Annotated in this window: 48 protein-coding genes, 3 tRNA genes and 2 pseudogenes; 20 read left to right on the top strand and 33 right to left on the bottom strand. The window is 55.2% G+C overall.

Annotated elements, in window-relative coordinates; genetic code table 11:
* A partial coding sequence (locus AB4Y96_RS22985) for a hypothetical protein (RefSeq protein WP_441920145.1) occupies positions 1-182 on the top strand: 182 nt, incomplete at its 5' end.
* A gap of 75 nt (positions 183-257) precedes the next feature.
* Here AB4Y96_RS22985 and AB4Y96_RS22980 read toward each other — a convergent pair.
* Positions 258-1625, bottom strand: a complete 1368-nt coding sequence (locus AB4Y96_RS22980; RefSeq protein WP_441920144.1) for a glycosyltransferase — start codon at positions 1623-1625, stop codon at positions 258-260.
* Positions 1626-1994: 369 nt separating this feature from the next.
* Here AB4Y96_RS22980 and AB4Y96_RS22975 point away from each other — a divergent pair, with 369 nt between their 5' ends.
* From AB4Y96_RS22975 to AB4Y96_RS22965, 3 genes are all read left to right on the top strand, one after another.
* Complete coding sequence (locus AB4Y96_RS22975) at positions 1995-2792, top strand: transporter substrate-binding domain-containing protein (RefSeq protein ID WP_244518542.1); 798 nt, start codon at positions 1995-1997, stop codon at positions 2790-2792.
* A 107-nt stretch (positions 2793-2899) separates the two neighbouring features.
* Positions 2900-4558, top strand: a complete 1659-nt coding sequence (locus tag AB4Y96_RS22970; protein WP_441920142.1) for a lysine--tRNA ligase — start codon at positions 2900-2902, stop codon at positions 4556-4558.
* Between the two features lie 38 nt (positions 4559-4596).
* Positions 4597-4980, top strand: coding sequence for a VOC family protein (locus tag AB4Y96_RS22965; protein WP_441920140.1), 384 nt, complete (start codon positions 4597-4599; stop codon positions 4978-4980).
* A 13-nt stretch (positions 4981-4993) separates the two neighbouring features.
* Here the strand turns inward: AB4Y96_RS22965 and AB4Y96_RS22960 are convergent, their stop codons facing one another.
* The 6 genes from AB4Y96_RS22960 to AB4Y96_RS22935 form a co-directional block, all read right to left on the bottom strand.
* Positions 4994-5869: a thermonuclease family protein gene (locus tag AB4Y96_RS22960; protein WP_441920138.1), complete on the bottom strand. Its 876-nt coding sequence runs from the start codon at positions 5867-5869 to the stop codon at positions 4994-4996.
* A gap of 18 nt (positions 5870-5887) precedes the next feature.
* On the bottom strand, positions 5888-6532 hold the full coding sequence (locus AB4Y96_RS22955) for a LexA family transcriptional regulator (protein ID WP_441920137.1): 645 nt from the start codon (positions 6530-6532) through the stop codon (positions 5888-5890).
* A gap of 341 nt (positions 6533-6873) precedes the next feature.
* Positions 6874-9096 carry a 3-hydroxyacyl-CoA dehydrogenase NAD-binding domain-containing protein gene (locus AB4Y96_RS22950; protein WP_441920135.1) on the bottom strand — a complete coding sequence of 741 codons (2223 nt, stop codon included), beginning with the start codon at positions 9094-9096 and terminating at the stop codon, positions 6874-6876.
* A 13-nt stretch (positions 9097-9109) separates the two neighbouring features.
* Positions 9110-10318 (bottom strand): acetyl-CoA C-acetyltransferase, encoded by a 1209-nt coding sequence (locus AB4Y96_RS22945; protein ID WP_091886362.1) that lies wholly within the window; start codon positions 10316-10318, stop codon positions 9110-9112.
* Between the two features lie 26 nt (positions 10319-10344).
* On the bottom strand, positions 10345-11517 hold the full coding sequence (locus tag AB4Y96_RS22940) for an acyl-CoA dehydrogenase family protein (RefSeq protein ID WP_441920132.1): 1173 nt from the start codon (positions 11515-11517) through the stop codon (positions 10345-10347).
* Between the two features lie 64 nt (positions 11518-11581).
* Positions 11582-13375, bottom strand: a complete 1794-nt coding sequence (locus AB4Y96_RS22935) for an acyl-CoA dehydrogenase C-terminal domain-containing protein (protein ID WP_441920130.1) — start codon at positions 13373-13375, stop codon at positions 11582-11584.
* A 534-nt stretch (positions 13376-13909) separates the two neighbouring features.
* Between AB4Y96_RS22935 and AB4Y96_RS22930 the strand changes: the two genes are divergently transcribed.
* From AB4Y96_RS22930 to AB4Y96_RS22920, 3 genes are all read left to right on the top strand, one after another.
* Positions 13910-17206: a peptidoglycan-binding protein gene (locus tag AB4Y96_RS22930; RefSeq protein WP_441920129.1), complete on the top strand. Its 3297-nt coding sequence runs from the start codon at positions 13910-13912 to the stop codon at positions 17204-17206.
* Between the two features lie 191 nt (positions 17207-17397).
* Positions 17398-18351, top strand: a complete 954-nt coding sequence (locus AB4Y96_RS22925; protein ID WP_441920127.1) for a sulfite exporter TauE/SafE family protein — start codon at positions 17398-17400, stop codon at positions 18349-18351.
* Positions 18348-19136, top strand: a complete 789-nt coding sequence (locus AB4Y96_RS22920; protein WP_441920125.1) for a TIGR02186 family protein — start codon at positions 18348-18350, stop codon at positions 19134-19136. Before AB4Y96_RS22925 ends, AB4Y96_RS22920 begins: the two co-directional genes overlap by 4 nt.
* Here AB4Y96_RS22920 and AB4Y96_RS22915 read toward each other — a convergent pair.
* The 7 genes from AB4Y96_RS22915 to AB4Y96_RS22885 all read right to left on the bottom strand — a co-directional run bounded on the left by AB4Y96_RS22915 (position 19133) and on the right by AB4Y96_RS22885 (position 25758).
* Positions 19133-20053, bottom strand: a complete 921-nt coding sequence (locus AB4Y96_RS22915; protein ID WP_441920124.1) for a methyltransferase domain-containing protein — start codon at positions 20051-20053, stop codon at positions 19133-19135. The genes AB4Y96_RS22920 and AB4Y96_RS22915 overlap by 4 nt on opposite strands.
* Positions 20054-20059: 6 nt before the next feature.
* A complete protein-coding gene (locus AB4Y96_RS22910; protein ID WP_091886382.1) occupies positions 20060-21106 on the bottom strand; it encodes a hypothetical protein in 1047 nt (348 codons plus the stop codon).
* Positions 21107-21278: 172 nt separating this feature from the next.
* The gene (locus AB4Y96_RS22905; protein WP_441920151.1) at positions 21279-22058 is read right to left on the bottom strand and encodes an amino acid ABC transporter ATP-binding protein; all 780 of its coding nucleotides are present in this window, start codon (positions 22056-22058) and stop codon (positions 21279-21281) included.
* A 14-nt stretch (positions 22059-22072) separates the two neighbouring features.
* Positions 22073-23032, bottom strand: a complete 960-nt coding sequence (locus tag AB4Y96_RS22900; RefSeq protein ID WP_441920122.1) for an amino acid ABC transporter permease — start codon at positions 23030-23032, stop codon at positions 22073-22075.
* On the bottom strand, positions 23029-23925 hold the full coding sequence (locus AB4Y96_RS22895) for an ABC transporter substrate-binding protein (protein WP_441920120.1): 897 nt from the start codon (positions 23923-23925) through the stop codon (positions 23029-23031). The genes AB4Y96_RS22900 and AB4Y96_RS22895 overlap by 4 nt, the downstream gene beginning before the upstream one ends.
* 40 nt (positions 23926-23965) lie before the next feature.
* The gene (locus AB4Y96_RS22890; RefSeq protein ID WP_112528778.1) at positions 23966-24766 is read right to left on the bottom strand and encodes a deaminated glutathione amidase; all 801 of its coding nucleotides are present in this window, start codon (positions 24764-24766) and stop codon (positions 23966-23968) included.
* A complete protein-coding gene (locus AB4Y96_RS22885; protein ID WP_441920118.1) occupies positions 24763-25758 on the bottom strand; it encodes a nitrate ABC transporter substrate-binding protein in 996 nt (331 codons plus the stop codon). The genes AB4Y96_RS22890 and AB4Y96_RS22885 overlap by 4 nt, the downstream gene beginning before the upstream one ends.
* Positions 25759-25862: 104 nt before the next feature.
* On the opposite strand from AB4Y96_RS22885, the gene AB4Y96_RS22880 reads away from it, so the two are divergent.
* The gene (locus tag AB4Y96_RS22880; protein WP_441920116.1) at positions 25863-27203 is read left to right on the top strand and encodes an aminotransferase-like domain-containing protein; all 1341 of its coding nucleotides are present in this window, start codon (positions 25863-25865) and stop codon (positions 27201-27203) included.
* Between the two features lie 138 nt (positions 27204-27341).
* On the top strand, positions 27342-28304 hold the full coding sequence (locus AB4Y96_RS22875; protein ID WP_441920115.1) for an NAD(P)H-dependent flavin oxidoreductase: 963 nt from the start codon (positions 27342-27344) through the stop codon (positions 28302-28304).
* A 30-nt stretch (positions 28305-28334) separates the two neighbouring features.
* Here the strand turns inward: AB4Y96_RS22875 and AB4Y96_RS22870 are convergent, their stop codons facing one another.
* Entirely contained in the window at positions 28335-28844 is a 510-nt protein-coding gene (locus AB4Y96_RS22870; RefSeq protein ID WP_441920113.1) for a GNAT family N-acetyltransferase, read from the bottom strand.
* 38 nt (positions 28845-28882) lie between these two features.
* Here AB4Y96_RS22870 and AB4Y96_RS22865 point away from each other — a divergent pair, with 38 nt between their 5' ends.
* Together AB4Y96_RS22865 and AB4Y96_RS22860 are read left to right on the top strand one after the other, a co-directional pair.
* Complete coding sequence (locus AB4Y96_RS22865) at positions 28883-29452, top strand: helix-turn-helix domain-containing protein (RefSeq protein ID WP_441920111.1); 570 nt, start codon at positions 28883-28885, stop codon at positions 29450-29452.
* A gap of 629 nt (positions 29453-30081) precedes the next feature.
* A tRNA-Thr gene (locus AB4Y96_RS22860) sits at positions 30082-30157 on the top strand.
* A gap of 300 nt (positions 30158-30457) precedes the next feature.
* Here the strand turns inward: AB4Y96_RS22860 and AB4Y96_RS22855 are convergent.
* The 3 genes from AB4Y96_RS22855 to AB4Y96_RS22845 all read right to left on the bottom strand — a co-directional run bounded on the left by AB4Y96_RS22855 (position 30458) and on the right by AB4Y96_RS22845 (position 33239).
* Complete coding sequence (locus AB4Y96_RS22855) at positions 30458-31399, bottom strand: hypothetical protein (RefSeq protein ID WP_441920110.1); 942 nt, start codon at positions 31397-31399, stop codon at positions 30458-30460.
* Positions 31400-31415: 16 nt separating this feature from the next.
* Positions 31416-32420 (bottom strand): DGQHR domain-containing protein, encoded by a 1005-nt coding sequence (locus AB4Y96_RS22850; protein WP_441920109.1) that lies wholly within the window; start codon positions 32418-32420, stop codon positions 31416-31418.
* A 513-nt stretch (positions 32421-32933) separates the two neighbouring features.
* Positions 32934-33239 (bottom strand): hypothetical protein, encoded by a 306-nt coding sequence (locus AB4Y96_RS22845; RefSeq protein WP_441920149.1) that lies wholly within the window; start codon positions 33237-33239, stop codon positions 32934-32936.
* Between the two features lie 113 nt (positions 33240-33352).
* Between AB4Y96_RS22845 and AB4Y96_RS22840 the strand changes: the two are divergent.
* Positions 33353-33529: pseudogene (locus AB4Y96_RS22840) on the top strand (helix-turn-helix domain-containing protein); the annotation flags it as partial.
* Between the two features lie 206 nt (positions 33530-33735).
* Here the strand turns inward: AB4Y96_RS22840 and AB4Y96_RS22835 are convergent.
* Positions 33736-34314 (bottom strand): TetR/AcrR family transcriptional regulator, encoded by a 579-nt coding sequence (locus tag AB4Y96_RS22835; protein ID WP_441920108.1) that lies wholly within the window; start codon positions 34312-34314, stop codon positions 33736-33738.
* 139 nt (positions 34315-34453) lie between these two features.
* Here AB4Y96_RS22835 and AB4Y96_RS22830 point away from each other — a divergent pair, with 139 nt between their 5' ends.
* Positions 34454-35011 carry a DUF308 domain-containing protein gene (locus tag AB4Y96_RS22830; protein ID WP_441920106.1) on the top strand — a complete coding sequence of 186 codons (558 nt, stop codon included), beginning with the start codon at positions 34454-34456 and terminating at the stop codon, positions 35009-35011.
* Between the two features lie 125 nt (positions 35012-35136).
* Complete coding sequence (locus AB4Y96_RS22825; protein WP_091886410.1) at positions 35137-35529, top strand: GFA family protein; 393 nt, start codon at positions 35137-35139, stop codon at positions 35527-35529.
* Positions 35530-35556: 27 nt separating this feature from the next.
* Here AB4Y96_RS22825 and AB4Y96_RS22820 read toward each other — a convergent pair.
* Positions 35557-35841 (bottom strand): annotated as a pseudogene (locus tag AB4Y96_RS22820) (SAM-dependent methyltransferase); the annotation flags it as partial.
* Positions 35842-35929: 88 nt separating this feature from the next.
* Complete coding sequence (locus AB4Y96_RS22815) at positions 35930-36223, bottom strand: hypothetical protein (RefSeq protein WP_441920104.1); 294 nt, start codon at positions 36221-36223, stop codon at positions 35930-35932.
* 116 nt (positions 36224-36339) lie between these two features.
* On the opposite strand from AB4Y96_RS22815, the gene AB4Y96_RS22810 reads away from it, so the two are divergent.
* Entirely contained in the window at positions 36340-36555 is a 216-nt protein-coding gene (locus AB4Y96_RS22810; protein ID WP_441920102.1) for a helix-turn-helix domain-containing protein, read from the top strand.
* A gap of 77 nt (positions 36556-36632) precedes the next feature.
* Here AB4Y96_RS22810 and AB4Y96_RS22805 read toward each other — a convergent pair whose 3' ends face one another.
* From AB4Y96_RS22805 to AB4Y96_RS22795, 3 genes are all read right to left on the bottom strand, one after another.
* A complete protein-coding gene (locus AB4Y96_RS22805) occupies positions 36633-36869 on the bottom strand; it encodes a DUF1127 domain-containing protein (protein WP_175540747.1) in 237 nt (78 codons plus the stop codon).
* A gap of 288 nt (positions 36870-37157) precedes the next feature.
* Positions 37158-37298: a hypothetical protein gene (locus AB4Y96_RS22800; RefSeq protein ID WP_175540748.1), complete on the bottom strand. Its 141-nt coding sequence runs from the start codon at positions 37296-37298 to the stop codon at positions 37158-37160.
* Positions 37299-37373: 75 nt separating this feature from the next.
* Positions 37374-38210, bottom strand: coding sequence for a helix-turn-helix domain-containing protein (locus AB4Y96_RS22795; protein ID WP_441920148.1), 837 nt, complete (start codon positions 38208-38210; stop codon positions 37374-37376).
* A gap of 220 nt (positions 38211-38430) precedes the next feature.
* Here AB4Y96_RS22795 and AB4Y96_RS22790 point away from each other — a divergent pair, with 220 nt between their 5' ends.
* Positions 38431-40215, top strand: coding sequence for a M23 family metallopeptidase (locus AB4Y96_RS22790; protein WP_441920101.1), 1785 nt, complete (start codon positions 38431-38433; stop codon positions 40213-40215).
* A gap of 42 nt (positions 40216-40257) precedes the next feature.
* Here the strand turns inward: AB4Y96_RS22790 and AB4Y96_RS22785 are convergent, their stop codons facing one another.
* Positions 40258-41259 carry an aldo/keto reductase gene (locus AB4Y96_RS22785; protein WP_441920099.1) on the bottom strand — a complete coding sequence of 334 codons (1002 nt, stop codon included), beginning with the start codon at positions 41257-41259 and terminating at the stop codon, positions 40258-40260.
* A gap of 116 nt (positions 41260-41375) precedes the next feature.
* On the opposite strand from AB4Y96_RS22785, the gene AB4Y96_RS22780 reads away from it, so the two are divergent.
* The gene (locus tag AB4Y96_RS22780) at positions 41376-42281 is read left to right on the top strand and encodes a LysR family transcriptional regulator (RefSeq protein WP_441920097.1); all 906 of its coding nucleotides are present in this window, start codon (positions 41376-41378) and stop codon (positions 42279-42281) included.
* Here AB4Y96_RS22780 and AB4Y96_RS22775 read toward each other — a convergent pair.
* On the bottom strand, positions 42278-43474 hold the full coding sequence (locus AB4Y96_RS22775) for a diaminopropionate ammonia-lyase (protein WP_441920095.1): 1197 nt from the start codon (positions 43472-43474) through the stop codon (positions 42278-42280). The genes AB4Y96_RS22780 and AB4Y96_RS22775 overlap by 4 nt on opposite strands.
* A gap of 104 nt (positions 43475-43578) precedes the next feature.
* Between AB4Y96_RS22775 and AB4Y96_RS22770 the strand changes: the two genes are divergently transcribed.
* The gene (locus tag AB4Y96_RS22770; RefSeq protein WP_441920093.1) at positions 43579-44067 is read left to right on the top strand and encodes an Lrp/AsnC family transcriptional regulator; all 489 of its coding nucleotides are present in this window, start codon (positions 43579-43581) and stop codon (positions 44065-44067) included.
* Positions 44068-44105: 38 nt separating this feature from the next.
* Here the strand turns inward: AB4Y96_RS22770 and AB4Y96_RS22765 are convergent, their stop codons facing one another.
* Positions 44106-44303, bottom strand: coding sequence for a hypothetical protein (locus AB4Y96_RS22765; RefSeq protein WP_091886431.1), 198 nt, complete (start codon positions 44301-44303; stop codon positions 44106-44108).
* Between the two features lie 242 nt (positions 44304-44545).
* Between AB4Y96_RS22765 and AB4Y96_RS22760 the strand changes: the two genes are divergently transcribed.
* Positions 44546-45424, top strand: a complete 879-nt coding sequence (locus tag AB4Y96_RS22760) for an alpha/beta fold hydrolase (protein ID WP_441920091.1) — start codon at positions 44546-44548, stop codon at positions 45422-45424.
* A gap of 367 nt (positions 45425-45791) precedes the next feature.
* The gene (locus AB4Y96_RS22755; RefSeq protein WP_441920089.1) at positions 45792-47516 is read left to right on the top strand and encodes a Hint domain-containing protein; all 1725 of its coding nucleotides are present in this window, start codon (positions 45792-45794) and stop codon (positions 47514-47516) included.
* 542 nt (positions 47517-48058) lie between these two features.
* On the opposite strand, the gene AB4Y96_RS22750 is transcribed toward AB4Y96_RS22755, so the two are convergent.
* The 6 genes from AB4Y96_RS22750 to AB4Y96_RS22725 form a co-directional block, all read right to left on the bottom strand.
* Positions 48059-48135 (bottom strand) — tRNA-Arg (locus AB4Y96_RS22750).
* A 56-nt stretch (positions 48136-48191) separates the two neighbouring features.
* Entirely contained in the window at positions 48192-48497 is a 306-nt protein-coding gene (locus AB4Y96_RS22745; RefSeq protein ID WP_091880282.1) for an ETC complex I subunit, read from the bottom strand.
* A gap of 76 nt (positions 48498-48573) precedes the next feature.
* Positions 48574-48650 (bottom strand) — tRNA-Pro (locus AB4Y96_RS22740).
* Positions 48651-48892: 242 nt separating this feature from the next.
* Positions 48893-49591, bottom strand: a complete 699-nt coding sequence (gene hdaA, locus AB4Y96_RS22735; RefSeq protein WP_441920147.1) for a DnaA regulatory inactivator HdaA — start codon at positions 49589-49591, stop codon at positions 48893-48895.
* A 21-nt stretch (positions 49592-49612) separates the two neighbouring features.
* Positions 49613-50725, bottom strand: a complete 1113-nt coding sequence (locus AB4Y96_RS22730; protein ID WP_091881109.1) for an AI-2E family transporter — start codon at positions 50723-50725, stop codon at positions 49613-49615.
* 43 nt (positions 50726-50768) lie between these two features.
* The gene (locus AB4Y96_RS22725; protein WP_441920087.1) at positions 50769-51317 is read right to left on the bottom strand and encodes a CDP-alcohol phosphatidyltransferase family protein; all 549 of its coding nucleotides are present in this window, start codon (positions 51315-51317) and stop codon (positions 50769-50771) included.
* Positions 51318-51571 lie beyond the last annotated feature (254 nt).

Below are 51571 nucleotides of genomic sequence, written 5' to 3'. Positions count from 1 at the left end.
ATATTGAGGATATCAACAAGAAGAAGTTCCCGGACTTCCGCAAAGGCACCATACCCGGAAAGCCAACAGAAGGTGGCTCCGACAATAAAAAACAGAGTGAACGGGTAAAGCAGCGAGGAAACAATCATCCCCGCTGCCAACAAATGATAAGCAAGGAAGCGCTGAATGCCCAGTTGCCTTAGCAATATAACAGGCCGGCGCATCTGAACGAGCCAGGTCTGTATCCAGCCTTTGAACCAGCGTGTGCGTTGGCGAAATCATATGTCAATTTCGGTGGGTGCGTCTTCAAGGGTTGGACGCGAAATCATCTCGATCCGATACCCCAGTCGAGCCAGACGGGTTCCGAGTTCCGCATCCTCGGTGACATTGTGTGGGTCCCATCCTCCAGCGGCTCTCAAGCAATCATAACGAAAATGATTGGAGGTGCCACCAAGCGGCAGCACCAACCCATGATGCGCAAGCCACGGCAGGAAGCTCCTGAAATGGGCCGCATACTCGAAAGCGAACATCCGCGCGATCATGCTTTCATGGGCATTGGCCACTTTGAGCGGAGCCTGAAGACATCCAAGTTTTTCATCGGCCGATTGGAAGCGCTGGAAGGCTTCAAGCAACTGGTCCGGATGGGGGCGATCCTCGGCATCATAGATGACAACAAATGCCCCCTTCGACAGCAGCAATCCGTAATTGAGTGCCTTTGGCTTCGTTCGCGGACCGCTGCCGGATATTGGCAGGACGTCAAAACACTGAGGCATTTCTTCACGCTTGAGTGCAGCCAGCGTCGCCTCATCGTCCGCTTCGCACAGAAACAGAACCTGTAGTTTCGATCGTGGCCAGTTCAGCCCCAACATGGCTTTCACCAGTTGCGGAACAATGTCGGCTTCCTGATAAAGCGCCACCATAACCGTGTAAACAGGAAGCTCATCGGGTCTGATTTCAAGCAGAGGTGATAGGCTATCGCTACTCAAGCTCCTGCAAGCAGCCAATCGCAACGTGACGCAGGAAAGGAAAAACAGGGAAAGAATAACGTGCAGCCCCTGCCATGTCAGTCGCGCGTTGTGAAAGGTCAACAACAGAAAACAGGTTGCCAATACGCCGAGTAAAACACCTTGCTGGCCTGTCAGGACAATTTTTGCCGAGTATTCCTGATGTGTGTCCTCGACCATTCTTGATGCTTCATTGACGAGCAACTTTTCGTGGCCCGATCTTAGAAGCTCACGCACACCTGACGGCGTGGTTACCCTCAATCGCGTTACTAGATCATCGCGCTCTGACAGATCGCGCTTGATAACAGCTATATCATTGATGGTTGGCGCGATATAAATCAGCGCATAATTATCGCGGGTGAGTACCGTTGCGATGCGTGCGCGTGGCAGAATGCTCAAATTCAGGCCCCCGCGTAAAACAATGGTCGTGCTTCGGGGAACCTCTTCAAAAGCCACCCCCACTACATCAGCAATACACTGCCCGACCAATCCATCATCGCCGCATGTGCTTGCATAGAGTTCATCAATAAAAGACGTGTTGTTAATGATGGAGGCCGTGAAAGCAGCTTCTATCAACGCTTTCGCCAATCCCGCACGATAGAGTCGCGCAGCCAGAACAACCTCAATTTCACGGGAACGCACTGGCCGTCTACTGGATATATGTTTCCTGAATGCTCCCGATGGATAGAACGTATTTCTTTCGCAATGAACAAGCCAACATTATAAACTCAACCTACAATTCGAAATTGAAAATGAAGTTCAAAACAATTTATAGCTTTATAAACAATAGGTTATACTTGTAGGCATGATTTGTATCCATAACAATCCATCGAAAGTCGAAGCCAGTTATCAAATCCGGTGCTGCCCGGCAGATCGGCACGAGATAAACCCGACCACAACCATCAAACCTGTCATGTCAGAACCAGCCGTGCTAATCTTCGGGCAAATCACACCAGCTTCTGAGATCGAATGCATATCCGGACAATCGCTTTTTGCACTGCAGGTTTCCTCATGGCGGGGCTGTCCCAAGCCGTTGCCGCATCGGATTTTCCGCATTACTGGGATGGGCGGGAACATGTCGCAAAACCTGATCTTTCCACGGTCGAGCGTATCCGGTTTGTCACCACCGTGGATTATCCGCCATTCAATTTCGTAGACGCAAGCGGGCGCATTTCCGGTTTCAATATCGATCTGGTACGGGCCATCTGCAACGAGTTGAATGTGACTGCGATTTGCCAGATCGAAGCGCGGCCATGGAACGAACTGCAGCAAACCGTAGAAAACGGTGAAGCCGAGGCGATTATCGCTGGTTTGAAACCCACAACAGCGCTGCGAGAAAAGTTCGCATTCACCGCTCCCTATATGCGCTTGCCTGCCCGTTTCGTTACCTTGAAGGAAACGGTGCTTGCGGAGCCTTTGGCTGACAAGCTTGAGAGCAAGGTGGTTGGCGTCGTTGCCGGGTCCGTTCATCAGGCGATTTTTGCTGATTATTTTCCAAAAGATCGATGGGTCGGCTATCCCACGCGCGAATTGATGTTGAAGGATTTGCTGGACAAGAAAATCGACGCGGTTTTTGGCGACGGGTCTGATCTGTCGTTCTGGATTGGCAGTCCGGAAGCCAAGAATTGCTGCGCGTTTGCTGGCGGACCCTACATTGCGCCGCAGTTTCTGGGCGATGGTATGATGATAGCCACCACGACGAAAAACACCGATCTCGTTGATGCCTTCAATTTTGCGTTGAAATCCATGGAAGAAAAAGGCACGACCTCTGAACTCTATCTGCGGTACTTCCCCGTCGATTTCTATTGAAATTACATACCAGCAACCCCGTGTGACGCCGTGGCAATTGACGCGGCGAAGCTGCCGCCATAGTGTCCGCGCGCTTCACCACATGGCAGGAAAACAGGAAACCGAGAATGACGTCGCGCCCCAATACCCAAATCGAACTGACCCCCGAGCTTATCGCGGCGGCAGCAGAGGCCAAAGCATGGCCCTTCGAAGAGGCGCAGAAGATTATCAAACGGTATGAGAAATCCGGTTACCCTGAAACGGTCCTGTTCGAAACGGGTTACGGTCCATCCGGTCTTCCCCACATTGGCACATTCGGCGAAGTGGCGCGGACCTCGATGGTTCGCCACGCCTTTCGCGTCCTGACAAACGACAGCGTCAAGACAAAGATTCTGTGCTTTTCAGACGATATGGATGGATTGCGCAAGGTTCCAGACAATGTACCAAACCGGGATATGATGGCGTCATATCTGGGCAAGCCGCTCAGCCGCATCCCTGATCCCTTCTCCAACGAATATCCATCGTTTGGCGCCGCCAATAATGCCCGGTTGCGGGCATTCCTCGACCGCTTCGGCTTCGATTATGAATTCGCATCCGCCACGGATTATTATACATCGGGCCGGTTTGACGAGACGCTGCTCAAAATGCTGGCTGCTTATGATGATGTCATGAACATCATCCAGCCAACCTTGGGTGAGGAACGCCGCGCGACCTATTCGCCGTTCCTGCCTATCAGCCCCACCACAGGCATTGTCCTGCAGGTGCCCATGATTGCCCGCAACGTGCAAAAGGGTACCATTACCTATGAAGATCCGGATACCGGCGAGCACATAGAAACGGAAGTCACCGGCGGCAAAGTCAAGTGCCAGTGGAAGGCTGATTGGGCCATGCGCTGGACCGCGCTTGGTGTTGACTACGAAATGGCCGGCAAGGACCTGATCGACTCCGTTACGCTGTCATCCAAGATTTGCCGCGCTATTGGCGGCCGCGCGCCCGAAGGCTTCAATTATGAGCTTTTCCTTGATGACAAGGGCCAGAAGATTTCGAAGTCGAAGGGCAATGGCCTGACCATTGATGACTGGCTGACCTATGCCCCGACCGAGAGCCTGTCGCTCTATATGTTCCAGAAGCCGAAGACCGCGAAAAAACTCTATTTCGACGTGATCCCGAAGGCAGTGGACGAGTACTTCACGTTCCTTTCCGCGTATCAGCGGCAGGAATGGAAGGAGCGGCTGGGCAACCCGGTCTGGCATCAGCATTACGGCAACCCGCCCGTACTTGATATGCCCGTGCCTTTCGCCATGCTGCTCAATCTTGTCAGCGCTTCAAACGCCGAGAATGCTGATGTTCTCTGGGGCTTCATTTCCCGCTATGCGCCCGGCGTGACACAGGAGAACAATCCGAAGCTCAACGAACTTGTCACGTATGCGATCCGCTACTTCAATGATTTCGTCAAGCCGACGAAGAAGTTCCGTCCGGCCGATGAGGTTGAACTCGACGCACTGAGGGGCATTGATGCGAAACTCGCGACATTGCCTGCGGATGCGGATGGCAATGCGATCCAGAATGCCATGCTGGACGTCGCGCGTGGCATTGAACGCTATCAGGATCACACCAAGAAGAGCCCCGAGGGTGGACCCGGCGTATCCGTGTCGTTCTTCCAGATGCTCTATGAGGTGCTGATCGGACAGGAACGCGGACCGCGCTTTGGCTCTTTCGTCGCGCTTTATGGGATCAACGAAACACGGGCGCTCGTCAAAAAGGCATTGACGGGTCAATTGGCTTAGTTCTTCCATATCAGGAGTAAAATCCTCGGGAGGAATGGATGATTGACCATACCGGCGTGAACGTCAGCAATTTCGAAGAGAGCAAGAAATTCTATCAGAAAGCGCTGGCGGCCATTGGCTATGAACTGATTGTCGAGTTTCCCGCCTCCGTCACCGGAAGCGCTGATGTTGCCGGTTTTGGCGAAGGCGGCAAACCGGATTTCTGGATTGCCAGCGGCACACCGAACAATCCCCCTGTCCATGTTGCGTTTCGTGTCGGCAATCGTGCGCTTGTGGATGCTTTCCATAAGGCAGCGCTTGAGGCCGGTGGCAAAGACAATGGCCAGCCCGGACTGCGTGCCCATTATCATCCTGATTATTATGGGGCCTTTGTGCACGATCCGGACAGCCATAATGTGGAAGCTGTCTGCCACGAGCGTTGAGGAGTTAAGCTCTCTACTGCGGCTTCGGCGGAAATGATGCGTCAGGTGCAGTCACAGGCGGCAGCGCTGGCTGTAGCTCTGGCACTTCGCCGGAAGAGTCAAGCAATGGCGCCTCGTCAATTGCGGGAAGCGTCGGGGGCGGACTGCCAAAAACTCCGAGCTTCGCCTCCTGTGCCCTTTTCATGTTTTCGGCCAGAGATGTGCCATCACCGGCCCGTGCCCAGCCATTATCAACCAGCCATGCGGCCAGATTGATGGTGCCAAGCTTACACTGGGTCGAAATAACCGCCTCCGGCGGCTGACCGGGGACATTGCACTCTATCGCTCTGGAACGCAGCCAATTGCGAAAAGCAGTGCGGGCCGCCATGCCGCAGGGCCATGATGCACCGCCGTCAATTGCACAGGTTTCATCAGGGGATATAATGTTGATGCCCTCAACAGCGATCTTGTAGCCGGAGGCCTCAACTGCCCCCGCAGCGGTCGCCACTGGCCGGTAAAGCAATTTGGGTCTTGCCGTATTATCAACCGGCACAGGCGGTGGTGGCGGTGGCGGCGGTACTGCCTGCCCGATTTCGCTCAGAGGTTGACGTGGCTCGATGCGTTGCAGAGGTACTGTTTCCTTACCCGTAAAAGAAAAACCATCCGGATCAACCTGCCGTGCAGCAGTTGTTGTTTGTGATACTGGAGGTGCTGCTTCCTGCGGCTGGTCAGAGGCACCCGGCGCCTCACCGTCCGCATCATCGGGTATCTGAAAGTTTTCCGGAGCAATCGTCACATCTTGTCCGCTTACACCTGATGATGGCAGCCCGATATAAAACGGCGAGATGAAGACATAGGCCAAACCAAGCCCGACCAGAATGGTCAGGACATAGAGCGGTATCTGACGCATGGGGGAATTCGCTCCCTATTATTGGCTGGCCCACAATATCCGGGCAATCCAGTCGATATGAACCGCATCGAACGTCCGGTTGGCGTGCTCCGGGTTCATCGAAAGCAGTTCAATAGTGCGTGGGGTCTGGCGTGCGAGAATCTTGGCCATGACCTCACCCTCTTTTGTGCGGACAACGACACGATCGCCGCGCCGCACGGGCGCACCGGGAGCGACAATAATGGTGTCGCCGTCGCGATAGAGCGGCAGCATGGAGTCGCCGGAAACTTCCAGCGCATAGACGGCATCCCCCGATCCAACGGGAAATTCAACCACATCCCAGCCTTGCCCAACCGGAAAGCCGCCATCATCAAAAAAACCACCCGCACCTGCCTGGGCAAAACCCAGCAGCGGTACGGAGCGCATCACACCGCTTCCGGCCCTATTGCCCTTGCCGCCGATAACCAGCAGCATGAATTCATCCAGAGAAGCGCCCGTCGCTTCCATGATCTTGGCCAGCGATTCCGTCGAAGGCCACCGCGCACGGCCATCGACAGCATAACGTTTGGATTTGTTGAATGTAGTGGGGTCAAGCCCGGCACGCTTCGCCAATCCCGAAACGGAAAGCGAATGACGTTCCGCCAGCGCATCAATGGCCGCCCAGATTCGGTCATGTGAAAACATCAGATTCTTCCAGATAAAGGAAAAAATACCTTTACTAAAGTTCTAGGAGCAATTTGTGGAAAAGTCGAGATAAAACGCGGAAAACTTTCTTATGTTCGTGGTTCGACAAGCTCACCATGAGGGAGAGGGGTGATGCAACGATAATCGCAAAGAGTGCAGCACAAAGACTGCAGATCACAACTGTTGCAGAACTTGACTCCCTTGCATCACCCCTCTCCCTCATGGTGAGCTTGTCGAACCACGAACCACACAACAACAACCCACGATATCCATGCAGAGCTCCAATTGAACTATCTGCAATAACAATGAGGGGATCAGTATCTGATCCCCTCATCTTTTAATCAGGCAGCTTTTTTCTTCTTGGCTTCAACCGGATAGGGATTAAAGCGCTCATAGAAGGTTTCACCTGTCTCAGCCATATCAAGCAGCAGTTTTGGTGCCTTGAACTGAGCGCCATACTTCTTCTGCAAACCTTTGGCGATCTTCACGAACTTCGCTGCACCGATACCATCGATGTAGGACAATGTTCCGCCCGTATAAGGTGCAAAACCGAAGGCCAGGATCGAGCCGACATCCGCTTCGCGCGGATCGGTGACGATACCCTCTTCCATGACGCGAGCCGCTTCCAAGGCGATGGTAAAGAGGAAGCGCTGCTTCAGTTCTTCCACATCGATCTTATCGGCATCCTGTTGCGGATAGAGCGTCTTCAGTTCTGGCCAAAGATGCTTCTTGGCTGGCTTGGCCGGGTAATCGTAGAAACCCTTGCCATTCTTGCGGCCGCGACGGTCATACTTATCGACCAGCGTGTTGACCAGTTCCACATGGCGCGGATCGACAGCTTTCGGGCCAAGATCGGCAAGCGTTGCCTTGAGGATTTTCTGCGACAGGTCGATTGCAGTTTCGTCGTTGAGCGCAAGCGGTCCGACCGGCATGCCTGCCATGCGCGCAACATTCTCGATCATTGCAGGCGGAACGCCTTCCACGAGCATGTTGTAGGCTTCCGACATGTAGCGCAGGACGCAGCGATTGACATAGAAGCCGCGGGTGTCATTGACGACAATCGGCGTCTTCTTGATTGCACGGACATAGTCCAGCGCAACGGCCAGCGCCTTCTCGGAGGTCTTCTTGCCCAGAATAACCTCGACCAGCATCATCTTGTCGACGGGCGAGAAGAAGTGAATGCCGATGAAGTTCTTTGGCCGCACCGAAACCTTGGCAAGACCGGTGATCGGCAATGTCGAGGTGTTGGATGCAAACACGGCTGCGGGCTTCAATACGGCTTCCACCTGTTCCGTTGCCTTGCGCTTGACTTCACGGTCTTCAAACACAGCTTCGATGACAAGATCCGCACCATCAAGTTCCGCATATTGCGTTGTCGCGGTGATCAGCCCGAGGAGCTTTTCCTTGTCCTCGGCAGTTGCCTTGCCCTTCTGGACTTCCTTGGTAATCAGGTCAGCCGTATGCGCCTTGCCCTTGTCGGCAGCTTCCTGAGTCTGGTCGATCAGAACGACAGGAATACCGGCTTTCGCAGTGACATAGGCAATGCCTGCGCCCATGAAACCGGCACCGATAACACCGATCTTCTTGAACTTGGTCGGTTTGACGTCGACAGGACGGCGCGCACCCTTGTTCAGTTCCTGCAGGGAAACGAACAGCGAGCGGATCATCATGCCAGCTTCCGTGCTCTGCAGGATGTTGGTGAAATAGCGCTGCTCGATCTTCAGACCCGTATCGAAAGGCACGAGAAGGCCTTCATAGACGGATTTGAGGATGGCGGCGGCACCCGGATAATTGCCATAGGTTTCACGGCGCAAAATGGCCGTTGCGGCTGGCCAGAGATTGGCACCAGCTGCCGAATAGATCGCGCCGCCGGGGAGCTTGAAGCCCTTTTCATCCCATGGCTGGACAGGCTTCAAGCCTGCCTTGATCATCTTCTTGGCTGTTTCAACGAGCTTCTTGGCCGGAGCAATTTCGTGCACCAGACCCATGGCCTTGGCGCGCGCAGCGGTCAGGCTTGAACCGGTCGTCATCATCTGCAGGGCGTCCTGCTGGTTGGTCAGGCGCGGAACGCGCTGTGTGCCACCGGCACCGGGGAAGATGCCAACCTTGACTTCCGGCAGGGCCATTTTCACCGATGGATCATCGGAAACAACGCGGCCATGGCAGGCCAGCGACATTTCGAATGCGCCGCCCATGCAGGTGCCGTTGATGGCGGAAACCCAAGGCTTGCCCGATGTTTCAAGCTTGCGGAACAGGCCGCCCATCTTGCCGGTGTTTTCGAACAGAAGTTCGACGGCCTTCTTGGGGTCCTTGGCTTTTTCATCCTGAAACAGCTGGAACATGCGCTTGAGCATGGTCAGGTCAGCGCCGCCGGAGAATGTATCCTTACCAGAAGTGATCACGGCGCCCTTGATAGCTTCGTCCTTGGCAACCCGGTCGACGATGGCGTCGAGTTCCTTCATCACCTCTTCGGTGAAGACATTCATCGACTTGTCAGGCATGTCCCAGGTAACGAGCGCAATACCATCAGCGTCGACGTCGAATTTGAAGTTTGTATAGCTCATCCTCTGCTCTCCCTCAGACGCGTTCGATAATGGTTGCAGTGCCCATACCGGCACCAATGCACAGTGTGACCAATGCTACATTCAGGTCGCGGCGCTCCAGTTCGTCAAGAACCGTGCCGAGGATCATCGCACCGGTTGCGCCGAGCGGGTGGCCCATGGCGATGGCGCCACCATTCACGTTGATCTTGTCACGCGGGATGTTGAAAGCCTGCATGTAGCGTAGGACCACGGCGGCAAAAGCTTCATTCAGTTCGAACAGATCAATGTCCGAAATCTTCATCTTGGCGCGCTTCAGCAGCTTCTCGGTGACATCAACCGGGCCTGTCAGCATCAATGCCGGATCGGAACCAATATTGGCAAAGGCACGAATACGGGCGCGCGGCTTGGCGCTAAGCGCCTTGCCTGCACTCTTCGAGCCGAGAAGAACGCCAGCAGCGCCGTCAACGATACCGGAGGAGTTGCCGGCATGGTGGACGTGGTTGATGGTTTCAACTTCCGGATGCGCCTGTATGCCAACGGCGTTAAAGCCGCCCATTTCGCCGGGCATCACAAAGGATGGGTTGAGGGAAGCCAGCGCCTGCATATCCGTGGTCGGACGCATATGCTCATCATGGTCGAGGATTGTCAGGCCGTTCTGGTCCTTGATGCTGAGCACCGAGTTCTTGAAGTAGCCCTTCTTCCAGGCTTCACCGGCACGCTTCTGGCTTTCGACCGCATAGGCGTCGACATCATCGCGGGTGAAACCATATTTGGTGGCGATCAGATCTGCTGATACGCCCTGCGGCATGAAATAGCCGGGCAGACCAACGGATGGGTCCATGTACCAGGCACCACCAGACATGCCCATGCCGACGCGTGACATGGATTCCACGCCGCCAGCGATAACGATGTCATCGGCACCCTGCACGATCTTGGCAGCGGCAAAGTTTACCGCATCGAGACCTGACGCACAGAAGCGCGAAATCTGCATGCCCGGCGCCTTGAAATCGTAACCGGCTTCAAAGGCGGAAGAGCGCGGGATAACAGCGCCCGCTTCACCAACGGGATCAACACAACCATAGATGATGTCATCAACCAGTCCCGTGTCGAGACCATTGCGGTCGCGCAGCGCTTCCAGCACCTTGGCACCCAGACGGACGGCCGGCACTTCATGCAGGCTGCCATCCTTCTTGCCCTTGCCGCGTGGTGTGCGGACGTGGTCATAAATATATGCTTCGGCCATTTCATTCTCCCTTTTCGAACCGTAGCTCAGAGGCTGCGGGCGATCAAAAGCTTCATGATTTCATTGGTTCCGCCATAAATCCGCTGAACGCGGGCATCACGGAACATACGTGCGATCGGATATTCATTCATGTAACCATAGCCGCCATGCAGCTGCAGGCATTCATCGACAATTTTGTTCTGCAGGTCACTGAGCCAATATTTCGCCATGGAGGCAGTGACCGGATCGAGCCCGCCATTGACGTGGCGCTCCACGCAATGATTGTAGAAAACGCGGCCAATCGTGGCTTCCGTCTTCATCTCAGCCAGCTTGAACTGGGTGTTCTGGAACTCGATGACCGCCTTGCCGAACGCCTTGCGTTCCTTGACATAGTCGGAGGTGATCGCAATGGCGCGTTCGGCCATGGCAATCGCAGTACCACCGATCTGGAGACGCTCCTGCGGCAATTGCTGCATCAACTGGACGAAGCCCTCACCTTCCTCGGTTCCGAGCAAATTGGAGGTCGGCACACGGACATTGTTGAAGAAGAGTTCCGACGTGTCATTCGACTTTAGCCCGACCTTGTCGAGATTGCGGCCGCGCTCGAAACCTTCCTGCCCGTCCGTCTCAATGACAATCAGCGATGTGCCCTTTGCGCCCTTGGCAGGGTCTGTCTTGGCAACGACGACAACCAGATTGGCCAGCTGACCATTGGTGATGAACGTCTTCGAACCATTGATGACGTAATGGTTGCCGTCCTTCTTGGCGCTTGTTTTCACACCCTGAAGATCGGAACCAGCGCCCGGCTCGGTCATGGCTATAGCGCCAATCAGTTCGCCGCTTGCCATCTTTGGCAGCCACTTCTTCTTCTGTTCTTCAGAACCATAGTGAAGAATATAGGGAGCCACGATCGAATTGTGCAGGGCGATGCCGAAGCCATCGACGCCCACATGGCTAATGGCTTCAAGAATGGCGCTCTCATGGGCGTAGGTGCCGCCCGCGCCGCCATATTCTTCCGGCATCGAGGCACAGAGAAGGCCATTCTGGCCAGCCAGTTCCCAGACAGAGCGGTCAAAAATTTCCTGCTTCTCGAAACGGTCGTAGTGGGGCAGAACCTCGGCTTCGAGAAACTTCGAAGTCAWGTCCTGCAACATCACCACATCTTCAGTTTTCCAGTCGGGTTTTGGAACGCCCAACACATCTTCCGGCCGAATAGACATTTCCAACCTCCCTAGAAATCATCGCTCATCACAAATGGGGGCCTCCGCCCCCATTTGCCAGAAATCAGAACGCTTCTGCGGCCAGCGTCATCATGGTGTCCGCGCCGGTCTGGATGCGGGCCAGATGAGCCGATGTCTCGGGCATCACACGTTCCATGAAGAACTTTCCAGTGACCAGTTTGGTCTCGTAGAAATCCTTCTTGGCGGCGCCTTCTGCCAGTTTGGCATGGGATGCCTTGGCAATCTGCGCCCACATATAGCCGAGCGAAACCAGACCAAAGAGATGCATGTAATCGGTTGAGGCTGCGCCAGCATTATCAGGGTTTGCCATGCCGTTCTGCATCAACCACATGGAGGCAGCCTGCAGATCGTTAAGGCCCTTCTTCAGATGCTTGGTGAAGAAGGCGAGCTTCTCATCGCCGCGGTTCTCTTCGCAGAAATCGCCGACTTCCTTGAAGAAAGCCATGACAGCGCGGCCGCCATTGGCACCAAGCTTGCGGCCAACGAGATCGAGCGCCTGTACGCCATTGGCGCCTTCATAGATCATGGCAATACGTGCATCGCGCACATACTGGCTCATGCCATGTTCTTCGATATAGCCGTGACCACCATAGACCTGCTGCGCCATGACCGCATGTTCAAAGCCCTTGTCGGTCAGAACACCCTTGAGGATAGGGGTCATCAGGCTGAGAATATCATCGGCAATCTGCTTGTCGCCTTCATCATCCGAACGGTGTGCCACATCAGACTTCAAGGCAGACCAGAGAATGAACGCGCGGCCCGCTTCATTGAATGACTTGATGGTCATCAGGATACGGCGAATATCCGGATGAACGATAATCGGATCGGCCTTCTTGTCCGCCGCCTTCGGTCCGGTCAAGGAGCGTCCCTGAATACGCTCGCGGGCATATTCAACAGCATTCTGGTAGGCGATTTCGCCAATGGACAGACCCTGCAGCGCAACACCCAGACGCGCTTCGTTCATCATCGTGAACATGGCGCGCAGGCCCTTGTTCTCGCCGCCGATCAGATAGCCGGTGGCTTCATCATAGTTCATCACGCAAGTGGAATTGGCGTGGATGCCCATCTTTTCTTCGATGGATCCACACGACACACCATTGCGGGTACCGGCATTGCCGCTGTCGTCAAGATTGAACTTGGGAACGATAAACAGGGAAATACCCTTCACACCCTCAGGCGCGCCTTCGATACGGGCAAGCACCAGATGGATGATGTTATCAGACATGTCATGTTCACCGGCCGAGATGAAAATCTTCTGGCCTGATATTTTGTAGGAACCATCGGCATTCGGCACGGCCTTGGTGCGCAGCAGGCCAAGATCGGTGCCGCAATGGGGCTCGGTGAGGTTCATCGTGCCGGTCCAGGTGCCATCGACCATTTTCGGCAGATAAGTCTGCTTCTGGTCGTCACTGCCATGGGTGAGGATTGCGGCAATCGCACCCTGCGTCAGGCCGGGATACATGATCAGCGCCATATTGGCAGAGGACATATATTCACCAACGGCAACGTGCAGCGCATAGGGCAGACCCTGACCACCGAATTCCGCCGGTATGGAAAGGCTCATCCAGCCGCCTTCGCGATACTGGTCAAAAGCCGCCTTGAAACCCTTTGGCGTCGTGACAGTGCCATCCGCATGGCGCACGCAACCTTCATGGTCGCCGGACTGGTTGATCGGAAACAGGGTGTTCTCCGCCAGCTTGGCACCTTCGCTCAAAATTGCTTCGACGATATCCGGCGATGCATCAGCGAATCCTGGCAGATTGTTGTAGCGTTCATAGCCCAGAACATCGTTCAAAATGAAAAGCGTGTCTTCAACGGGCGCGCGATAACTCGGCATCAGTTTCCTCCAAAACATAAACGAGCAAAACGGCCCGGAGACTTCGGTGCCGTCGGATTTTCCATCTCTCTAACAAATTTTGACGTTTCCGTAAACGTCAAAATTTTGTGATATTTTGCCCCTGTGGATCAATCTTTCTGAATTGGGTGTCTTGTTCAATGAGATTGCGGCGATGAGAAATGGATTCGAGCGATTTCGACGAGTGCCTGAGTTCATGGATTCCAACGGCACCGTATCACATTTTTAACGTTTGCAGCCCATCTCTTAACCACTTGTTTACCACGTTTCGCCAATGTCACGGTGTCGGTGAACCGTGTCTATGAGTGATTTGTTTTTCACGGCTTGTCGGACCGCATGGGGCGAACAGTCCCGGCTTACCGGATAGCAATGTGCAGAACGCATTCAGAAGCTTCGGAAGACCGAGACAACAATGCCAGGAGTGACAGGCGACCATTGCCAGCGCTTCCGGCCCTGCCCCGTAGGATAGAATTAACCCGCCAGACCGCTGGCGTAACCACGGCAAAGCAGGCGTCCATGACGAACCAAAGGTCACTACTGGAACAGGTCAATGTGAACCGCTCACGCCGCGAGACTTCTTCGCTTGATGGTATCAATCGCACGCTCGAAGCGCTGGAAGCCCAGCTGCGCGACTCCGTGGAACCCGATTATCCCGAGGATGACCAGAGTGATATTGCTGACCGTTTTGTCGCCCTCGCCTCGCGGGCAGGGAGCACACGCACTCCAATGCACAAGCCATCCGACGATCTGCCCGCCTTTGCCCGCAAGCCACAGAACGGCAAGCACGACCTTTCTGCCATCGCCGCCCGTATCAAGCAGTTGCGGGAAGAAATGCGCGACGATACCCGCGCGCCCACACGTCCATATACTGAACCACATACGCAAACCTTGCAGCGATTGAACCAGTCAACGGCCAGCCGCCAGCCGAACAATGTTATCGGTCGTGGGGATGAGGACCATCTCTCGATGCTGCGCGGTGATCTTGACGAGCTGAAGCGCACCGTCACGGCACTGGCTCGTGAAGAACAGGTCAAGAGCCTCAACAATCGCCGGGATGTGATGGACGAGCATATCTCAAACACCGGCACGGCAGGTTTAAACAACCATTTCATGCGCCAGATGGATAAGAGGCTTGACGAAATCAGCCGCGCTATCGTCGCAACAGCCCGCCCTGCCCAGACTAACCATCACGATACCGATGCGTTTGAACGCCTTGAAGCGCGTATCGCAACATTAAGCAGCAAGGTCGAGGCGGTTGCCTATGACCGCACCTCTGACACTGTCCTGCAACGCATGGGCGAATTGGCCGAACGTGTCGATCATCTGGCCGCCATGCGCACGGCTCCGGCGGTCAATCTTGATGCCCTTTCGGAACAACTGTCTGCCGTTACCCGCCATCTTGAAAACACACCCGCCTCCATCAGCATTTCTGATTTCCGCGATCTGGAAGACCGGGTTCTGCACGTCATCCACCGGCTGGAAACAGCGCCCCAGCAGGCACCCGCCGCCGATCCTGTCTTCATGAACCAGATCGACCAGCGTTTTGAAGAGTTGACCCGCCGTCTCGATGACCATCACATGATGGCCGAGCACAGCGATATCAGGCTGACCGACAATCTCGAAGCCCGCTTTGACGATATGGCGCGCTATATCGCCCAGAACGTCCCACAGGCCGACGGCGCGAATGATGCCATTCGCAATCTTGAGCTGCAGATCGCCGGTCTTGCCGAGCATCTGTCCCAGTCGAATGAACGTTACGCTGAATTTTCAGCCATTCCGCCGCGTCTCGATGCGATCGAAGAATCAATGGCCATGAACCGCGACTTTGTCGTAGAGGCCGCGCGTCAGGCGGCTTCGGAAGCCATTCGCAACTCGGCCAATTTCGGCAACGCCCATGATGGCGCCATCGCCCGCGAACTCGCCGATGATCTGAAAGCGCTGGAAGGGCTTGCCCGTAAATCGGAAGACCGCAACACCAAGACCTTCGAGGCTATCCACGACACGCTGCTGAAAATCGTTGACCGTCTCGGCTCACTGGAAAGCGGCGGGGTGGAGGGGCCACGTGCCGCTGCAAAGGTCATGGGAACGGTTGACGCCTATCAAACACCGCAGCGTGAGGCAGAGAACGCCTTTGAAGCACCGGTTTTTTCCAAGCTCAATGATATCTCGGCACAGGTGACACTCGCTGGTGATGACACTGACGAACTGGAGCAATCGGCTCCGGCGCGCAAATCACTGCTTGGCAACCTGACACGCGGCATGAAATCCCGCAGCAGGCAGGAGCTGGCGTACCGGGAACCGACTATCGAAGCGGTTGATAGCGACGAACAGACCGATGACAAGGCTGACCTTGATTCCGAGATTCTGAACCGTCCGCTTGAGCCCGGCTCCGGCATGCCTGACCTGAATTCCATTCTCAAGCGCGTTCGCGATGAACGCCGCGAGATGAACCTTGCGGGTGATGCCACGGTTGGCAAGGCGGATTTCATCGCTGCCGCCCGCCGTGCTGCACAAGCCGCCGCTGCGGAAGTTGAAAACCAAACCCGTGGTTCCGGCCACGGCAAGGATAGTGCTGAAGGCAAGAAGGGCAGCCTTCTTGCCCGCCAGCGTAAACCCATTCTTCTTGCCATCGGCGCAATCATGATTGCCATTGCCGGACTGCAATTGAAGAACGCGTACTTTAGCGGCCCTGCCGCAATCAGCAGTGATGCGGGCTCGCTCGCCGCACCGCTTGTGCCAACAGCTGACCCCAAGCCACAGCTTGCCGCGACTGCCACACCTGAGACATCTCCGGCCACGCCTGCCATAGCACCGCAGGTTCCGGCGGAAAGCCCTCAGGTAGACGATCAGGCCACGGCGCCTGCTCCAACGCAGGAAACCGTAGGCAGCCTGATTGCCGCACAGTCAGCGACAGATGTACCGGCGTCAGCAAAGGTTGATACAGCAGCCACCCCTATTCCCGCCATTCCAATGGAAGCAGGTCCTGAACCATTGCGGGAAGCTGCTGCCAGCGGCAATCCCAAGGCATTGTTTGAAATCGGCGACCGCTACATGGATGGCCGCGGCGTGCAGAGCGACTATGCCAAGGCAGCCGAATGGTACAATCTCGCCGCCGACAAGGGTTTTGCACCGGCACAGTATCGTCTCGGCAATTTCGCGGAAAAAGGCCTCGGCGTTACGCGCGACCTCGCCAAGGCAAAAACCTATTATCAACTGGCCGCCGAACAGGGCAATGCCAGCGCAATGCACAATCTTGCCGTGCTGTTTGCGGCCGGTGCGAATGGTACGCCAGACAATGAATCTGCCGCCATGTGGTTCACGAGGGCAGCCGAGCTTGGCGTGAAAGACAGCCAGTTCAATCTGGCCATTTTGTCCGCCAAGGGCATGGGTGTTCCGCAGAACCTTGAGGAAAGTTACAAGTGGTTTGCGCTTGCTGCCAATGCCGGTGACAAGGATGCAGGGCAGAAGCGCGATGAAGTGGCGAAAGCCATGACGGCGGATCAGCTGACCCGGGCACGCGAAGCCACCGAGCTTTGGAAGCCAAAGGCGATGAACCCCGAGACCAATGCGCTCAGCACACCGGCGGAGTGGCGCGAAAGCCCTGTTACAACGGGTTCCGTCGACATGGAAAAGGCGATCCGCAATATCCAGCTTATCCTCAACAAGAACGGCTATGATGCCGGTGGTTCGGACGGCAAGATGGGAACGAAGACCCGCGATGCCATCATGGCTTTCCAGAAGACCAATGGGCTGAAGCCGACAGGTAATATCGACAAGGATCTGGTCAAGCGGCTGCTTGAAAAGAACACCTAAATCGACAACGGCGACTGTTGCGACAAATCGTTTCGCCTTTGGGGCAACACGTTGACCCCGCAACAGTCATTGTTTGACTTGGCGCTTGGCTGAGGGCAAGAAACTTTAAAGCATCCTGTGTCAGTCTACAGCCAGAATGCATTAAAGAATTTCTGTCATCATGGTGTGCGAACAATCGCCACAACGCCGTGATGGGTTCGGGGTCTGAATTGGGTATCTACCTGCCAATAGCCGAGATTTCGGTCAATATCTTCGTGCTGTTCGGCATGGGGGCAGCGGTTGGATTCCTGTCCGGCATGTTTGGTGTCGGCGGCGGATTTCTCATCACGCCACTGCTGATCTTCTACAACATCCCGCCTGCCGTTGCCGTCGCAACAGGTGCCAATCAGGTTATCGCATCCTCCTTCACCGGGGCGCTCACGCACTTCAAACGCGGCTCACTCGACGTGAAACTGGGGACGCTGCTCGTTATTGGCGGTATAGCCGGGGCTGGGCTGGGTATCTATGTCTTCGTGCTCTTGCGCGAACTCGGTCAGCTCGATCTGATCGTATCACTGCTATACGTTATATTTCTGAGCACAATCGGTGGTCTGATGCTGGTGGAAAGCATCAAATCCATGCGGCGGACAAAGGCTGGGCAACTCGCCACCCTCAAGAAGCCCGGCCAGCACAATTGGGTGCACCGCCTGCCCTTCAAGATGCGGTTTCGCGCCTCGAAGATCTATGTGAGCATTATCCCGGTTCTGGTGCTCGGCGCTGCCATCGGCTTTCTCTCATCCATCATGGGTGTCGGCGGCGGCTTCATCATGGTTCCGGCCATGATCTATCTTTTGAAAGTGCCAACCAATGTGGTTATCGGCACGTCACTCTACCAGATCGTTTTCGTGACCGCCTTCACCACCGTCATGCAGGCAACGACCAACCAGTCAGTTGATATCGTGCTTGCGTTCCTGCTGATGAGCGGCGGCGTCATCGGCGCTCAATATGGCACGCGTATCGGGCAGAAACTGCGCGGCGAACAATTGCGTGCCCTGCTTGCCACATTGGTTCTGGCCGTGGGCCTGCGCCTTGCCATCGAACTTTTTGTAACACCTGATGATCTCTATTCAATCGCCATTGCACTCACAGCACCGGCGGCGTCATGAGAATTCTCATAATTGTGTTCCTCCTGACCATGGCATCGCTGTCAGCAGCCTTCGCACAGCAGATTCCCGGCAATAAGGAGACTGTCGAGATCGGGCTCTCAACCGATACAATTGCGATCACGTCAGGTTTTCGCGGGACAGACCTCACCGTCTTTGGCGCTCTCGACAATGCTGATCCGCTGATCCAGCGGCAGGGCCGCTATGATATCGTCGTGATCCTGCAGGGACCCGAACGCAATTTTGTCGTTCGGCGGAAAGACCGGTTCTTCGGCGTCTGGGTCAATTCAGAATCGGTGACTTTTCAGCACATCCCGGCATCCTATTCACTGGCCTCAACGCGCAGCCTGCAGGACATTGCCGTTCCCAAGACATTTGCCCAACTGGCGCTCGGCGTGAACAATATCTTTTATGAGCCCATGCCTGATGGCTTCGGCTCCAGCGCATCGCTGCGGGAATTTACAACGGAATTGCCGCGCTTGAAGCTCAAGCAAAACCTGTACAGCCAGCGCCCGGGAGATGTGCAATTCCTGTCATCCACGCTCTTTCGCGCAACGCTGTCGCTACCGGCCAATGTGCCGGTCGGCAAGCATGTCGCGCGGGCCTTTCTGTTCCGCAATGGCGAATTTCTGCGCGAGAGTTCCACCAGTCTCAATATTGTAAAAGCCGGGTTGGAATATCGCATCTACAAGGCAGCGCATGAAAACAGCCTGCTTTACGGTTTGTTTGCGGTGTTTCTGGCTGTCTTTACCGGCTGGATGGGCCGTCTGATGTTCCGGAAAGATTAATCAGGCGCGGCGCGGCGGGCGACGACGATCAGACCCTGCAAGGGTTCACCGCGATCAAAACGGATCGCCTCGCGGTCAATCGTCGAAGCAACCAAACCATGTTCGGCCAGAACCCGGCGCACATACGCTTGCGAATGCGTATAACGCAGCGAGGATTGCAGGATCAGTTCTCCATCCTCGACGTGGGTTTCCACTGAAAAGGCGAAGAGTCCATCGGAGCCAAGTGCTTCGACAAGGCGCGAAAAGGCCTTATCGAGATCGCCGACATAGACAAAGACATCCGCCGCGATGATGAGATCGGCTGAACCTGCGGGATAATCAAGTTCATTGACATCCCCTTTGAAGAGACGGTCATAGACCCGCTTTTCTTCGGCTTTCTGCAGCATGGCCTCGGAAAGATCCATGCCAGCCATATGATCGACATCCGCCCGGAAATAATCTCCCATCAGGCCGGTGCCGCATCCAACGTCAAGCATGGAACGATAATGCCTTGCGGGCGCTACTGCCTTGATAGCCTTTGCCAGCAATTCCGGTACACGGTAGTGCAGCTTTTGCAGAAGCGCCGTCTCAAATGTCGGCGCGTAGGCATCAAACAAAGTCTCGACATAGGCCGTGGGCGGATTATCAGGCATGACGGCATAGCCCGAAGCTGCCAGCTTCAACGTTGCGCCAAAACGATCACCGGGATCGCGTTCCAGCAGGCGGCGCCATGTTTCGGCAGCCGCATCGTCATCGCCTGCAGCTTCTTCCATCTCGCCCAGACGAAACAGCCCGGCAGTCCAATCCGGAACAATTTCCAATGCCTGCCGCATCAGGTCGGCGGCGGCTACATGGTCGCCGGACTCGAAAAGCATATCCGCATAGGAAGCGCGGCGGTCCGCGATCAGATCACCCGATGACAGGAACGCCCGTGCCATGCTGGTTCAGTTCGAAACCAGAACGCGGATGGAAAAGACGTCAATCGCCTTGCCGGTGCGGGCAATATCCGAGTTGATCTTGATGAAACCGCCAGCAGCGGGCTTCTTGCCTTCCGGGAATTGCAACTCGAACAGATATTCATTGCTCGCATCAGTGACATCGTAGCGCTTGCGTCCGCAATCACCGAGCGTACCGAAATCGCAGCTCACAGCCATTTGTGTGGCGGAGCCGTCTTCAGCTTTGGCGATAATGTCAAAGATGGCGTGCTTTCCCGCCAGTTGCTGAAGCACACCCTGCCCGACCTGGAAGGTAATGTCATCGTTCTCGCCGGGTGACTTGATCCGCACGAACTTCTGCACATTATCGCCTGCAACGCTGGCTGTCGCCCGGCCCGACATTGAAACACGGGTCATATCAGCAGGATCGAAAATCGATATCCAATTGCCATCAGCGGAAAGTTGCCCTTCCTTCATCGGCTCATGGCTACCCACAGCAGGGCCACCGCTCGATGCGGGCGGTGTGCTGCCAGATGGCTTCGAATTGATCAGGCCCGATGCAACAAGCCACAGCAAACCGATCGCGACCAGCAGAATCGCAAAAATGATGATGAACTTGGTAAGACCGCGCGCTTTCTGGTGTTCGCGCGTCTTTTTCACCCGCGGCTGATTATAGGCAGGCCGGTAATTATCAGCGCGGTTGTTATCTGTGGGACCAAGATCGGAATCGAGCGATGCATCCATGGATGGCTCAACGCGGCCAGATGCTGCCTGTCGCCGCTGCGCGGGCTCTGGCGAAATGGATGGCTCGCGCCGCTCCACAACGGGCTCCGGTGCGCCGCGCGAAGGGTTGCGTGCTTCACCTTCAATGCGGGTAATTGCGGCTTTCAGGCGTTCGCGGCGTTCCTCGCGCTCTGCTTCATCGAGCGCACCATTGGCGGTCAGGGAGCGTTCATGCGCTGTCCACGCCGATTCGTAAATCTTCTGGCGAACGGCAGGATTACTCACATCCGCTTTGGCGAAAGCATTCCGGATGGCTTGTTCAATCGCTTCCAACTGGACGATTTCCCCTTCAAAGCAGCTCGTATGACCCGGCTAGGCATAGACGATTTGACTGCTTATTCAAGACTACCGCGGCGCAATGATGGCGGTTTTCGTCCTAAGTGATGCTCATTTCAAACAAGTCTCACCCGGCAGCTGTGCGAGCGCGTTGCCGGGTGAACAATATTCAGATGAAGCGGCTGAGAAATGCCCGCGTGCGCGGATGTTGCGGATTACCGAGAACATCCTCGGGTTTGCCCTGTTCGACGATATAGCCGCCATCCATAAACACCACCCTATCAGCTGCTTCCCGCGCGAATCCGATTTCGTGGGTGACAACGATCATGGTGAGGCCCTGATCAGCGAGATCACGCATGGTCGCCAGCACCTCGCCGACAAGCTCCGGGTCAAGCGCCGAGGTCGGTTCATCGAATAACATCAGCTTCGGCCTGATCGCTAAAGCTCTTGCAATGGCGATGCGCTGTTGCTGTCCACCAGACAATTGCCGGGGATAGGCGTCAGCCTTGTGCGTGAGCCCGACGCGCGCCAGCAGTTCCATTGCCAGTTCGGTGGCCGCCTTGCGGCTTTGCTTGTGTACACCAATGGGCGCTTCGATGATGTTCTGCAGGGCCGTCATGTGCGGATAAAGATTGAACTGCTGGAACACCATCCCGATCTGCCGCCGCTGGACAGCTATGGCCCGTGCGGGGAGCTTGTTGAGCCGTCCATTGCGCAGGGAATAGCCGATCTGTTCGCCAGCAACCACAATCGAGCCCCGGTCAATTGCTTCGAGATGATTAATGCAGCGTAGGAAGGTGGATTTGCCCGAGCCCGAAGGGCCAAGGACAACCACCACTTCACCGGGAGCTACATCGAGGTCGATACCCTTCAACACCTCCACGTCGCCGAAGGACTTGTGGACATTGCGGGCCCGCACCAGCGCATCGCCGGGTTCGATGCCGTTCATCGAAAATTGTGCTGTCATTTGCTCACCTCCACGGCTGGCACCGTCGCCGCTGCAACAGCAACTTTGTCCTGTTTCCTGACCGTCGAAGATCCGCGTTCGCCGCGACCGTAATAGCGCTCGATGAAGCCCTGTCCGATATTGAGGATCGATGTGATGAACAGATACCAGATTACGGCAACCATCAGCATCGGAATGACCTCGAAGGTTCTGTTGTAGACAGCCTGCACCGAGTAGAGCAGGTCAGCCATGGCAATAACGCTGACAAGCGATGTTGCCTTGATCATGCTGATCAACTGATTACCTGTGGGCGGCACGATGGAGCGCATGGCTTGCGGAATAATGATACGCCGCAGCGCACGCGTGCGCGTCATACCAAAAGCTTCGGTGGTTTCAATCTGGCCCTTATCGACGGACAGAAGTCCGCCACGAATGATCTCGGCCATATAGGCAGCCTCGTTCAAGGCAAGCCCGGCAATAGCTGCAGTCATTGGTGTAATGAGGTCGTTGGTATTCCAGCTGGCCAGCGTCGGACCGAAGGGAATCGCAATGGAAATTTCGGGAAACAGCGTCGAGAGATTGTACCAGAAAATAAGCTGGACCAGCAACGGCGTGCCGCGAAAGAACCAGATGTAAAGACCCGCAAGCGAGCTGGCGAGACGGTCATTTGACATGCGGGCAATGGCAAGAATGAGCCCTATGACAACGCCAATCGCCATGGCAACAACGGTCAGACCCAAGGTGACATAGAGGCCGCGCAAGACAGTCGCTTCGGTGAACCATTGGAACACAACAGGCCAACCGAAATTCTGATTATTGGCAATGATCCAGAGAAAGTTCGCCGCAACGAGAAGCGTGATGCCCCACAGCAACCAGCGATCCGTGCGAAAGGGCTTATGCGCATTCGCCACATCGCGAAGTGCAGCCTCTGCATCGCCCGTTATGGGCGATGCCAGTGTTTGCGTGTTCTGGCTCATTTTGCAGCTTTACCGGCAAGATTGATCCCCGGCTCCTTCAACATGTTCTTCTCAAGGCCCCACTTCTTCAAAATGGCGGCATAGGTGCCATTGTCCATCAGGGTCTTGATGCTTTCCACCAGTATGGGGCCAAGTGGCGAACCCTTGGCAACCACCGCGCCCTGGAAAATATCGTCAAAGCCGTTCTTCAGGCCAGTGCCTGTCAATTCGAGCTGACCATTGGCCTGCTCGACGAAATAGATGAGCGGGGCCTGTGAGGAGAAGAAGGCATCGGAACGCTTGGAGCGAACAGCGAGAATAGAAGTCGGCTGGTCGGTGAAGGACTGGACTTCGATAGCTGGTTTGCTGTCCTTCAGGCATTTTTCCGCCTGTTCCTTGATGACTTTTTCAGCTGAACCACCAGCCATGACGGCGATGCGGCTACCACAGGTGTTGTCGAGCGAGGTAATGCCCTTGGGGTTGCCCTTTTGCACGGCAAACACCACGAACTCCTGTACGTAATCAACGAAATCATTGGCACCCTGACGCGACGGATAATCACCGACCGGCCCCATGGCGAACTGGTAGCGCCCGGAATTGATGCCGCTCAGGAGTGCGGGAAGACCACTGACCGTCGCATGTTTGATCTCGACGCCCCACAATTCACCGACAGCCTTGGTCAAATCCGCGCTGGCACCCTCCATCTCTGTATTGCCGGTGACAATCTCATAGGGAGGAAAGGAACCATTGTTAACGGAAGTGATGCTGCCAGCCTTGCGGATTTCCTCGGGTAACTTGGCGCGAAGTGCCTCGTTGACAGTCTGTTTGGCAATAGTCCCCTCCGCAGCCATTGCGGGTGCAGTAAACAGAGTTGCCGCAAACAATGCAGTATAGGTCAGGTGTTTGAGTTTCATTGTCGTTCCCCTTTTTATTATCTTTGAATGGGTGTGGTTTTCAGTTGGCCGCATCGGCCAGTTCGGGCCGGGCAAAGCGGCGATTGGCCAGAACCGGCAGGATCGCACGGGCATGGCTTATCCGCTTCGGATCAATATCCGCGAAGATGAGTGACGGGCCTTCTCCTGCCCGCACAACGGCCACGCCCAGCGGGTCGACCACCATGCTCGCACCGATATTGCGCTCGCCGCACTCGCCGACGGCGACAATATAGCAGGTGTTTTCCAGCGCCCGCGCCGTCACCAGCACCTCCCAATGCGCCTCCTTGCCCGGCCCTTTGACCCATGCAGCTGGCAGAATCAGCACATCGGCACCATCAACCGCATGACGGCGAGCCAGTTCAGGAAAGCGCAAATCATAACAGGTCATGAGGCCTAGTTTGAGCCCTGCGATTTCGATCAAGCCAGGAATTTCACCGCCAGGCTGCACATTGGTCGATTCCTTGGCGGCAAAAGCGTCATAAAGATGCAGCTTTAGATATTGCGCGACGATCTCGCCGCCGCGAATTGTCACCAGATTGTTGAAGACACGCTGACCACCGGTCGGCACATGTATGCACATCATCACAGTCATATCGCTGTTCCGGCTTTCCGCCAGCAACTGCGTCATGAACGGACCATCCAGTGGCTGCGCCGTTTTCAGCACAATATCGGGATCAGTGATATCACGGGCAAGAATACCTTCCGGTAGAACGAGAAGATCGGCACCACCCGCATGGGCGTCACGCATCAGCTGCGTGCAGATATCGGCATTTTCCTGCCAGACCTTGCTGACGGCGAACTGACCCAGCGCGACTCTCATGCCAGAACTCCCGTATGGCTGGTTGCGCCAAAGGATTGGCTCGTTTGATGTGGGAAAAGATCGGTGGGCGACAGAAGCATTGGTGTCAGTCCTTGCAGGTGCAGTTGTTCGGCAAAATCCGTGATCATCCGTTCATTGACGGCAAAACCGCTATCGTTCCAGTTAGCGGGCAGATCGCGCGCAACGTGACCGAGTTCGTCGATGATCCACGGCGTGGTCTCGGCATATTTGCGGCGCTTTTCCAGCCAGACGCGCTGGGATTCATCAAGCAGATTGCTCAGCTCTTCCGGCAGCCAGGGGTGTTCGGCGACAAAGGACGTCTTGAGCCCCAGAAGGTGCATGCCGGGGATGTAACCAACCTCGTGGAAATAGGCGAGTTCTTCAGTGCGGAAATCCGTCAGCACATGGCGGAATTTGGAATCTGGCCCAAAGAAACCTTCCGGCATGAATGGCGTGAACACGGCGTCAAGTTCGCCGGCTTCCAGCAACTGCATCATCGGGCGCTCGCCCGGCACCGCTTCAATACGACCGGAACGGCCAAAGCCATCGAGCCTGTCGGTGATGGGATGCGCCTCTGTCAGTCGCCCGGCAAACCAGAACGCGTCCTCAATGCCGACACCCGCATGGGAGAGTGCAGCGCGGGTCCATGTGTTGCCCGAGTCGCGCCAACCGGTGACGCCGATCTTCTTGCCTGCCAGATGCTCAAGCCGGGTAACCGGGCTGTTTTTCGCCGTGATGATGCAGCGATGGCGGAAACCGCGCATGACGAAATTTGGAACACCAATAACATCCATCTCGCCATTGGCCCGCCCAGATGCGTAGCGGCTGAACGACATTTCGGCGGCATCATGATGCGGATCAGCCGCAACGTTCCCGACAAGCGTGCCAACGCGGTCGACTTTGACATCAAGCCTGTCCGAGGTGACATCCCCCAACGCCAACGGCGTATAATAATCCCAATCGCGAACGGCCAATCGAACAGTGATACGCAAGACATTTCCTCATTGCATTTTCGGTTTTCATGAGGGAAGCTAAATGTTCATTATTGACTGATCAAATGCTTTTACGTTACTGAACATTTAAAAGAGGGACAGAAATGAGCGAATTGGCCTCCGTTCAGTGGTTTGCCGAGAAATTGAGTGACCGAACCATGCGCGGCATCGCTGTTGAGACCAGCGCGCTCATCCGCGCGGGGGCCATACCCGTGGGCACCAAACTGCCTGCTATCCGCGATCTCGCCTATACACTTGGTGTCAGCCCGGCCACGGTGTCGGAAGCCTGGAGTGAATTGCGGCGGCAGAAGATCATCACCGGGCGCGGGCGCAACGGCACATGGGTCAGCGGCGACCGCATCGCGCCAAAACCCCTGCGGCTGGCCAGTTCGGGCGATTACGGCGATGGCGTGCTCAATCTTGCCATCGCATCCCCCGATGTCAGGCTGCTTCCGCCATTGGCAGAAGCATTGCAACATGGAGCGACAGCAGAAGCACTCAACAGTTATGAGCGCGTTCCCATCCTTCCCGAATTGCAGGCTGCCGTTGCACCAAACTGGCCGTACAAGCCGGAGGCATTTCTTGCCACCAATGGCGGCTACAATGCCGTCTATGCGCTTTTGCATGCGCTCGTTATGCCGGGGTCATTCGTGGCGATTGAAGAGCCGACCGCTCTTCGGCTTCTCGATATTCTTGAGGACCTCGGCGCTTACATATTGCCCGTCGCATGCGATGAAAACGGCCCATTGCCGGAGGCTCTTGCCGAAGTTCTCATGCGCAAGCCCGCCGCTTTCCTCTTCCAGCCACGCACCCATGCGGTAACAGGGCGCGGTGTCAGCCATGCACGATTTGCCGCGCTTGGCGATGTGCTTGCGGACAGCGACACGCTTATTATCGAAGATGACGGTGTAGGCGATATCTCGTCCCTGCCCCCGATCAGTCTGGGTGATCGTTTTCCGGACCGGGTCATCCATATTGTCTCCTACTCGAAATCACTTGGTCCCGATCTGCGGCTTGCGGTTCTCTCAAGCTCGACGCGGATTGTTGAACAGATTCAGTCCTACCGCAGTTTCAGCGCGGGCTGGACCAGCCGTGTGCTGCAATCAGCCGTTGCTTTCCTCATCAATGATGACGCGACGCAAGCGAGCTTGCAGCGGGCAAAGGAGATCTATCGGCAACGGCGTGACGGGCTGATGCAGGCGCTGCGGGAACGCGGCGTTCATCTGGCGGGCGGCGAAGGGTTCAGCCTGTGGGTTCCCGTTGCATCGGAGCAATTTGCGCTGGTGACACTTGCCGCAAGAGGCATTGCTGTCGGCATCGGCCGCAAATATGTGGTGAACCCGTCACCGCATATCCGTGTTGCCACCAGCATCTTGCGCGAGCGGCAGGATGAGGTTGCCGATGCGATAGCACTTGCGGTGAGGCACCCGGATCATCTTTACTGACGACAACGTCCGCCCGGTCACGCGGCTTTGATCACGCGGAAACACGGGCCCCAACCTTTCGCTTGATCACGGCACGCGGTCTGCTAAAAAGAGTTACGTTTACGGAAACGTCAAAATTTATTCCATGGGAGGAAAAACATGGCATTGCCCGAAATCCTGACGAAGAAGCTGCGCATTCCTGTTGTTGGCGCGCCGCTGTTCATCATTTCGCATCCAGCGCTTGTGCTGGCGCAATGCAAGGCTGGCGTTGTCGGCTCCTTTCCGGCCCTTAATGCCCGTCCAGAGGCTCAACTCGACGAGTGGCTGGCCGAGATCACCGAGGGCCTGCGCGATCACGATGCCAAGAACCCGGATCGTCCCGCTGCGCCCTTCGCCGTCAACCAGATCGTCCACCGTTCCAACAAGCGGCTGGAACATGATCTGTCGATGTGCGTGAAATACAAGGTGCCGATTGTCATTTCCTCCCTTGGCGCGGTGCCCGAAGTCAACGAAGCCATCCACTCCTATGGCGGGATCGTGCTGCACGACATTATCAACAACCGCCATGCCAATTCGGCCATCCGCAAGGGTGCGGACGGGCTGATTGCCGTTGCTGCCGGTGCGGGCGGCCATGCGGGGCCGCTTTCGCCCTTCGCGCTCATTCAGGAAATCCGCGAATGGTTTGACGGGCCGCTGCTGCTCTCAGGCGCCATTGCCACCGGCAAGGCGGTGCTGGCGGCACAGGCGATGGGCGCTGACCTTGCCTATATCGGCTCGCCCTTCATCGCCACGACCGAAGCGCGGGCTGTCGATGGCTATAAGCAGATGATTGTCGATTCCGCCTCGTCGGATATCGTCTATTCCAATTATTTCACCGGCATTCCCGGCAATTACCTGAAGCCATCCATCACCAATTCAGGCATGGACCCGGATCACCTGCCGGAAGCCGATCCATCCAAGATGGATTTTGAAGCGGCAACCACAGGCGCCAAGGCGTGGAAAGACATCTGGGGTTGCGGTCAGGGCATCGGTGCCATCAAGGAAATCGTCGGCGCGGGCGATCTCGTTGACAGGCTGGAGCGCGAATATCGCGAGGCGAAAGCAAAACTCTGCGCCGCCTAGACCATCGTACTGTCCATTGGGGACGATGTTCTAACGCGGTGCATCCCTGTCGAGCGTGATCTGCATAAATGTCAGATCAAGCCATTTGCCGAATTTGGTGCCCACTTCAGGCATATGGCCAACGCTCTGAAAGCCCAATTTTTCATGCAGGCGAATGGATGCTTCGTTGCCGGATTCAATTCCGGCAACCATCACATGCTTGCCAAGCGCGCGGGCCCTGTCGATCAGCGCCAGCATCAGCCCCTTGCCAATGCCGCCGCCCTGCGCAGTCTTATCAACATAAACCGAATGCTCCACCGTGTGGCGATAACCATCAAAGGTGCGCCAATCGGCAAATGAGGCGTAGCCGGTGACATTTCCTGCCTCATCCACACTGACGAGCACCGGAAAACCCTTGGATTGCCTGTCCGCCATCCATGCCCTGCGGTTGGCAAGATCAACCTGCGTTTCGTTCCAGATTGCCAGTGTGTTCACCACCGCATCATTATAAATTTCGAGAATGGCAGGTAAATCGCCTTCACTGGCCTCACGCACAATCACAACTTGCATCCTTCCGGTCTGTCTACTATAGTTTCAATATGTCTCATAAAATAGATAATGTCGATGAGAAAATCGGCGCCCGCATCCGGATCGAGCGCGAGGCGCGCGGCTGGTCCCTGACGGAGCTTGCGGAAAAATCCGGTGTCTCGCGCGCCATGATCAACAAGGTGGAGCGCGGCCAGAGCAGCCCGACGGCCATGCTGATGGCGCGTTTTTCCGGTGCCTTTGGCCTGAGCATGTCAACGCTGATGGCGCGCGCCGAAATGCAGGAGGGACGCCTGTTGCGCCACAAGGACCAACCGCTGTGGATCGACCCGGACAGCGGCTATACCCGCCGCCATGTCTCCCCCGCCTCGGACCTGCCTGTGGATGTGGTGCATATAGACCTGCCGGCAAAGGCGCGGGTGGCGCTCCCCGCATCTTCTTATGTTTTCCAGCGGCACCTGATCTGGGTTTTGCACGGCATGCTCAGTTTTACCGAGGGTGAAACGTTTCATCAGATGGAACAGGGCGATTGCCTGGAACTTGGCGCCCCCAGCGACTGTGTGTTTGCCAATGAAACGGATGAGGCCTGCCGCTATGCGGTGATTGTGGTGAACACGCGGTAACGCAGATATTCGCGTGGGCATGTCGTGTGGTGCGTGGTTCGTGGTTCGACAAGCTCAGGAAGCTCACCATGAGGGAGAAGGGTGATGTAACGCTAATCGCAAGGGTCGCAGAATTTAGCTCCCCCACCCCACCCATCTCCGTCCTCGTGGGGTGGGACATACTTCCACCCGTCATCCTCGGGCTTGACCCGAGGACCCACAATTTAAAAGGAATCGAGCATCCGCATTCGTTTGACCTCCTTAGCGGTGGGTCCTCGGGTCAAGCCCGAGGATGACGGAGAGAGGTGGGGTGGGGGAGCTAAATTCTGCAACCTTGGCGATTAGCATTGCATCTCCAATCTCCCTCATGGTGAGCTTGCCGAAGAGCGAACCAAGAACCACCATCCCAATCAATATCCCCGCCCTCTTTCCACCGACAGGATTAACCGCCCTTGCACCCTTGCTAACAGGCAAAACACAACACCCCGATCCGGTTGTCCCACGCTGGAAGAAGCACAGAAATTTTAGCGGCTCGCCCTAAAAGCTGTTATGACGAGGCTTGCAATTCGGGTGCAATAACGCTATCAGGCGCGTCATCCTCCGGCGTGTTTTTGACGGGCCGGGCGCAAGGATCGGGAAGTCCCTTCCCCGCCGCTTTAGCTCAGTTGGTAGAGCACATCATTCGTAATGATGGGGTCCTCGGTTCGATTCCGGGAAGCGGCACCATTTTTCAGCATAATCTAACAGCCAGATGCATCGGCCAGCGACTCCTTAAGCCCTAGCATATTCCTGCAAGCAAGTTATGCATGATAATTACGCCAGATTAATCGTGGTGAAAGTCGGACCTACAGGATTATCTCTACCACCGGCATAGTCCAATTCAACTTAAACGCGGCGCTAAAACGATGAAAATAGCTGCATGAAGAAAACTCAAGTACCTTTTCAAAAATTCTTAATTATGGGAAAGTCTCTGGAACCAAGTACTCTTCCTAGGAAACCATTGGTATATTTACGTAGATCGTCATATTATATAAGATAATCTTGAAGCGCAGCGTTCATACGACGCCATTTACCACCAAAACCCTTGGTCGATACAGATCGTTCGGCTAGGTACTTCCCAATCTCGTAATTCAAGCATGATAGATACCTCGATATGCTTGCGAATGCGTTTAGCGGTTCGTTTGTCTTTGAATAGTCAAATCGCACGGTCGAGGAGTCAATTAATCCAAAATCTCGCAGTGTCTTCTGGATATAATCCCCCTTTTTAAGAGGATACCACACCCCGTACTTGTGCTGATAATTGATCTCATTGCGCATTGCGGATATCCAGACAGAGCTTCTGCTACCTAGTTTGATCGCATCAGCCACTTCTTTCGCGCCAGCCACAAACTGTGTTGCATCCGGCTGCTTTTTTAGGGTTGCATCTTCTGCGGCCGCCTCAATATACTTGATAAAGTATTTCCAAAAAGCCTCGTGAACACCCCCTTTTTCCGCCATGGGCTTGAGTGTGAGTATTGGGCTGGTATTCCGTTCAATCTGGTAGACATACGTTCCGGGCAATAGTCCAGCTTGGCTCGCATCATGAATTTTGATAAGATTATTAATGTTCCGAAGATCATCAGCATCAAAATTTACCACCCCCGCGCCTTGCGATCGAATGATTGCATGGGCGGAGAAAAACGCCGAATAATACAACTTCAACAATGGCCAACCGATGAGGTTGCTCTCCTTGTTTTCCATTATGTATATTGAAAAAGTTTCCAGACTTGCGAGAGAGAACCTTTCAAAATCGAAGGAAATGTATCTTATTAACTCCGCATTATTAAACCGCGATAATTCAATCTCTGCGACCCCATTCTTAGAGAAACTGATCTGATAAACTGCCGTTTCGAGAAATGACTTAATGCCGCCCACGGCTGCCAACTCTTGCCCGAGTCTTGGAAGCAACGCGCCTGTGAGACTAGCCAACAGTTCCGCCATTGGACTAAAGCGTCAGCTTGCTGATCAATCGATTATCGAGGTAATCGCGCAAAGCAGTCCAACTGGTACCAGGCGTCTCAAGCTTCTTTATAGGAAGGTTCACAAAGAGCGGTGAGATAATAGATTGAAAATTTGATGCCGAGTATTCTGCATCGTAACGATCGACAACGCGCTGCGCAATGGATCTAAAAACTCCCATAAATGCCCGAAATACGACGGGTTTAGCGAGAAGCGGGGCCGCTGTTTTTTTGGATAGCTCCGTCGAGATAGCAGAGATATACGCATTCATTATCCGATATATGTCACCGGACTCTCTCCCAGAGAAGATGGGCAACAGTGGTTTTACCGCGGCGTTGAAGGTCACTCGCGTAATTTTATTGCGAGCAGCCTCAGCTGCCGACATGTAGCCTGCCAAGCTACTGTCCATATCCTGATCAAAATGATCAAATACATCACGCAAAACCTCTTCAGCTTCGCTCTCTATCTCAGCAAGTTGTTTAATAGATAGAAGTAACTGTGCGGGTACGGGCCTCTGTTTTGTATTGATATCAATGAAAAGGCGTGTTTCTTCTTTTCGCGAAAGGCCATTATAAATAACGACTGGAACACGCAAGGATGTCTTGGCCTTTGAAAAGCCATAAACACGATGCTGTCCATCCAATATCAAAAAAGCAGCCGGAACATTATTAAATTCTAATGTTTTTCCTCGCCCGACTATCTTCAAGTCGGCTATAGGCTGCGCTGATAAGACTATTGAATTTGGAATCGTTCCAACGTCATTGTCGATATAGTTTGCGATCTCCAAAGCTCGTTTTTCATCAAGCTCCCGTTGGAATCCAAGTTTAGGGTCTTCTTTACGAGTAGTTACAGCACACGTAGCAGCTAACACAGCACTGGGAACAGTCAATGTATAGAATTGATGCTTGCCCTGCGTGACAAGACTTACGCTATACCGAAGACGATTTTCGTTAGCTAAATCAGCCTTATCACTTTTTACTGCATCAACCACTATAACTACCTCTATACAACTGATTAATACCAACAGTGGACAGCTAATCTAAATTTGATGGCAATTCCACTAACGCAACCTATACAATCGCTACTGTTAACTAGCCATTCTTTTTTCTAACAATAAGCACTGGTCACGATGAAGCCGGATTAAGAACCCGACGCGAACTCGGCATTGCCTACACACTCCAAGTTCGAAAACGCAAATCTAACCGATATGGCTGATCTCATATCCACTTGCTCCGGTGTTTCGTAGAGTCCCTAGAAGTGCAGTCCAACCATGTGCCAAAGTAGCAGATTAGATCGACCGTAGCATTGACATAACGAACTCTCTTACGTCTTGCATGCTTCCCCCCGTTCACCTCCCAGCATTTCCCATGTTTCCCATCGAAACCGGTCAAAATGGCCAGTCTTTAGGCTCTATAATCCCATTGCGGAGCGATCAGTGTCGACCGCAAAGACACCTCCTCACTTTAGGGAATTTGGCTGGCTGGCGTGCTTGCAAGGTAGGCAATCAATAGTTTGCGGCTAGTAGTCTCCTGACCGCCTTCCGCACGCGGTACCAATAGGTTTGTTCCGCTCCATCGCAGCGTCGCCATGCGCGTTGGTGACGGGCGAAAGCTTCGCTCTCGGGATCGCGGTGGTTGGCGATTATGTCTTCGGCAACGCTGTCAATTTCACCTGCAGGGATTAGTCGTGGCTCAATGGTGTCTTTCCATATAGTCCGCAGGACCAAGCTTATGAATATGAGCACTTGCCCGCCTAAGAACACGATCAAAAGCCAGCCCAAAATTTGAAGAATAAGATTAACTGCGAACATATAAGAACCAGAGATCAAGTTTCGACTGTTTCCAATGTTATACATCTTATTTTCAAGAATCCACAGTTCTTATCTATGGATTTAACAAGCTGCATGCCTCTCTTTCAGGACGCATGGAACTTCAACTCCTCTTCGGCGCAAATGTGCGTCATCACCGCAAAGCAAAGGGCTGGACGCTTGAGCATCTGGCTGAATTGGTCGGTGTATCCCAAGAGACGATCGGCAAGATCGAGCGGGGAAAAGCCGCGCCGCTTTTTGACACCGCTGATAAGATCGCGTCAGCACTCAATGTGCCGACGCCGGTGCTGTTTGGGGCTGGCACCGTGCCGGGTACAGGCGAGCGTGCGCGGCTTCTGACGGATATTCATCGAACACTTTCGCGCATGAATGATGAACAGCTTGATCGCGCTGCCAAAATGCTCAAAGCGTTTATGGGGTAATCTGGCATGGGCGATGGCCGTGCCAAACCATGCCTCCGCCGCTAGCCACGCGCTGACTATTTTGTCAGTTTGGCAAGCTGGGTGGTGACGATTGTGCTGAACAGCTCAGGATCGCCCAAAGCCCTTGCCGAGAGCATTGCCCCATGGACCGATGCCAGCAGCATCTGGGCCTCATCCTCGGGCTGCCTGTTCAACCGGAACAGGCCCTGCTCCGCTCCGGCGCGCAGCACGGAGGTAAGCCATGCCGCAAGACTGTGAAAATGGCTGCGAACGCGGGAGGCGACCTCATCGGGGAGCATCTGCATCTCCCCAGCCAGCATCGCACAGACGCAGAAGGGTTGCGAGGCATCGCGAATGCATGTCTGCCAGTAGTTCAGATAGGATTGCAGCTGTTCAGCGGGGCTTGCGACCTGCTCACGCAGCGCATTCAGGCCAGCTTCCGCCTGCCGCCTGTAGCGATCCACCAGCACCGCGACCAGCTCAGCCTTTGCCGGGAAATGGTGGTGAATGCTCGCCTTGCGGATGCCGATTGCCGCCGAGATATCGGCATAGCTGAAACCGTTATAGCCTCCCGCAACGATGAGGGACTGGGCGACATCAAGAATCTTTTCTGACGTGGAAGCCGTTGATTTCATAGCGCCACCTACCTTCTGGTAGGCTGGATGTCAAGCCTCGCCAGCGCTTGCGCTTCTCACAATGTGGTGTTTGGGCAGCAGGTTGACTCTGCGGCTCAACCTTCCTACTGGTAGGTAGATTTTAACAGGGAATTTACCGATGCAAAGCCAATCTTCAACCCAGTCCAATTGGCTGTGGTCCTATTATCTCACACGCGCCTTATTCTCGGTCGCCTGGGTTGCCGCCGCCATTCTCTTCAGCGCGCAGGCCAATCTCGTCGCGCTTCTGCTCGTCATCTATCCGGCATGGGATGCCCTTGCCAATCTGGTTGACGCCAAGAGCAATGGCGGCTTGCAAGCCAACCGGTCTCAGGCGTTGAATGTCGCGGTCAGCACCGTAACGACACTCGCCGTCATCGCCGCTGTCAGCAGCAGCATGTATGCGGTTCTGGCCGTATTCGGCGTCTGGGCGATCTTTTCGGGTCTGCTGCAGCTCAATACGGGGGTAAAGCGCTGGCGCTCCTACGGCGCGCAATGGGCGATGATCCTGAGCGGCGCGCAGTCCGCCCTCGCTGGCGGCTTCATGATCAGCCGGTCCATTGGCGATGTTGCACCGACAATTCTGGACATTGCTCCCTATGCGGCGTTCGGCGCGTTCTACTTCCTGCTATCCGCAGTCTGGCTAGTCGTCACTGCCTATCGCAAAGCGGAGGCGTAAGCGCTGCATCGCTTTACCGACCCTACAGCCGCGCCGCCCGCGCGGCTGTCATTGCCATGCGGCGACGGTTCATTGTAAATATCCGGGTAAATATCCGGCCTGTTTGCTTTTGGAGGAGACGCAGCATGGACCAGTTCACCGGCGGTTGCCTGTGCGGTAGCGTGCGCATTGTGGCTTCGGGACGACCTTACCGGGTTGGCCTTTGTCACTGCCTCGACTGCCGCAAGCATCATGGGGCGCTTTTTCACGCCTCGGCTATATTCCCTCAGGATGCGGTGACAATCGAGGGCGAAACCCGTGATTATGCCGGGCGGTTTTTCTGCCCGCGCTGCGGTTCACCTGTTTTCGCCCGCAGTGCAGACGAAATCGAAGTGAATCTGGGATCGCTTGATGCCCCCGACCAGTTCATACCAACCTATGAACTTTGGACTATCAGGCGCGAATCCTGGTTGCCGCCATTTCCACTGGCAAAACGATATGAGCGCGATCGCGAGTCCACCAGCCGCTCCGAAGAGTAGGGCGCGCGAACGGGCCGATCCTTACCGTTATCTCTTGCGCGCCACGATATAAGGTCTGCTGTCGTTGCGGTTCGTAGCGTGGATTTCGCTGGCAAGAACATCGAACCCTGCCTCGCTGACAAACGCAGTCAATTCTGCCATCCCGAAAATGCCGGCATAGGGAGCCTTGCCAATAGCGCGCATCACAGGCACGGCCAGCCGGATAAGCGGGTTCATTTCCCCGACACAAGGGGTTTTGGAGATGAACAGGCTTTTTGCGTCTAGAAGGGCATGGATGTTGCGCAACGTGCCGGGCAGGTCGCGCACCAGATGCTACGCGCAAAGACAGGAACTGGAAATACGTATTGATACCTATGAAACCGCACAGGGAATGTCAGCGCGCCATCGGACTAAATCGCCTTTAGTCAAACAACCGCCGCCTGATCGCTTTACGCACACGGAGCAAATAGGTCTGCTGCCCTCCATCACCGCGACGCCACGCGCGTTGATGGCGGGCAAAGGCTTCCCTTTCAGGGTCTGGGTAACTGGCGATAATGTCTTCGGCAGCGTGGTTTATTTTGGTGGATGGGATCAAGCGCGGCTCAATTTCATCCTCCCAGATCATCCACAGAACCAAGCTGATGAATAGAATCAGCTGACTGCCGAAGAAGACCAATAAAAGCAAAGCCACACCTTGGAAAATCATATCCCACATTGCCATCCTCACATCGAGATCGAATGTAGATTATAATCAACACATCCAAAATGAAAGCGCATTTTGTCGACTATAGTCCGTTGGACTATCATCTACAGTGATGATCATTCCACGCGATGGAAAACGTTCGCGGAATTCTGGCGCGCAATGTCAGGCTTGGCAGACAGAAGTTGCAGCTTTCCCAGGAAGAGCTTGCAGCCCAGGCAAATATTGACAGAACGTACATATCCGGCATCGAGCGTGAAACACGCAACCCAACCATTACGATTGTCGCCAAGATCGCGGTCGTGCTTGAAACCACAACGGCCACACTGCTCACCAGCCATCCTTAAAAACCGGGCCCATGAATGGCGGGTAGCTCGGCCATGCTGAAGATGCTGAAAGCATTTATGGGATAGAGCACGATCCTTTATCCCGGACTGCGCCGCCAAAGCACCGGATTGTCACACGATCTCACAACAGGTTCACACATCCCATCCATAACTGCATGCTCCACCCGCCGTTCGAAATAGGCTTCCGGCCAGCCGATATCCGCAAGGATATGGTCAGGAAGCTCATTGATATGCCGGTACGTACGCGCCGCGCGCCAGTGGCTCGCCAGCCTGAAAAAGAAAGACGCAATATCAGCCATATCGGCCTCCATCATTTTGGTTTCCTGAGTTGCGTGGGTTTGGCGGGGGCGAGTTTCACCCCCCTCTGCCCTGTCGGGCATCTCCCCCACAAGGGGGGAGATCAGCCTTCAATACGGCCTTTGCGAAATCTGAAACGTTTCCTGTTGTGCAATGGCGTTCATGCCAATTTGATTTTCCCCTGTGGGGGGTCCGAAGGACGGGCGAGACCCGTGGCTCGCCCCGGTAGTCCGACAGGGCAGAGGGGGGGGGGGGGGTGAATGCTGACGGTACCCGCCCCTGCCCCGTCCTTGCCGGCTGCATCCTCACGCGGATTTTGCTGTCGCTTCGCGCAGCTTGTCGGCGCATTCCTCGCAGCAGACTTCGACTGTTTGGTCGCCGATTTTGACTTCAATGACGGTTGCCTCAAGCTTGTCATCACAGACAGCACAGGTTCTCTCAGCCATGATTTTTCTCCTTTTTGCCCGCCAATCGGGCATAGCAAGGAGACCACTACGGACAATTGGCCGCTATCGAGATCTTTAGCTGTTTTTGGGATTGGCCGATTGCGCAAAGGCGGTTGGCGAGCGGCCATAGGCCTGCCGGAAGGCTGCCGTGAAGTGGCTGTGGCTGGAAAAACCCAAATCCAGCGCAAGGGCGGAAAGGTCGTCATAGCCAGCCAGAAGATCAAGCGCGCGGGCAAGGCGCAGACGCAGGTGATAGCGATAGAGCGGAATGCCTTCGACCTGCTGGAACACCTGTGTGAGGTACACAGGCGAGCCGCCGATTTCCCCGGCGATTTCAGCCAGCGTCCAGCGACGGGACAGATCACTTGCCAGAAGCACTTTGACCCGGTCCGCCAGACGGCTACGGGCAAAGGTGGCGCTGGGCGCGTGCGAGGTGCGCGGTCCAAGACTACGGGCCACCAATGTGAGCAGCAGGCTTTCGGCCTCCAATGGTTCTATCGTGGCGTTTTCCAGATGATGGCGCAGCAGCGCGACCAGCGCCTGCGCACGCGGATCAATGCGCTGATGCTGGCTGCGGAAACCAAATTCGCCGCGCTTCTTGAGAAGGGACGCCGGGGCCAATTCCTGCAGGACAGTTTCGGACAGCGTTATCGACAGGCTTGAGTCACCGCCGCCAACGGGGTGGCTAACCTGATAGCCATCGCCCGCATTGAAAAACAGGACATGGTTGGCGTCGGCCACCGCCTGCTCGCTGCCGACATGCCTGATATAGAGCCCGCGATAGGGGAAGACGAGATGGGTGGCGGACGTACACTCTTCGGCGCTGCGATGGCGGCAATTGCCATGGCAGCGCACATTGCTCAGGGACACGACATCCGTATCCAGCAATGCGCTGACTTCAAATTCGGGCATGGCTGCCACGTTACAAACGTCATTCATCGAAGTTCAATCCCGTTCCGGAACGGACGAATAGTACCGCATGGCTCCTGACATCCTCCTGTCAGGTGCGTTCGTGCGGACATGGGTTGAGCACATTTAAGGCAGTTTATTGGGGATAAGGCCATGTTTGCCTCGATATTGCCACGTTATGGAATAACTGCTCGCGGACGATAAAAATGGCCTACGGGACCTGATGACGCGATCAAGCGCAGAACAGACAACTGAACCTGCAATCGACGAGAAGTTTGGCGCCACAAGCCAGATCTCGCGCATCATACGCTTTTCATTTTTCACCCACGCACGCTTTATGGTTGCAATCTTACTGGCCGCGATTGCGTCTGCCGGCATGTTCGCAGGCATTCTGACTGTGATGGGCAAGCGCCCGCCAGTCGCACTTGCCACGGCGACGCCTGCCCGGCGGCAGCCGGAGGCTGCTCCGAAAGGTGACCGTTTACCACCACCGGCTGTCGCGCAGGCGATCCCCGTAGCCAAGGTGATTGAAAGCCAGGCAGATGGTTCCACCGAAAAATTCGCCTACCATCAGGTGAAAATTGGTGCAGACACTGACGTGCCAAAACAAGGTAGCCCCGGCCATAGCACCGTCCTTAAACAACGGTTCGCCCGCGCTGGCGGCGACCCGTTCAAGGCTATCCTGACAGAAAAGGCCAAGACGGCGAAAACCGCTGTCATGCCGGTGGCGCTGGCAAGCCTTGGTGAAGAGCGCATTCTTGTGCGCGGAACACCTGTCAATGTCAGTACATCGAAGGTACAGCCAGCGCCTGCCGTCGAGCAGGTGGTTGCGCTGCCCACCAAAGACGGCGATATCAACAATCTGCTCGCCGCAGCCAATATGACCAGCGAAGACCGTGTCGCGTTGCAGACTGCGCTGAGTGCCAGCAATGATCAATCGCCAGAGCGGATCGAGTTGCTTCTGGAAAAGGCGCCGCACAAGGACGCCCCGGAACGGCTGCTTATGGCACGGCTCTTCCGGCATGACAGTCCGCCTGATGATCTTGGGCGCGACGATGGTGGCATCCTCCAGCGCGTCAACAACCCACGGCTGTATGAGCGGCTGGCGCATGATGCACATGCGGCCGGTATTGATGCCGCAAACCCTGACACCACCACGGATGAGCGGGCACAGGCCGCCGAGAAGGAATTTCCAGCGGCCATGCAGCAACTGGAAAAACTGAACGTTCCCGCCCGTATGGCGGCGCGGATTCTGGAGCTTGCCAAGGAAAACGGCATCAAACTCACTGATGCCGCCCTGCTCGACCAGTCCGTCGAGCTTGTTTTCCGCACCAATGAAAAAGGCGAATCCGAGCCGATTGCCGTCACCTTCAACATGAAGGACAAGACGAAGCGGTTTTATCATTACCGCGCAGCACCGGGAAACAAGGCGGAATTTTTTGATGAGGACGGCCAGTCCGCTTCCAAAACGCTGATGAAAAATCCGGTACCGAACGGACGCCTCGGCGATGGTTTTGCCTGGCGCACCCACCCGATTTTGAAAGTGCGCAAGCATCACAATGGTGTGGACTATGCGGCGCCTTTCGGCTCACCCATTCTTGCGGCTGGCGATGGCGAAGTGGTGCTGATCTCATTTGAGCCGGGCTACGGCAAATATGTCCGCATCAAACATGATGGCGGGTTTTTCACAACCTATTCGCATATTTCGCGCACACCACCGTCGCTGAAAGTCGGCCAGCGCGTCAGTCAGGGTCAGGTGATTGCCTATATTGGTTCCACCGGTCTTTCCACCGGCCCACACCTCTATTACGAGCTGCGGATGGGCGATAAATATTACGACCCGACTGCCACCCAACTACCTGCGGGTACTGATCTGGAAGGCGACCGGCTCGACGATTTTCGCAAGCAGATCAGGCATGTCAACAATATCGAAAACTATATCGGCGCACGCATCGCCAATGCTTTTGCGCCGCAGGATGATGGCCGGGTACAAACTGCCATTCATTAGAACTGACCGGCCAATGCCAGTCAGTCCTGTTGTTTTTGGCGCTTAATGAGCACCCACTTCACTATCGAGATGCGCCATCTGCGCGGCGGCGTAACGATCGCCAGCCGCCGCGCCTTTCGGCACGGCCTGTTCGATGCGGTCAAGATCGTCCTTTGTCAGGACCACATCAAGCGCACCCAGCGCTTCACTCAATCGGTCGCGTAGGCGGGCGCCGACAACCGGAATAATGTCATCGCCCTGTGCCACAACCCAGGCTATGGCAATCTGCGCAACCGTCACTCCCTTGGCCGCCGCGATCTTCTGCAAGGCATCAACCAGAGCCAAATTCCGGTCGACGTTCTCGCCCTGAAAACGTGGGCTGTGGCTGCGGAAATCCGTTGGACCGGTGGCATTTTTTTGCCAATGGCCGCTGATAAGGCCGCGTGACAGGACGCCGTAAGCGGTAATACCAATGCCAAGTTCGCGGCAGGTTGCAAGAATGCGATCTTCGACACTGCGCGAAATCAGCGAATATTCGATCTGAAGATCGACAATCGGATGGACGGCAGCGGCGCGGCGGATGGTTTCCGGGCCAACTTCCGACAGGCCGATATGTTTGACAAAACCGGCTTGCACCAGTTCGGCAATGGCACCAATCGTCTCTTCAATCGGCACATTCGGATCGAGGCGGGCCGGACGGTAAATATCGATATAGTCAACACCGAGCCGTTGCAGCGAATAGGAAAGCGCCGTTTTGACAGCGGCGGGTCTGGCATCAAAGCCTATCCAGCCGCCCGCCGGATCGCGCTGCGCACCAAACTTGACGCTGAGAACGGCATCGTCGCGCTTTGTACCCTTGAGGGCTTCGCTGATCAGCATCTCGTTATGGCCCATATTGTAGAAATCGCCAGTATCGAGCAGGTTAATACCCGCCTCGAGTGCTGCGTGAATGGTTGCAATGCTCTCGGCTCGATCTGAAGGACCGTATATGCCGGACATGCCCATGCAACCGAGGCCCAAAGCGGAAACTTGCGGGCCGGTTGCACCAAGTGGACGAATTTGCATCGTATCGAACTCCTTTTTGCTGCCGCACACCATGCGGCAGGTAGGGCTCTTATAAACCGGAGTGGTTTGTGCGATAATCCAGTTCATTATGCACGGGTTGTACGGAAAATCGGACAATGACTGAACCCAATCTCAGCGATCTTGATGCGCTTGTGGCCGTGGCCAGTTCACGCAGCTTTCGCGGCGCGGCGAAGTTGCGCGGTGTATCCGCCTCCTCGCTGAGCGATGCTATCAGGCGTCTGGAGGAACGCGTCGGCGTTCGTCTGCTCAACCGCACCACGCGCAGCGTGACACCGACGGAGGCGGGCACGCGGCTGCTTGAGCGGCTGACGCCTGCATTGGGTGAAATCACCGGAGCGCTTGACGCACTCAACAGTTTTCGCGACAGCCCGACGGGAACATTGAAGCTCAATGTTCCCGGCATTGTGGCGCAGCGCGTCCTGTCGCCAATTGTGAACGCGTTTCTCACTGCTTATCCAGGCATCACGCTTGAAGTATCCACCAATGACACATTTATCGATGTGCTTGCCGCAGGTTTTGATGCGGGTATCCGCTACGATGAAAGCATTGAACTTGACATGATCGCCGTGCCGATCGGCCCGCGCAGGCAGCGCTTTATTTGTGTTGCAGCGCCCGCCTATATCGAAAAACATGGCGCGCCACGGCATCCGAAGGATTTGCTGGAACATGCTTGCATACGTCACCGCTTTGCCAGCGGCGCGGTCGCATCCTGGGAGTTTGAGCGGGATGGCGAACTGGTCAAGGTCAATCCAACAGGGCCATTGATCGCCTCCACCATGGAGCTTGAATATGGTGCAGCAATAGCGGGGCTGGGTATTATCTGCACATTCGAAGAGTTTCTGCAGGAGGGGCTCGCAAGCGGCGCATTGCTGCCTGTCATGCCAGAATGGTGGCAGAGTTTTTCCGGACCTTTTCTCTATTATCCAAGCCGCAACCACATGCCCACGCCGCTGCGCGCTTTTGTTGATTTTATCAAATCCGGCAGAGACCAGAGAACTTAGGCATCCTCGCCAATAACCGCATGCGGCGTAAGCCCCACAAGGCGCGTATACAGCTCTGGATCTGTGGCACCCTCCGTGTTGACGATGAAGACGCGCGAACGGCTATCAAGATGAATGGCCTCACGCATCGTCTGATCTCCTGCGACAGCAAATAACCCCGCAAGACCGGCGCCCCCACTTTCCCCGGCAACAACAGGCGTATCATTGCCCAGCGGCCGGGCCAGCTGGTTCATGGCAAGGACGGCACCTTCTTCTTCCACCGTCATAAACGCATCGGCAGCACGGGTAAGAACCCGCCACGCCACGGGCGAAGGTTCATAACATTCAAGCATCGCCATGACGGTTGCTTCGCCATGGGCAATTTTCACCACCTCGCCCGCCGCCGCACTGGCAAAGATGCAGGCCGCGCGTGCAGGCTCGACCACGATAAAGGTGGGACGCCTGTCACCGAAGAGAAGCGCCAGATGCCCTGCCAAAGCCGCAGCCACACCGCCAACGCCTGCCTGCACGAATACATGGGTCGGCAGTTCAGGCAGATCGCGCAATGCTTCGCGTATGATGGCTGTGTATCCTTGCATCACCAGCCCGGGAATACGCTCATAACCCGGCCAGGACGTATCGGATACGATGGTCCAGCCCTTCGCTTCACTTCCCCGCGCCGACTCGCGAATGGAATCATCATAGGTGCCATCCACCCGGATCATCTCGGCACCATAACGGGCAATGGCAGCCACCCTTTCATCGCTCACTCCGGCATGGACGAAAATCGCCGATTTTGCGCCGACAAGCTGCGCACCTGCTGCAACCGACTTGCCGTGATTGCCATCTGTCGCGCATCCGAAGGTCATGCGACTGGCTATGGCCCGCACCTGTTGCGTATGAAGTTCGCTGACATCAACGATCCGCCCGAGCTGGCGATTGGCTTCCTCAAGCACAAGCCGGATGACGGCGTAGGAACCGCCCAGTGCTTTGAAACTCCCAAGACCAAGACGCTGCCCCTCATCCTTGACGTGGAGCGCTGCAATGCCAAGTTCTGCGGCAAGGGCTGGCAATGCATGCAGTGGCGTCGGCATATGATTGTCGCGATAGGATAAAAACCGCTCAACCTCCTTGGCTGCCTCTGCACCAAGCGTCTGCGCATCGGTTATATCGAGCGGTTTGTTATGATCGGGGTGCTGGTTGAGGATCAGCATTGCTCTTTCACTCCTGTAATCGACGTATTTATATTGCGATACAGGTGATAAAAGCGCTCTGATTTGACCCTGCTTGTGCAAGTTTGTTTCGTGAAAGACATCCAATGGCAAAGAAATCATTGATAGGGCGAAATGATCTCGATCATTTCGATCTCGCGATCCTCGACATTCTGCAAAGGGATAATACCACGCCGCAGCGGATTATTGGCGAGGCGGTCAATCTGTCCGCGCCAGCTGTGCAGCGCCGTATCAAACGCATGGAGGAAACGGGCATTATTCAGGCAAATATCGCCGTGCTTGATCCTGCAAAGGTGGGGCAACCCATCACGCTTTTTGTCGAAGTTGAGGTCGAGAGCGAGCGTATCGACCTGATTGACGCGGCCAAAAGGAGCTTTGCTGCTGCCGCGGAGGTACAGCAGTGCTACTATGTAACCGGCGAGGCTGATTTTATTCTGGTGGTCATTGTTGCCAGCATGACCGAATATGAAGCCCTGACCCGCAGACTGTTCTTCGGCAATCATAACGTCAAACGGTTCCGCACTGTCGTGGTGATGGACCGCGTCAAGACAGGAATGACCATCCCATTGACGTAAGAGCGGCGCGATATTGATTGCGCTAAAACCAGAGGGCCTTATTCGGCCTCTTCATCATCTTCGTCCTCGTCATCGGACTCAATCACGTCCCATATAAAGGCGTGCAAACGCTCCTCGATGCTTTTTCTGGAAGCACCGGCTTTTTCCATCTCGCGCTTGATTTTCAGGAACTGAGCCTTGTCCTCGGGCGAGAGGTATTTTGCGGCGTTTTCGAGCGATGACAATGAACTGGACATGCGCGGCTCATACCTTCTCAAGCACGACAATGGAAGCAGGATATCACGACAGCCCTAGTTGTCGATGAAATCGCGCTCAAGCTTGTTATGGCCTGACGGATCGAGCCCGTGTCCTAGCGCTTAATGCAGTGGCAACCCGTACAGAAATCTTCGGTTTTCAAAAAAATTTCGAGGCAATGTAGAATCGGGCTTGGCTCGAACGTCCTAGGGCTACAAGCCACATTTGAAGGGATGGAACCATCATGAAACGCTCAATATTCAAGGCAATCGCCGGCGCGCTGTTCATCGCAGCCGCAATACCGCTGGCGCATGCACAGGATGCGGCAAAGTCCGCCTATGCCGAAGTCAATGGCATGAAAATGTATTACGAGGTTTCCGGAAGCGGCGATCCGCTCATTGTGCTGCATGGCGCCTATATGAATATTCCATCGATGGGCAAGATCATCCCGATGCTGGCCAAAAACCACCAAGTCTATGCGCTGGAGTTTCAGGGCCACGGACGCACCAATGATATTGACCGGCCGATCACCTATGCAAACCTCGCCGACGATACCGCCGCGTTCATGGATGCCGTGGGTGTCAAGAAAGCCGATGTCTTCGGCTATTCCATGGGTGCCGGCGCCGGACTGCAACTTGCCATCCGTCATCCGGATAAGGTGACGCGGCTGGTGGCGGCTTCCACTGCCTATGACGCCGAGGGTTTTCAGCCTGAATACAAGGCTTTCATTCCGCAGATGAGTGTCGAGATGTTCGTGGGAATGCCGTTTGCTCAGGAATATCGCAAGCTGGCTGCCAATCCTGATGGTTTTCCCGCCCTCGTCAAAAAGCTGATCGCACTTGAACATGAGCCGATGGCATGGGGAACGGATGTCAATGCGGTCAAAGCGCCGGTACTGATTATCACTGCTGATGCCGACGTGACGACACTGGAACACTCCGTGGCTCTGTTCCGGCTGCTTGGTGGCGGCGCGATGGGCGATATGGGCAAGCCACTGTCGGCCTCGCGACTTGCCGTCATGCCCGCCACCTCACATACCGCAATCATCGCGCAACCGGAATTGCTGGAAGCCTTTGTGGAACCCTTCCTGAAAGATGAAACGCCGAAGGGCATGTTCCAGTAGGCCCATCTTCAACTGTTGACTTTCTGCCAGGCGCTGGATGGATCATACCAACATCCATTCAGCGCCTGCATGTATGATCTTTGCAAGTTCACGAGCTGCGAAGCAATATTATGTTTATTTCGAAAAGGTGGTTCGTCACGAACTTTGACGTCACTTAAAGCATTATTTTGCACTTTTGTCGGCATTAACACCATATGGCAAGCACATATCGGTAATATTGAAAACCCAACCGCACTGATAATAATCTCTAACGTGTATAAGAAAAACTTCTTGCTGTTTAATTTGATATTATATTCAATGAATGCTGCTCTATGGATATTTTATACTCGTATGAAACCGGATCATTTTTGCAACTGCGGAGAGAGTCGTGGCAACCATTACGTGGACTGGTAATGCCGGTGACAATCTTTGGCTTAACCCTGCCAATTGGTCGTCGGGCGACACTCCTAGCTCACTAGACACGGTGGTTATCAACACGCAATCTTTGGGCGCAAACGGTCCACGGGGTTGGGGCCCGACGATCGGCGGCCTTGTTTTGGGTCCGAACACGACTTTGAGTGTCTATGGCGGCCCTGCAACTGCTTCACTTGACATAGGTACTGTAGGAACAGGAGCTATTTCCGGCGGGGTGATATATGCATTCAACGGCAAAATTACAGCTGGAACTGGTGTGACATCCGCATCCGGAGTCGTGGTCCTCGACCAGAACGCGTCGTACCGGTGGGATGGCATCAACTCGACCCAAACGATCCGCATGCACTATCACCCATATCTGGGTGTACCTGTCTCTCCCAACGTCACCTTTGCCTTTTCAACCCAATTTGACGGAACAATAGAGAACTTTTACGCGACCAACATCATCACATATGCCGGAACCGGAACTGTAACCGGTATGACCTTAAACGGGCACACCGTGACCTACACAACAACAGCGGGGAGCTACACTCTCACCTTTGGCAATGATGTAAACGTCGCAGATCTGATCTTCAATTCAGGTACCGGGAGTATCACGACACTCCAAGTGGACCCCAATGTACCCTGTTTCACTCCAGGAACACTGATCCGGACGGAGCGCGGCGATATCGCGGTCGAAACGCTCGACGTTGGAGATATGGTGGTCACGGCCTCCGGCGAGCATCGCCCGATCATCTGGTTGGGCCATCACACCATGAAACGTGACGGATCAGCCGAGTTTCAGTCCGCCTGCCCCGTCCGCATTCAGGCCGGAGCCTTTGGCGACCAGATGCCCTATGCTGATTTGTGGCTTTCTCCCGGTCATGCCGTCTGCGTGCGCATTCTCGACGAGGTGCTTATCCCSGYGGGCTATCTCATCAATGGCGCAACCATCGCACAGGTCGATGTCGATGAAGTCACCTATTGGCATGTCGAACTCGGCAGCCACGATATTCTTCTCGCCAATGGCCTGCCRACGGAAAGCTATCTCGATTGCGGCAGCCGYGCATGGTTTGAGGRAAGCCACGGTGTGACTGACCCGGATCGCAAACTTGGCAGCCCGGCGGATTATTGCCGGCCCCTGATCCTTGACGGGCTGATCGTCGAAGCGGTGGCGAGCCGGTTGCGGGCACGGGCGGAACTGCTCGGCTGGACCAAAACCACCGATATGGACATCCATATCGTGGCYGAYGGCRTGCGGATTGAACCGGATMTTGATGAGGGACTGGCRCGCTTYCTSATMCCRGTGCGTGCCCGCGACGTGCGGCTTGTATCGGAGACATTCATTCCGGCCGAATGGTCCGACAGCGGYGATGAGCGCAGGCTCGGCATTTCCATCAATAGGCTTCACATCAATGACGGCTTGCGCTGCAGCAAGGATATCGACCTTAACGATCCCCGGCTTGATGACGGTYTTCACTATCCGGAGAGCGAAAACGGCAAATCATGGCGATGGACCAACGGTTCACTGAAGCTGCCAAGCGAGCTGTGGGCCGATTGCCGAACCCACGTCTTTCTGCGCGTGACCATGGATTCAGGCGGCAGTCCGCATTGGGTGGCAGGGTCGAAAACCAGACCACCGCGCGCCGAACCTGTTGATGCAAACCAAACCAACATCGTCCCGCTGCGGGCCGCATAATCTTTGTTTTGAATGCCCTCAGCCAAGTCAAGCGGACGCTGCCATGAGCTGTGATTGCTCAAACTCTACAGGAGTCATTCTGCCGAAAAGTTCGATCAACGCAATGATGCGCCCAGCATTTGTCACTTCCTCCACAATCCCTTCAAAACGAAGCGAATGGATTGCCGGAATCCGTGACGAATACGTCCAATCCTACTGGAAAGCGCTTGGCCAAGTTTGACTTTTCATTTGCCTCTTCCTCTTTGCGATGGATGCGAGCAGCACGAGTGTCGTCGAATGCCATATCGATATCTGCAAGGAAGATTGTCTCAACGCTATCGGCTGAGACACGCACAGGGTTGGCGAACAGCATATCGAGCGCAAACGCGATCCATAAAACGCATCAGGCAGTTGATCTGGAGAGTGTCAGGCAGGTCGATGAAGCGCGTATAATTGGTCGTCCGCGGATAAGGGATCGGAACAAATAAGCGTCAAAAGTCTAAACTCCCTTTTCAGATGAGTCTGAACTTTCAATCAAACTGACCGCTAAATATTTGAAATGATGGCGATCCCGGCTGGATTCGAACCAGCGACCGTCGGCTTAGAAGGCCGGTGCTCTATCCAGCTGAGCTACGGGACCAGCTTTTGAACCGGCGATTACAGTATCGCCGGGAAATCCGAACAAAATGYAAACAGTCAGTGAGTCCAGGGCTGCTTGCGATCAAAGCGGAAGTTTTCCGAATAGGAAACCACACGCCGTCTGGTTTCCTTCGGTTCCTGCACAGAATAGGCAATGCCGTTCTTCTGTGCGTAAGCGATTGCCTCTTCCTTCGTCTCGAACGACAGGCGAATCTGGCTCTTCATATCGCCGGATGACGTGTAGCCCATCAGCGGCTCAACCTTGCGTGGCTGTTCCGGCTCGAACTCAAGCATCCAGCCATCGGTTTTGGCCTTGCCTGATTGCATTGCTGTTTTTGCGGGGCTGTAAATACGTGCTGCCATCAGAAAAAATCCCTTTGTCTGAAATCCCGATATAGTACAGGCTTCGGTTCAGTACCAGCAGCATCATTAGTCAAAGTGGTCGGAGCGGCAGGATTCGAACCTGCGACCCTCTGGTCCCAAACCAGATGCGCTACCAGGCTGCGCTACGCTCCGTTCCAACTTGAACGTTGTGTGCAATAGAGAGTCGGAACCGGGAAAGCAATAGCCAGAAATAGGAAAACTTATGAAAATCGCATAATTGCTGTGCAGGCGTGAAATAGGGCCGAAAAGCCGCATGCAAAATCCTGCTGATTTGCCCTTTGCCTTGAAATCGCACACCAAATTGTAATCATTGTTGCGACTCAGGCCCGAGTTTTCATACTCCGCCGCGACTGCCGGCTTATATCTCCTCTCCTCTATAGATCGAATGTCGCCTGCCCTTCATCAATCGCAGTCACAACACTGGCAGCCAGCGTACGGGTGATTTTTGATTTTTTCTCCAGCGCGGCGCGATCAAGCTTATCGACAATGCGGCTGGCTGTGGAAAGCGAACGCTCGATATGGCTGACGAGGAAGCTGATGACATTGGGGTCAACGGCGATCTGCCGGTCGGCAAAGAGCTTGTAGAGCACCCCTGATAGCAGCATATCATCAGGCTCACCGATCTCCACCGTTGTTGCCGCCTTCAGGCGTGAGGCCAGATCAGGCAGTTTTACCGGCCAGTTGGCGGGCCAGCGGCGCGAGGTCATGAGCAAGCTTGAGCCACTCTGGCGCACCGTATTGATGAGATGGAACAGACCAGCCTCGTCAATTGGGCCATCGCCGATGTTATCGATGAGAAATGGTCCGCTTTTACCCGATGCGTCGCCGATATGCGCCGCGTCAATGACTGTGGCATCCGAATCGGCCTTCCAGACGGCGGCAAGATGGGTTTTGCCCGATCCCGTCGGTCCGGCCAGAATAACGACCGGGGAAATCCACTCCGGCCAGCGATCAACAATATCCACCGCCGCCATGTTGGAGGCGGTGACGATCAGATCGTCGCGCGAATATCCCGGCTCATGGCCAAGATCGAGCGGCAGTTGTCGCGGTGTATCGGTCATAGCCAGTGAAATACAGTCAATGCCGCCCTGATGTCACCGGATTTCTTTGGATTGTTCGATTTTGCGGGGATCGCCTGTGTAGAGCGGGGATTGCCGGTAGCGACTGATGATAAAGCGCACGAGAACACCCATGGCCGCAGCTGTTGGCACGGCAATCAGCATCCCGGTAAAGCCCAGAAGTGAACCGAAGGCAAACAGCGCAAACATCAACCAGACCGGATGCAACCCGACCGAGGAGCCAACGAGTTTCGGCTGGAGAATGTTGCCTTCAAAGAACTGGCCGATGAAGAACACGACAGCAACCGCGCCCACATAGAAATAGTCGGGCCAGAACTGCACCAGCGCCACGCCAATGGCCAGCACCAGTCCAACCAGCGAACCGACATAGGGAATAAAGCTGATAAGACCGGCGAAAAGGCCGATCAACAGTCCGAAGTTCAAACCGACGATGGTGAGGCCCACGGCATAGATCATGCCGAGAAGCAGGCACACCGTGCCCTGCCCGCGCACGAAGCCGGCAATGGCCTTGTTCATGTCATTGGCGATATCGCGCACGGTCTGGACATGATCGCGCGGGGTAAGGTTGTCGATGCTCTGCACCATGCGGTCCCAGTCGAGCAGCATGTAGAAAGCCACAACCGGGGTTACGACGAAGAGCGCTGCAACGTCGATTAGCGTCTTGCCCGAACTCCAGATCGACTGGAGCAGAGTGGAAAGGAAGCCCGCGCCCTGCTGCAACAGCGAATCGAGACTGTTGCGGATGACGGAAGCATCAACGCCGATAAAATCCTTCAGCCATTGCGAATCGCGGTTGGCGATCAATTCCTGCAAGCGCGCCACATAGCTTGGCAGACGGGCGATGAAATCAGTCATCTGCGAGGCAAGGATAGGCACAAGGATCATCAGCAGCAGCGCGAAGGTCACCACAAACAGGATCAGGATCACGATTGTTGCGACAAGGCGCGACATGCCCAGGCGTTCCAGCCGGTCGGCAACAGGATCAAGGAAGTAGGCGAGAACAAGTCCGGCCACAAAGGGCAGCAGAATGGACGAGAAGATGTAGAGAAAAAGAGCCAGGAACACGACAGCGCCGGTCCAGAAAACCGCCTGACGGCGCACGCTGCCAGCGAGCGTGTTCACCTGCACATCGACGTGGATGTCCTGCTCGGCCGGTGTGATCGTCTTGGTCTTACTTACGGATTTGCTCATAGCCTGCCATGTGTTTTGTCCATGCCACGAGATAGGCAGTGGAGGACGCTGCGGTCAAGAGTGCAACCACCCATACCAGAATCATCCGGCCTGCGCCGAACGAAAATTCGAATGTCATATCTGCCAGCGTGAAGGCCACCAATATGATCTGCAGGGCCGTATTTGCCTTGGAGACAAGAAGCGGGCGCATTTCCACCGGATTGGCCATCACCGTCGAGAGCAGCACGGCCCCTATAATGAGGATATCGCGCGAAACAACGATGACAACCAGCCAGACCGGCAATTCATTCAGGAAACCGAGAACGACAAACAGCGTCACCAGCAGCAATTTATCGGCGATGGGATCAAGATAGGCACCAAGTTCCGTGCGCTGGTTGTAGCGGCGGGCAATATAGCCATCCACACCATCGGACACACCCGCCACGACAAAACCGATCAGCGCCGTGGCGACATAACCGGAAAGCAACGCCATGACGATGAAAGGCACAAGAATGAAGCGGAAGATGGTGATGTAATTGGGAATTGTCACGCTATCGGCTTCCTCGCATTTTCTTATGTTTATCGGTCTGGTTCGTAGTTCGTGGTTCGACAAGCTCACCATGAGGGAGAGTGTGGATGCAACGCTAATCGCCGACATCGCAGAACTTAACTCCCTAACACCCGCCCATCTCCGTCATCCTCGGGCTTGACCCGAGGACCCACGGCAAGAAAATCAAACAAGCCTGAATGCTCGACGCTTTTACATTGTGGGTCCTCGGGTCAAGCCCGAGGATGACGGAGAGT

Source organism: Phyllobacterium sp. TAF24, from assembly GCF_052113785.1.
Classification (GTDB): domain Bacteria; phylum Pseudomonadota; class Alphaproteobacteria; order Rhizobiales; family Rhizobiaceae; genus Phyllobacterium.
Note: the sequence above shows the minus strand (reverse complement) of the source record. Positions and strands in the feature narration are given on the sequence as shown.

What these genes read in the sequence shown, in the direction of transcription:
- AB4Y96_RS22815 (WP_441920104.1), bottom strand. Translation starts at nt 36,223, where the DNA reads ATGTGGGATATGATTTTCCAAGGTGTGGCTTTGCTTTTATTGGTCTTC.
- AB4Y96_RS22920 (WP_441920125.1), top strand. Translation starts at nt 18,348, where the DNA reads ATGAGAATTCTCATAATTGTGTTCCTCCTGACCATGGCATCGCTGTCA.
- AB4Y96_RS22785 (WP_441920099.1), bottom strand. Translation starts at nt 41,259, where the DNA reads ATGCAAATTCGTCCACTTGGTGCAACCGGCCCGCAAGTTTCCGCTTTG.
- AB4Y96_RS22825 (WP_091886410.1), top strand. Translation starts at nt 35,137, where the DNA reads ATGGACCAGTTCACCGGCGGTTGCCTGTGCGGTAGCGTGCGCATTGTG.
- AB4Y96_RS22925 (WP_441920127.1), top strand. Translation starts at nt 17,398, where the DNA reads ATGGGTTCGGGGTCTGAATTGGGTATCTACCTGCCAATAGCCGAGATT.
- AB4Y96_RS22780 (WP_441920097.1), top strand. Translation starts at nt 41,376, where the DNA reads ATGACTGAACCCAATCTCAGCGATCTTGATGCGCTTGTGGCCGTGGCC.
- AB4Y96_RS22930 (WP_441920129.1), top strand. Translation starts at nt 13,910, where the DNA reads ATGACGAACCAAAGGTCACTACTGGAACAGGTCAATGTGAACCGCTCA.
- AB4Y96_RS22880 (WP_441920116.1), top strand. Translation starts at nt 25,863, where the DNA reads ATGAGCGAATTGGCCTCCGTTCAGTGGTTTGCCGAGAAATTGAGTGAC.
- AB4Y96_RS22945 (WP_091886362.1), bottom strand. Translation starts at nt 10,318, where the DNA reads ATGGCCGAAGCATATATTTATGACCACGTCCGCACACCACGCGGCAAG.
- AB4Y96_RS22830 (WP_441920106.1), top strand. Translation starts at nt 34,454, where the DNA reads ATGCAAAGCCAATCTTCAACCCAGTCCAATTGGCTGTGGTCCTATTAT.
- AB4Y96_RS22975 (WP_244518542.1), top strand. Translation starts at nt 1,995, where the DNA reads ATGGCGGGGCTGTCCCAAGCCGTTGCCGCATCGGATTTTCCGCATTAC.
- AB4Y96_RS22810 (WP_441920102.1), top strand. Translation starts at nt 36,340, where the DNA reads ATGGAAAACGTTCGCGGAATTCTGGCGCGCAATGTCAGGCTTGGCAGA.
- AB4Y96_RS22895 (WP_441920120.1), bottom strand. Translation starts at nt 23,925, where the DNA reads ATGAAACTCAAACACCTGACCTATACTGCATTGTTTGCGGCAACTCTG.
- AB4Y96_RS22745 (WP_091880282.1), bottom strand. Translation starts at nt 48,497, where the DNA reads ATGGCAGCACGTATTTACAGCCCCGCAAAAACAGCAATGCAATCAGGC.
- AB4Y96_RS22970 (WP_441920142.1), top strand. Translation starts at nt 2,900, where the DNA reads ATGACGTCGCGCCCCAATACCCAAATCGAACTGACCCCCGAGCTTATC.
- AB4Y96_RS22775 (WP_441920095.1), bottom strand. Translation starts at nt 43,474, where the DNA reads ATGCTGATCCTCAACCAGCACCCCGATCATAACAAACCGCTCGATATA.
- AB4Y96_RS22935 (WP_441920130.1), bottom strand. Translation starts at nt 13,375, where the DNA reads ATGCCGAGTTATCGCGCGCCCGTTGAAGACACGCTTTTCATTTTGAAC.
- AB4Y96_RS22845 (WP_441920149.1), bottom strand. Translation starts at nt 33,239, where the DNA reads ATGTTCGCAGTTAATCTTATTCTTCAAATTTTGGGCTGGCTTTTGATC.
- AB4Y96_RS22950 (WP_441920135.1), bottom strand. Translation starts at nt 9,096, where the DNA reads ATGAGCTATACAAACTTCAAATTCGACGTCGACGCTGATGGTATTGCG.
- AB4Y96_RS22965 (WP_441920140.1), top strand. Translation starts at nt 4,597, where the DNA reads ATGATTGACCATACCGGCGTGAACGTCAGCAATTTCGAAGAGAGCAAG.
- AB4Y96_RS22790 (WP_441920101.1), top strand. Translation starts at nt 38,431, where the DNA reads ATGACGCGATCAAGCGCAGAACAGACAACTGAACCTGCAATCGACGAG.
- AB4Y96_RS22890 (WP_112528778.1), bottom strand. Translation starts at nt 24,766, where the DNA reads ATGAGAGTCGCGCTGGGTCAGTTCGCCGTCAGCAAGGTCTGGCAGGAA.
- AB4Y96_RS22765 (WP_091886431.1), bottom strand. Translation starts at nt 44,303, where the DNA reads ATGTCCAGTTCATTGTCATCGCTCGAAAACGCCGCAAAATACCTCTCG.
- AB4Y96_RS22865 (WP_441920111.1), top strand. Translation starts at nt 28,883, where the DNA reads ATGTCTCATAAAATAGATAATGTCGATGAGAAAATCGGCGCCCGCATC.
- AB4Y96_RS22835 (WP_441920108.1), bottom strand. Translation starts at nt 34,314, where the DNA reads ATGAAATCAACGGCTTCCACGTCAGAAAAGATTCTTGATGTCGCCCAG.
- AB4Y96_RS22770 (WP_441920093.1), top strand. Translation starts at nt 43,579, where the DNA reads ATGGCAAAGAAATCATTGATAGGGCGAAATGATCTCGATCATTTCGAT.
- AB4Y96_RS22900 (WP_441920122.1), bottom strand. Translation starts at nt 23,032, where the DNA reads ATGAGCCAGAACACGCAAACACTGGCATCGCCCATAACGGGCGATGCA.
- AB4Y96_RS22875 (WP_441920115.1), top strand. Translation starts at nt 27,342, where the DNA reads ATGGCATTGCCCGAAATCCTGACGAAGAAGCTGCGCATTCCTGTTGTT.
- AB4Y96_RS22800 (WP_175540748.1), bottom strand. Translation starts at nt 37,298, where the DNA reads ATGGCTGAGAGAACCTGTGCTGTCTGTGATGACAAGCTTGAGGCAACC.
- AB4Y96_RS22795 (WP_441920148.1), bottom strand. Translation starts at nt 38,210, where the DNA reads ATGCCCGAATTTGAAGTCAGCGCATTGCTGGATACGGATGTCGTGTCC.
- AB4Y96_RS22955 (WP_441920137.1), bottom strand. Translation starts at nt 6,532, where the DNA reads ATGTTTTCACATGACCGAATCTGGGCGGCCATTGATGCGCTGGCGGAA.
- AB4Y96_RS22960 (WP_441920138.1), bottom strand. Translation starts at nt 5,869, where the DNA reads ATGCGTCAGATACCGCTCTATGTCCTGACCATTCTGGTCGGGCTTGGT.
- AB4Y96_RS22805 (WP_175540747.1), bottom strand. Translation starts at nt 36,869, where the DNA reads ATGATGGAGGCCGATATGGCTGATATTGCGTCTTTCTTTTTCAGGCTG.
- AB4Y96_RS22760 (WP_441920091.1), top strand. Translation starts at nt 44,546, where the DNA reads ATGAAACGCTCAATATTCAAGGCAATCGCCGGCGCGCTGTTCATCGCA.
- AB4Y96_RS22905 (WP_441920151.1), bottom strand. Translation starts at nt 22,058, where the DNA reads ATGAACGGCATCGAACCCGGCGATGCGCTGGTGCGGGCCCGCAATGTC.
- AB4Y96_RS22915 (WP_441920124.1), bottom strand. Translation starts at nt 20,053, where the DNA reads ATGGCACGGGCGTTCCTGTCATCGGGTGATCTGATCGCGGACCGCCGC.